A 57,671-nucleotide genomic window follows, 5' to 3' on the forward strand; every position below is an offset into this window, starting at 1 on the left:
GGGGAGATGGCCAGGCCGGCGGCCACCGACACGAGCACCGCGAAGTACAGCCGGATGTGGTGCCGGACGAACCCGTGGCCGCCGTCCCACCAGCGGCTCAGCAGCCACAGCGTGCCGACGAACAGCGAGAGCCGGAAGCAGCGGAACAGCGCGCCGAACCCGGACACCAGGTGCGCGCTGGAGATCACGCTCAGCACCAGCAGCAGGGTGAGCAGGAACAGGTGGGCGCTGGCCCGCACGCGCAGCCGGAGGTTGAGGACCAGCGCCAGCGCGAACGCGGAGACCAGCGCGCCCATGGTGGCCATCTGGATGAGGGAGCGGGGCAGCGGGACGATGGTCTGCGCCCCGGCGGAGCCGAGGGTGTTGAGGATCAGCAGCCCCCAGACCACCCCGACGGTCTTCGGCTGGTACGTCGGCTCCCGGTCCACCTCAACCACCGGCCTGCGGCTGGAGGGTGCTGCCCGCGTCCTGCTGGTACGGCGCGCCCTGCCACTGCGCGAAGTCGAGCGTCAGGCTCGGGTCGTGGGCGACGAAGCTCCACGGGCCGAGGTAGACGTTGTCGTGCCAGCGGTTCTGCTGCTTCTCGGTGACCGCCTCGGCCACCGGGTCCCCCTTGTACGGCGACCAGTCCGGATAGGTGCCGTAGTTGGCCAGCACCGCCATCCGGCCGCACTTCACCGTGCAGCCGACGACGGAGGCGTCCAGCGTGAAGCGGTTGTCGTGGATGTCCACCCGCTGGGTCTTCCACCGGCAGTCGGTGTACAGCGGATCGCTGGTGATCGTCGGCTGGGCGCAGCGCGCGGTGTCCTTCACCAGCAACGTGCAGGCACCGGAGGAGGTGTTGGCCGGGCTGTTGCAGAACCGGTCGGCGTTCTCCCACAGGGTGATCCCGGACCAGTTGTCCTCCAGCACGTTCCGGTAGATCTCGATCCGGTCCGTGCGGGCCGGCACCCGCGGCTCGCCGCCGGACTCGGACAGGTAGACGGTCGGATAGGGGAAGTTGTCGCCGCGCTCGGCGGATCTGCGGCCCTCGACCCAGTTGTTCCGCCGGATCGTGTTGTTCCGGATGACGGCGTTGTAGCTGGTCTCGTAGATCAGCGCGGCACCGTCGTTGGCCTCCAGCACGTTGTCCTCGATGCGGAAGTCGTTGTTGTTGGTGTCCGCCCACAGCCCGGTCCCGCGGTTGTCGTGCACCCAGTTGCCGCGTACGTCGGCGCCGTTGACGGCCCAGAACTTGACGCCCCCGGTGCAGCCGCAGCCCGGCTGCCGCTGCTCCCACCCGTCGGTGTTGTTGGCCGTGATCTCGTTGCCCTCGACCAGCAGATCGTCGACGGGGGCCCCTTCCTTGTAGGCGTTCATGCCGTACTGTCCGTTGCCGCGCAGGCAGTCGGCGCGGACCCGCTGGTGGGCACCGGCCATCAGCCCGGCGCCGGAGTTGTTCTGGATCGTCGCGTCCTCGATCACCCACCCGTCGGCCGAGTCGTGGTTGACCACGCCCTCGTTCTGCGGCGCGACGAAGCCCTGCACGGTCAGGTAGCGGATGGTCACGTTGCCGGCGGCGCCGCCGAATGCGTACTGGTTGGTCCGCTGGCCGTCGAGCACCGCGCCCGGCGCGCCGAGGTAGCTGTCCCCCTCCTTGGGGACGACCTGGGCGTACCGGTCCGATTCGAGCCGGTGCGTCCCCGGGCGGAGCCAGAAGGTGGTGTTCGGGGGGCTGTCCTTGGTCTTCGCCGCGAGGTCGCCGACCACCGTGGGGTCGACCGGCACCGCGCCCGTCGGCGCCGTCGCCGGCCCGGGCGCGGGCGCGGCGCACACCCGGGCCACGGCCACGGGCGTGGACGGCGCACCGGTCGGCTCCGCCGGGGCGTCCGATGTGCTCGTACAGCCGGTCGCCAGCAGGGCCAGTGCCAGCGCCGCCGCCCCCCAGTACCGCCTCGTGATCCCCACCCGCCCCTCCTAACCCTGGAACCTGAGCACGGTGGTGAACCCCTCGCCGCCGTCGGCGAAGCCGCTGCCGACCAGCGTGGTGGCGGGCTCCTTGCGTCCGAAGCCGGCGGAGTACCAGCCCAGCGGCGGGTCGGTCTCGCCGCGGTGCGCCCGCCAGGACAGCTGCCCGGCCAGGTCGAGGACGGCGGAGCGCTCCTCGCCGTCCCTGGTCCAGGTGAGCACGGCCCGGTTCCCCGTCAGGTCCGCGGTGATCGCCGGGCCGAGGTGGAAGGCCAGGCGCACGGCCCGGCGCGGGCCGCGCACCTCGTCGACCACCCGCAGCTCCCGGCTCGCGGCGGTCAGCTCCACCCGGCGGCGGTGCACCGAGCCCTGGTAGCCGTCGTGTTCGGCGCACCAGCGGGCCACCCCCGTGCTGGAGGTGTCCGCGACCAGGACGCGGCTGCGGGCGTGCCTGGTCCACAGGAACGGGCCGCCGGAGACGGACTGGTCACCGCCGTCCACCTGGAGGGTGTTGTGGCCGAGGGTCGACCGGAAGTACTGCCGCCACTCGGGCTGCCCGTGGTAGCAGAACGTCCCCGGGTCGGCGAGCACGTCGACCCCGTCGTGCCGGACCTCCACGGACAGCGCGTCCGCGTGGGCGTGCGCGGCGATGGACAGGAACCCGTGCGGCCCTCCGTCGCAGCGGCACCAGATCCCGTCCGGACCGCGCAGGATCGTCAGGCCCGCGTCGGCGAAGTGGGCCCGCCGGCTCGCCGGGCGGGTCACCGCCGGTGTCGTCCCGGGCTTCCCGTACGGCCGCAGGAGCGCGGCCAGCAGCGGGGTGCGCACATCGGTGCCGGTCACCGCCGGCCACCAGGGGAGCCGGCCGAACACCGCGCCGCCGGTGGCCAGCAGCGAGGCCCAGCGGTCGGTGCCCGCGCCGTCCACGACCAGACCGTGCCCGTCGTCCGCGTCCCCCTGGCGCGGCGGCCGCAGGCGGTCGTCCACGACGGCCGCGAGCGCGTCGGTCATCCGCAGCAGGACCAGCCGGACGGTCGCGGGGACGGGCACGGCGGCGGCGTCCGCCTCGGCCACCGCGGCCAGGCCGAGCTCCAGGACGAGTCCGTGGTACTCGGTGGCCAGCTCGCGGTTGAGGCCGGACGGGAAGGTGTTGCCGCGCAGGTGCCGTTCCAGCGACCGCAGCGCGCCGGAGCGCCACCGCGCCGAGGAGGGGAACCACCCGAACGCGCAGGCCGCGGCGAACTGCCCGGCGGCCTCCGCGATGACGTGGTTGTTCGCCGAGGACCCCCGGCTGGGGAAGGCGGCCAGCCAGCGCTGGTGGTGCCAGATCTGCTGCAGCGCCACCGGGTTGCCCTCGAACAGGGCGGTCGCGCCCGGCCAGCCGTCCAGCAGCCGGCGGATCCACACCCAGGACAGCAGCCGGATGCCCAACTCGATGCCGCTGATCCAGTGCACGCCGCGCAGCGGCGGGTTGGCCGCCCACCACGACCGCAGGTGCTCGGCCACCCGCTCGGCGTACCGCTCGTTCCCGGTGATCGCGTAGGCGGCGGCGAGCACGGTCAGGTACTGGTGCCGGGACGGCTCCCAGATCTGCTTGATGTCCCCGACCTCGTCCTCGTCGCGGTACGGCACGTCGAAGGCGTAGCCGTCGGGCGCCCGGCGCCCGGTCCTCGGGTCGCGCCACCAGTCCGGGGCGGCCAGGTCGGCGCGGTCGACCCCGAAGAACTCGGCGTGCCCGTCCATCAACCGGTCCGCCTCGGCGACGAGGCGTTTCGCGGCGTCCGCCGGCACCGCGGCGATCGTTCCGGCGGGCAGCACCGCGGTGAACCGGGCGCCGGTCACGCCCGGGCCGGGCGGCGGCGCCGAGCGCCACCGCCGCCTGCGCACCGCGTCGCCCACCCGGCCGCCGACCTCCCGCGGTCCCATCCGGGACAGCCGCCGCAGGTACCAGCCCGCGCTCATGGTCATCGCGCCGCCCTCGCCAACGTCACCGGCGCGCCGCCGGCCAGGCCGGCCTGCACGGCGAGGGTGGCCGCCGTGGTGGCGACCAGCGACTCCAGCGGCACCGGCATCGGCCCGCCGGTCCGTACGGCCTTGACGAACGCGGCCAACTCGGCGGACTGTCCCTTGTCCCGGGCCTTGGGCAGCCGCGAGCTGACCCACCGCCTGCGGCCGGCCGTGCCGTCGAAGTACACCGAGGCGCGGACGAAGTCGTCCAGCTTCAGCACCTTGCCGTCCGCGACGAGGTCCAGCGTCTCCTTGGGGAAGCTGCCCGGGCCGCTGGTGACGTAGCTGAGGGTGGCGGTGGAGCCGTCCGGGTAGCGCAGCACGACCTGGAGGTCCTCGTTGCCGGCGGCGGCGACCGCGTACACCGAGACCGGGTCGGACCCCAGCAGCCAGCTCGCCGTGTCGACGAAGTGCCCGCCCTCGCCGGCGAACCGCGAGCCCTCGGTGCCCTGTTGGAGGTACCAGCTGCCGTGCTGCAGCCGGCCCGCGTTGACCAGGTACCGCAGGCTCGCCGGCCCGGTCCGGGCGCCGAACCGCGCCCTGGCCTCCCGCAGCAGCGGCGCGAACCGGCGGTTGAAGCCCACCTGCAAGCGGTCGTTGCCGGACTCCTCCACCGCCGCGAGCACGCCGGCCAGCTCGTCCTCGGTGAGGGCCAGCGGCTTCTCCACGAACACCGCCTTGCCGGCCAGCAGCGCCTGCCGGGTCAGTTCGGCGTGGGAGCTGTGCCGGGTGACCACGAACACCGCGTCGATCGACTCGTCGCCGAGCACGGCGTCGAGATCGGTGGTCGCCCGGCCGAAGCCGAACTTGCGCTGCGCGTTGGCCCCGGACAGCGCCGTGGTGGTGACGACGGTGGACAGCTCGACGCCGTCGCGCTGTGCCAGGTGCGGCAGCAGCATCGACGTCGCGTAGTTGCCCGCGCCGACGAAGGCCAGCCGCACCGGCGTCCCCGCGGATCGGGCGCGCACGGGCCGGGCCGGGGTGGCCTGCTGGTCGCGTCGTACGGCGGGCACCGCCACCGTCGGGGCCTGCGCCCCGCCCTCGCCCTCGGCCTCGGGGTAGCGGAACAGCACCGCCACGGCCTTCAACTCGCCGTCCTTCAGGCGCCGGTACGTCTCGACGGCGTCGTCGAAGGCGGCGATGTGGGAGACCAGCGGCTCCACGTCGACGCGGCCGCGGGCGAGGAGGTCGAGGAAGCACGCCAGGTTGCGGCGCTCCGTCCAGCGCACGTAGCCGATCGGGTAGTCCCGCCCCGCCAGCTCGTACTCCGGGTCGTAGCGCCCGGGGCCGTACGAGCGGGAGAACCGGACGTCGAGCTCCTTCTCGTAGTACGCGTTCCACGGCAGGTCCAGCCGGCACTTGCCGATGTCGACGACCCGGCCGCGGTCCCTTGCCAAGTGGGCGGCCAGCTCGACGGGTTGGTTGCTGCCGCCGCCGGCGGCCAGGTACACCTGGTCCACGCCGTGACCGCCGGTCAGCTCGGCGACGGCGGCCTCCACGGCCGCGGACCCGGGATCGCCGCAGGCCACGGCGCCCAGCCGCGCGGCCAGTTCGCAGCGCGCCGGGTCGGGGTCGGCGCCGACGACGCGCACCCCCGCGGCGGTGAGCAGCTGCACCACCAGCTGCCCGATCAGCCCGAGGCCGATGACCAGCGCCACCTCGCCGAGCTGCGGCTCGCCCTGGCGGACGCCCTGCAGCGCGATCGACCCGACGGTGCCGAAGGCCGCGTGCCGGGGAGCGAGGCCGTCCGGCACCGGCGTGTAGAGGTTCTTGGGCACCCAGTTCAACTCGGCGTGCAGCGCGTGCTCGTTGCCGGCGCAGGCCACCAGGTCGCCGACCTTCACGTCGTCGACCCCGGCGCCGACCTGCTCGACCACCCCGCACAGCGAGTAGCCCAGCGGCGTGTAGGAGTCCAGCTTGCCCATCACCTTGCGGTAGGTGGCGGGCAGCCCGTTGGTGGCCACGCTCTGCATGACCTTGGCCACCTGGTCCGGCCGGGAGCGCGCCTTGCCCAGCATCGACATGCCGGCCTCGGACACCTTCATCAGCTCGGTCCCGGTGGAGATCAGCGAGTAGACGGTGCGGACCAGCACCCCGCCCGGCTTGCAGCCCGGCACCGGCACGTCGAGCACCGCCAGCTCGCCGCTCTTGTAGTTCTGCACGACCTGTTTCACCGGAAGTCCCCTTGTTCCTCGGCGGTAATCAGCGGTAAGCGGTTTCTAAGCGGTCCGGCCGGAGCCGGAGGTCGCGTCGCGGTACCAGTACTCCAGGGTCAGCACGTGCCACAGGTGCTTGGAGAAGTCCCGCTGCCCGGCGGCGTCCTCGGCGACCATGCGCGCGAGCGCGTCGCGCCGCAGCAGCCCGGAGTTGACGAGCACGCCGTCGTGCACCACCTCGCGCACCAGCGGCGCCAGGTCCCGGCTCATCCAGGCCCGCAGCGGGGCGCTGAACAGGCCCTTGGGCCGGTACACGATCTCCCGGGGCAGGATCGAGGTGGCCGCCTCCTTGAGCACGGCCTTGCCCTGCCGTCCGACGATCTTGCGGTCGCCGGGCACGGAGAACGCGGCCCTGACCACCTCGACGTCCACGTACGGCACCCGGACCTCGGTCGAGGCGGCCATGCTGGAGCGGTCCGTGTACGCGAGGTTCAGGCCCGGCAGGAACATCCGGGCGTCGCCCAGGCACATGCGGTTGACGAAGTCGTCGAGGTCGTTGTCCCGGTAGACGTCCGCGTGCTCGGTCAGCACGTCCTCGACCGTCCCGGCCAGGTCCGGGTCGACCAGGGCGAGCAGTTCGTCCCGGTCGTACATGGTGTAGCTGCGCCGGAAGGCCGTCTCCTCGGGCAGATCGGCGAAGGAGAGGAACCGCTTCGCGAACCGCACGGACCGGTAGCCCCGGCGGGCCGAGGCGACCGGCAGCCGGTCCACGGCGGCGGACAGGCCGCGCCGCAGGGGCCGCGGGACGCGCTGGTAGCGCAGCGCGATCAGGTTGGCCAGGTGCTTGCGGTAGCCGGCGAACAGCTCGTCGGCGCCCATCCCCGAGAGCATCACCTTGACCCCGGCCTCCCGGGCGGCCGAGCAGATCAGGAAGGTGTTGATCGCGGCGGGGTCGCCGATCGGCTCGTCCAGGTGGTACGTCATCCGCGGCAGCAGGTCGAGCACGTTCGGGGCGATCTCGATCTCGTGCAGGTCGACGCCGAAGCGCTCGGCCACCTGCCGGGCGTAGCGCAGGTCGTCCGGCATCGCCTCGAACCTGGCGTCCTCGGCGCGGAACCCGATCGTGTAGGCGGAGATCCCGGGGTGGTCGCGGGCCGCCAGCGCGGTCAGGTAGCTGGAGTCCAGGCCGCCGGAGAGGAAGGTCGCCACGGGCACGTCGGAGAGCAGATGGCGCCGGGTCGACTCCTCGACGACGGCGGCGAGGTCCGGCCGCTCGCCGGCCAGGGCCCGCTCCCGGCCCTCGGCGGCGACCTCCCGCAGGTGCCAGTACCGGCCGCGCTCCACCCGGCCGTCGGGCCGGCACCGCAGCCAGCTGCCCGGCGGCAGCTTCTCCGCCTCGCGGAACGCGCACCGGGAGTCCGGCACCCAGTAGTACAGCAGCGAGGCGACCAGCGCCGCATGGTCCACCTGCAGCGACCCGCCGGTGGCGGCGGCGAGGGCCTTGAGCTCGGAGGCGAACACCAGGCCCTCACCGCGCCGCAGCAGGAACAGCGGCTTGATGCCGAGTTGGTCGCGGGCGAGCACCAGCTCACCGGTTCGCTCGTCGAAGATCCCGAACGCGAACATGCCGCGCAGCCGGGGCAGGCAGTCCGTGCCCCAGCGCCGCCAGGCCTCCAGCAGCACCTCGGTGTCGGAGGTGCCGCGGAAGCGCACCCCGGCGGCCGCCAGTTCGGCCCGCAGCTCGGGCGCGTTGTACAGCTCGCCGTTGTACGTCAGGACGAGGCCGTCCGAGACCATCGGCTGGGCGCCCGTCCCGGACAGGTCGATGATGGCCAACCGGCGGTGCCCGAGGTGTACTTCGCCGTCACCGACGGGGTGGCTGTACCGGCCCGCCCCGTCCGGGCCGCGGTGGGCGAGGGTCTCGGTGAGCAGGTCGGTCACGGCCTTGCCGTCCGGCCAGCGGTACGTGCCCGCGATGCCACACATGTGCTACCTCGCCTCCTGGTTCTCGTCCGGGACCGGTACGGTCCGGATCGGTCGTCGTTCGGTCAGCCGCCGGCCCGTCCCGTTCGGCCGGGCGGGCAGCTCGGTCCGGCCGCGCAGTGCGGTGTGCCGCCCGTCCCACAGCGTGCCGTCGGTCCGGTCGCGCGGATCGGGGTCGATCAGCACCACGCCGAGCACCGGGATGTGCTGGTCGGCGAGTTGCCGTGCCACGGTGTGCAGCCAGGCGGCGCTGCCGTGCCCGGCGCGCACGACCAGCACCGTCCTGGTGCCGAGGTGCCGCAGGTCGGTCCACGCGGTGCCGGGTGCCACCGAGCCGACGCCGAGCCGGCGCCCCTGCTCCGGCGCGTCCGCGGCGCGTTCGCCGCCGACCACGGCCGGATCGCCCGGCCGCGGGCGGCGCTTGGCGAGCCGGCGGCCGGGCAGGCCGTCGACGACGACCACCGGCCCGTCCTGCGCCAGCGCCCCGGCGAGGTCGACGGCGAGCTCGCTCGCGCTGCGCGCACAGCCCAGTTCCAGCAGCGACACCGCTTCGGTGCCGCCGCGCACGGTGCGGGCCAGGGTCGCGGTGAGCCTGGTCCGGGCCTGCCGGGTCCGTCGGCGCTGCCACCGCCCGGCCCGCCGCCGGGGTGTGCGGGGCAGCTCCGCGAGGACCGAGGCGCCGAGGTTCGCCGCGATCTCCCGGCGCAGCACCGGGCGGTCCGCCACCACCGCGCCGACCGCGGCCACCGCGAGTCCGAGGACGAGCCCGAGGACGAGCCCGATCGCGGCGTCGGTGGCAGCCGTTCTGGTCACGGCGTGCTTCTCCGCGCGGGGGGCGTCCACGATCTGGGTGCCGGCGACGAGCCGGGGCGTGCCGACCCGCGCCTCCGCGGCGCGCTGGCCGAAGTCGGTGATCCGCGAAGTGAGTTCGGCCCGGCTGGCGAAGAGCGACTCCCGGTTCGCCGACGCCTGCGGCCCGCTCTGCGAGGCAGCGTCCCCGATCGCCTTGTTCACCTGGGCGAGTTCGGCGGTCAGCCGGTCGCGCTGGTCGAGCAGGGCCTTGGACTCGGCGTCGGCGGCTTCCTGGAGCCGCCGGACGTGGTCCGCGACGAAGGCCTCGGCCAGCGCCTTGGCCCGGGCCACCGCCTCCGCGTCGCTGTGCCCCTTCACGGTGATCTGCAGCAGGTTGTTGGTCAGTCCGGTGCCCGCGTAGTCGGGCATGAAGTCCTCCGGCTTCTCCGAGGAGCCGAGGGACTTCAGCGCCGCACCGGCGATCCCCGTGGTCTGCAGCAGGGCGACGTCGGTGCGGATCAGCGTTCCGGGGTCGTTCGGCTGGTCCGCCTGGTGCGCGACCAGCACCTTGGTCACCGCACTCGGCGGTGGCGGCAGCAGGACGGCCACCGCCGCGCCGAGCAGCATCCCGACCAGCGCCAGGGCACACCACAGGCGCCGCCGCCGGCGCACCGCCACCACCAGGGCCTGGAGGTCCAGCAGCGGCGAGGCGGTCGACGACTCCGAAGCCGTGCTCGTCGTCACCCCGAACCTCTCCCCGCGTCGGCGCCGACCGCGAGCGCCGGCGCGGCGCCCTCCGGAGGTCGGCCGTCCGAGCGCGTCGGACGGGCCCGGACCGCGCCGGCGACGACGACGCCGACGACCTGGTACCCGGCGTCCGCACACGCCCCGGCGAGGCCGGCGAGCTCCGCCGCCGTCCAGCTGCCCGCGCTGAGCACGACCAGGGCACCGGCCTCGTCGTCGCGGTCCGGCACCAGCGGCCGGGACACCGAGACCTCCACCACCCGCAGCAGCGGATCGCCCGCCGCCTCGTCGACGAGCTGCCCGGCGGCCCGCAGGGCGGTCCCGTCGCCGTCCGGGACGACGACCAGCAGCCGCCGGGCGGACGGCAGTTGCTCCCGGAGGCGGGCACATACCCGCCGGTAGCGGAGCTGCCGGCCGGCCTCGTCGCCGGAGGCCTGCGGGGTCGGCGCGTCCCACCGGACGTCGAGGCCCAGCAGCCGGCGGGCGAGCCCCCGCGGGCCACGGCCCCGCGGCCGGTGCGCGGGCCGGTCGCCGGGTACGTCGACGGTGCCCAGAGCCACCGCGCCCAGTGCCGCGGCGAGCTCCGGTTCGGTGCGCAGCCGGCGGCTCATCCGTGCGGCGGCGAGATGGCCGACGACCCCGAGCAGGAAGAACAGCAGCGCCCCGGCGGCGATCAGCTGCACGGCCGTCGGCGGCGCCTCGGCGGACGGCCGGGGGGCCGGCCCCATGACGACCATGTTGGCCTTGGCGGCGGCCGGGTCGACCTGGTCCAGCTTCTTGACGGCGTCCTGCAGCGCGGTGCGCAGCTTCGCGAGCTCGGTGCGGGTCTGCACGCTCTCCACCGTCTGCCCCGGATTGGTCGCATCGGCCAGTTCGGTGATGCGTCGGCCGGCCTGCGCCACCAGCTGCCGCAGCTCGTCGGGCTGCGCCACCGCGGGGTCGGTGCCGTCGCCCGCCATCCGCGCGGCGAAGGTGACGAACTGCCGGGCCACCTGGTCGGAGAGCTGCTGGGCGCGCTCCGGGGTTTCGGCCGTGCCCGAGATCTTGATGATGTTCCCGTCCGCGGCCGTGGCGCTCACCCGGTCCTGCAGCTTGCCGCCGCCGACCCCGGGCCAGTTGAGCGCGGCGGCCGCCCGGCCGACCACCACCGAACTGTTCGCGATCTCCGCCTGGGTCAGCAGTTCGCGCTCCTGCCAGACCCCCGGCAGCAGCACCGACGCCGAGGCCGTGTACTGCGGCGGGAACAGCAGGGAGGCGCCGTAGCCGACGAGCGCACCCACCGCGGCGAGGACGGCGAGGAGCCGCCAGCGCCGACGGAGGATCCGGCCGATCGTGACCAGGCGTATCGTGTCATCGCTCAACGGCGCGGCCTTCTCCCCGGCCGGTCCCGGCCGTCCGCCGACACCGGAGCGTGGCTGCCCCGCACGGGCGTGCGGCAGGCGGCGGCGTAGGCGGCGAGCAGCGACCGCTGGGAATTGCGCCAGGCGAGCGGCCCGTTGATCCGCTCCTGGCCGATCTTGCCCATCAGGGCCCGCCGCTCCGGATCGTCCAGCAGCTGCGCGATCAGCCCGGCGAACTCGGCCTCGTCGTCGGCGCGGGCGTAGACGGCGGCGTCACCGGCGGAGACCCGCGCCTCCCGGAGGTCGAAGGAGACGATCGGCCGGCCCATCACCATGTACTCCAGGACCTTGTTCATGGTCGACACGTCGTTGAGCGGATTGCGCGGGTCGGGGGAGAGGCACACGTCCGCGGTGGACAGGTAGCGCACCAGGTCGGCGTCCGGAACGCGCCCGGTGAACTCCACCTGCTCCGAGAGCCCGAGCCGCCGGGACAGCTCCACCATCGCGTCGAAGGTGTCGCCGCCGCCGACGAACACCGCGTGCCAGTCGGTCCGCCCGAGCTCGTCGCGCAGCTTCGCGAGGGCCCGAAGGGCGTAGTCGACGCCGTCCTGCGGGCCCATGACGCCCAGGTAGCACAGCAGATGGGGCTTGCCGCGCTTCAGCTCCGGCTCCGGCGGTACCGGCCGGAACCGGTCGGTGTCCGGCGCGCTGCGTACCACGAAGACGTCCTCGGGCCGCCGACCGCCGCGGCGCAGCGCGACGTCCCGGTAGCTCTCGTTCGTGGCGAGCACGATGTCCGCGGCCCGGTAGGTCCGCCGTTCCAGCGCGCACACGGCGCGGTAGAGCAGGTCCTCGCCGCGGTCGAACCGGGAGAGGTACAGCTCGGGCACCAGGTCGTGCTGGTCGAAGACGAACCGCGCGCCGCGCCGCTTCAGCCACAGCGCCGGCAGGAACAGCAGGTCGGGCGGGTTGCAGGCGTGCACGACGTCGACCGGGCCGACCCTGCGGGCCAGTCGGATGGTGTGCCACAGCGCCGATCCGTACTCCCGCAGGTAGCCGGCCGGCCCTCCGGTGGCGGCGCGCAACGGGTAGCGGTGGATCCGCACCCCGTCGATCACCGCTTCCGGCTCGGTGTCCCGCTTCTCTCCCTGCGGGCAGATGACGTGCACCTCCCAGCCCGCGTCGCGCAGCGTCGTGCACTCCTGCCACACCCGCCGGTCGAACGGCACCGAGAGGTTCTCCACCAGGATCAGCGCGCGACGGGCCCGCCCGTCGCCGCCGACCGCGTCATCGAACGATGTGTCACCAAGCAAGGCCCACGTACCCCGGTTCGGCCCGGCGCGCCTCGGCGTCGGGAAGGCGGATGAGGTCGACGATCATCCGGCCGCCGCCCTGGGGCAGCGCCGACAGCACGGCCGGGTCCCTGGTGCCGACCACGCACACCTCGGCATGGTCGAGCACCTCGTCGACGGACTCCGCGAGCAGCTGCGCGAGGTGCGGCAGCCGGGTCTCGATGTACTCGCGGTTCGCGCCGAGCAGCCGGGAGAGGTTCACGTTGGGGTCGTAGATCCGCAGGTCGTAGCCCTTGCCGAAGAGCCGCTCCGCGAGCTCGACGAGCGGGCTCTCGCGCAGGTCGTCGGTGCCGGGCTTGAAGGACAGGCCGAACAGGCCCACCCGGCGCCTGCCGGTGCGCTCGACCAACTCCACCGCGCGCTGCAGGTGTTCGGCGTTGGAGGGCAGCACGTGGGCGAGGATGGGCACCGAGACGTCGGCCCGCTGCGCCGCGTGGACCAGGCTGCGCAGGTCCTTGGGCAGGCAGGAGCCGCCGAAGGCGAAGCCGGGCCGCAGGTAGGCGGGGCTGATGTTCAGCTTGCGGTCGGCCAGGAACACGTCCATCACCTGGTGCGAGTCCACCCCGAGCGCCCGGCACACCGCGCCCAGCTCGTTCGCGAAGCCGATCTTGAGCCCGTGGAAGGCGTTGTCCGCGTACTTGATCGCCTCGGCCGTCGGGACGGGCACCCGGAACACCTCGCCGGGCAGTCCGTCGTACAGCGCCGCGACCACGTCGCCGCTCGCCGGGTCGAGCTCGCCGATGACGGTCTTCGGCGGGTCGAAGAAGTCCCGCACACTGGTGCCCTCGCGCAGGAACTCCGGGTTGACGGCGACCCCGAAGTCCACCCCGGCCGTGCCGCCGGCGTACTTCTCCAGGATCGGTACCAGCAGGTCCAGGCAGGTGCCCGGCAGCATGGTGCTGCGGAACACGACGGTCTGCCGCCCGCCCCGCTCGGCCACCGCGGCACCGATCTCCTCGGTGACCCGCTCCAGGTACGTGGTGCACAGGCTGCCGTTGGGCTCCGACGGCGTGCCGACGCAGACCAGCGACACGTCGCTGCCCATGATCGCCTCGCGGACGTCGCCGGTGGCGCGCAACGCCCCGGTCCGTACGACCTCGGCGATGAGCTCGCCGATCCGTTCCTCGACCACCGGGGCCTTGCCGTCGTTGACCAGGTCGACCTTCACCTGGTTCACGTCCACCCCGATGACCTCGTGACCCAGGCTGGCCAGGCACGCGGCCGACACGCAGCCCACGTAACCGAGCCCCAGGACACTGACCCTCATGACGCGTTCCTCCCCTCGGGCAGGCCGTTGCGGCCTGCCATCCGCGCGCCGACCGGACGGCGCCCCCGGCGCATCAGTACGCCCCCTGGCCCTGGAGCACCGCACGCAGCGTCTTCCACAAGATCACCGCGTCGAGTGCGAGCGACCAGTCCTCCACGTACCGCAGGTCCAGCCGGACCGCCTCCTCCCAGGGCAGGTCGCTGCGCCCGCTGATCTGCCACAGGCCGGTCAGCCCGGGCTTGACGAGCAGCCGCCGCCGGATGTCCGGGCCGTACGCGGCCGACTCCTCCGGCAGCGGAGGCCGCGGGCCGACGAGCGACATCGAGCCGGTGAGCACGTTGAGGAGCTGCGGGAGCTCGTCGAGCGAGTACCGGCGCAGCACCCCTCCCACCCGGGTCACCCGCGGATCCCGGCGGAGCTTGAACAGCAGGCCGGCGCCCTCGTTGCGGTCGGCCAGCTGGGCACGGGCCCGGTCGGCCCCGGCCACCATGGTGCGGAACTTGAACAGGGTGAACTCGCGGCCGTCCTTGCCGACCCGGTGCTGGCGGTAGAGCGCCCCGCCCCGGCTGTCCACCATCACGACCAGCCCGACCAGCACCATCAGCGGTGTGAACAGGACCAGCAGGAGCGCGGCGCCCAGCCGGTCGACGACCCCTTTGACCGCCCGGCGGCCCCCGGTGAACGTCGGCATGCTGACCCGCAGCATCGGGATCCCGAGCACCGCGTCGACGTGCAGCCGCGGGCCGGCCACCTCCATCAGCACGGGGGCCACGACCATCTCGGCATCGCTGCCTTCGAGGTTCCAGGCCAGCCGCTGCAGCCGGTCCGGCGACCAGTGCGGGTCCGGGGTGACCGCGACGACCCGGTAGCCGTCGCGGCGGACGTGGTTGGCGACGTCCGTCAGCCGGCCGACGACCGGCACTCCGTCCAGCCGGTCACCGCCCAGCCCGAGACCGTCCGGCGTGCACACCGCCTCCACCCGCCAGCCCAGGTGCGGGAACTTGCGGGTCCGGGCGATCAGGTCGCGCACGGTGGCCAGGCCCCCGGCGGCGAGCACCGGGCGCAGACACCGACCACGGTTGCGCTGCTTGTGCAGCCACAGGCGCAGCAGATACCGCTCGGTCATGGTGACGACCGTGATCGCCGGGATCGCGACGAAGATCCAGAGTTTGATGTTGCGCGAGGTCAGGGCGATCCCGCCGAGCGACAGGACGACGGCCGCCGTGAACAGCGCGCGTCCGAGCCTGCGGAACTCCTCGGCGCCCTGGCCGAGCACGGCCGGAGCCCAGGACCTTGTCACCGCCAGCGCCCCCAGCACCAGCAGTTCGGTGCCGAAAGCGAGAATTCCCCATTTCTCGTGCCAGTTGGCCGCGTCCCGAACCCCGAAGAAGCCACCTATCGCCGCCACCACGAAGGCGGTGGCCACGGTATCGCTGATGATCACAGCACGGCGGTACTGCTGCTCCCAATCGACCCCGGGTCGGCTGATTCTCCCGTTCCCCGGACGCCCGCGCGCCGCCAGAAACGGGCTGACTAACTCCCCCTCCTCCTGCTCCACAGCCCCCCCCAGGTCGCCAGTGGGTTCGACGTGCTCACTCCACACGATTCCTCCCCCCGGGAGGCCGGCGCCTCCCGCACTGTTCGTCCCCTCGGGAGGCCCCGCCCCCCGCGCCGCGCTGTTCCTCCCTCCGGGAGGCCCCCGCCTCCCGCGCATGGCACATCGGTTCTTGCAGCGCTGATCGAACATCCCGCCCGGCGGCAGGCGACTCACCCGTCCCGCCGGATTTCGCGGCAGACGGGAACCCGTCGACGGTTGCTCCCCCACACCCGGAGCCCACTCGCGGGCCCCAAGAAATTGATCACCCCCACGCCTGACGCCGGGGACGCGACAAAATGGCTGCCCACAACGCCGGACATGTAGATCACTGATCGTCGCCACGTGTCCAAACGGGCGAAGCAAAAATCAATGTAGAGCATCGAGGCCGTCAGAAGAGGGGGATGTGTGAAACACGTGCACGATATCTGAACCTTGATCAACCGAACGGTCACGTCCCGCCGCTGACCTGAACACGCAGACCCACCCGGTGACCTGTGCCGACGTCAGCCGACCGTCGAACCCCTCGGTCGTTCCTCGCCCGCTTCGTCGAGCCGTGTACTCCCCGTGCGACCTTCGGCTACAGGGGGTGCGTCGGTGTACGACAAGGTCAACACCGCTGCCAACAGCCTCGATCGGAGTCAGCAGTACTACCACGGCAACGAGGTCGGCACCGCCGCCGATCTGCGCGCGGTCCGGTAGGACGGGGGGAATTTCAGACAGATGGTGTCCTTCAAGGAACTGCACGAGGCCGACTTCTCCGGGGTATCAGAAGCCGCCGAGGCGTGGGCCGGTGTGGCCAGGACCCTCACGGCCCTGGACGGTCGGGTCACCAAGGACCTCACCGGCACCGCGCAGCGGGCCGGTTGGCAGGGTGCGGCCGCCGACGAGGCGACCAAGACGCTTCAGGCCATCGACGGCGACTTCAAGCAGGCCTCGGCCGTCGCCACCGCCCTCGCCGCGATCATGAAGACCGCCGCCGCGGACTTCGCGGCCGCCCGCCGCGACCTCGACTCGGCGCTCCACGACGCGCAGGCCGACGACCTGACCGTCTCCGCGGACGGCACGGTGAGCTGGAGCCTGCCCAAGGGATCGAAGAACGAACACGGCAGCAAGACCAAGGGCGAGGACCTCTGGGGCCCGGACTGGTCCCTCAAGGCCGGCGCGGGGGACCCGTTGGGTTCCCTGATGAAGCAGATGAAGAGCGACCCGGCGGCAGCACAGGAATTCCTCGACCCGAGTCGGAACAAGAACCTCACCTACCTGCTCAAGGACCGCTCGTGGCCCAACCAGGACCTTGAGGGCAAGCTGTCCGCGGACTAGCTGCGCAACAGCTCCCACGGAATGTTCAGCCAGGTACTGGAGGCCGCCGCTACCGGCCGCGACCCCGACGGCTCGCAGCCGCCCGTCCGACCGCACGACGCGACGATGACGCGGATCATGGACACGGCGCTCTCGACCCTCGGAGACGACAAGGCTGGCAACCAGAACAACCTGTCTCCTGCTCTTCGCCGTCCGATGGCGGGCCTGATCAGTGAGTACGTGGCGGACACCCACGACATCCTCAGCAAGGACCTCCCGGGCCCCTCCGAGCCAGGCGGACTGAACACCACCCGCGAGCAGCTCCTCCGGGTGATCCGTGGAACCGCCGAAGACCCGGAGTCGTATTCCCTGATCCACCTGTCCGAGACCCGGGAAGTGGCTCGCCGCATGGCGGAGTACGGCCCCGAGGCGTTCAAGGACGTCAACGGGCGCCCGGATCCGAAGTTCGAGAGCTTCGTCAACGAGGCCAGCAAGGCCTTCGGCGCGCTCGACGCCGTCCAGGCGGACACCATCACGGACCACAAGTCCGACGAGCAGTTCAAGGTCAACTGGAAAGCCAAGATGGACTACCACTACGTCGGCACGATCGCGAACATGCTGCCGGGTACGAGCTGGTTGCCCGTGGGGGACATCGCCCAGCGCTACGTCGACGTCGCCACCTCCGACTGGGCGAACCAGGTCAATTCCGCGATCGACACCAAGGCCCAGGGCGATCTCAGCAGCCTCTACACCACGGGGCAGTCGCAGATGCAGGTCATGCTCAAGGAGAAGGCCGATCAGTTCGGTGTGCCCCAGCGCGACATCCTGCTCGGCCAACTGACCGACTCGGCCAACGTCCACTACTACACATCGATCACCCAGGCCCACAACGCCGCCTTCGGAAAGGCGTGATCCCGTGACGGAACGAACGGGCGAAAGCTCCGGTGGGCTGGTCGGCATGGCCGACACGGCGCTGGACCGGCGTGGGTTCACCAGCTGGCCGCTGCGGGTGCGGGCGGCGGTCGCCGCGGTGGCGGTGGTGGGTGTCGCGGCCGGGGCGGGAGCGTTCCTCGCGGGCAACCTGAGCAACGCCTTCGGGCCGGACACCGTCTGCGGCGGCATGGTGAACGCCGCCGCACTGAACGACGCCCTCGGGTCGGGCGCGGTGAGCGCCAAGACGTCCGGTGACGGCCTGCGCAGCGGCAACGACCACTGCACGGCCACAGTGAGCCACGGCGTCTTCGGCGGCGACCGGTCCGTCATCGTGCAGGTGAAGAGGGCGGACGACCTCGGCCCCTACCTGGCCGACTCGGGGGCCTCGTTGTTCGCCGCCTCGGCGAACGGTGGTGCGAGCGGAGCGGCTCGCAGCGACCGGGCCTGGGCACTGCTTCCCGGAGAGTGCGGCGGAGGTCTGCGGGTGGAGGTCAGCTCGGTGAGTGGTGCGCAGCCCGGGGCGGGGAAGCTCGCCGGACTCGCCGTGTCGGCGGCGAACGGCTTCGCGGCGGACCGGGGGTGCGGCAAGACCCGGCTTCCCGCGCCGCAGAAGCTGTCGGAGGCCGGGCAGGAGCACGAGCTGAACAGCGGCTCGGTCTGTGGCCTGCCCGGGTCCACCGCGACCGGCGGCGCCGGGGACAAGCGCTACCGGGAGAGCGTGAGCACCGCGTTCGACCCGGTGTGGGTCTGCCGGATCACCCCGGACACGGAGCCCGGCCCCCGCTACACCTTCCTGATCGGGACGGAGCCCCGGCTCCGGACCCCGGTGAACGAGAAGGACGCCCCACCGGCCTTCGGCCGCTCCCGGTGGGCGGGCTCGCCCATCCGGGACAGGGAGGTGGTGGCGACCTGCCAGGGCAGGCCCACCTACTTCCGGATGGAGTCCGGCATCTCCCTCCAGGGACGCTTCCCCGACTCGGAAGGGACGTGGAAGCAGTTCCTCGCCGCCGGCGGCAAGGCGATCGGCTGCGAACCGATCCTCTGACCGCTTCCGTCGAGTGGCCGGCCGGCTCTGCGCCAGACCCCGAGGAGCCGAGGTCGGCAGGCACACCGGCCCGGAGCGGCTCACCCGAGCCGCTCCGATCCGTCACCTCGGCGTAGCCCTCCAGCGTGGTGACGCCGCGATAGAACGCCTGGGCTGGGTCAAGCCGGTCGTGAGCGATACCCACCCGGACCGGTCGACGCGATCGGCGCCACCCTGCCCGGTGAGTCCTGGCAGCGCGGTCGGACGCAGTGTGCGCGGAACCTGCTTTCACAGGTTCCGAAGTCCGGTCACGCGACCGCCCCCGGCGAGGGGGCCGGGGGCGGGCGCGTCGGAGGGGATCGGGGATCGAGGGGTCAGGAGGTACGGCGGACGAACGGCTCCCAGATCACCTTGATCGACCGCCTCTCCTGGGCGGGGCTGGGGCGGTACTGCGCCTCGGTGCCGAAGGGCGGGGCGCCGGAGCGCAGTCTGGCGGGCTGGGCGGTGATCGCGACCCATCCAGGGTTGCCGGTCACGCAGTCCACGGGGATGCCGTCGGCCGCGAAGTCGCAGAAGGTCCGGTACACCGTGCCGTCGGTGGTGATGGTCTCCACCGCGATGTCGTTGCCGTGGTCCGCGACGGCCACACCGCAGGCGGGGGCGGCTCCCAAGGGGAGTGCCGGGGGGTCGACCGGGTGGTCACGTCGGCGTTCGGGCCGGTCGGGCCGCCAGGCCCTGTGTTGCCGGCCGGACCGGTCGGACCCGCCGGGCCGGTGTTGCCGTTGGTACCCGCCGGGCCGGTCGGGCCGGTGGGACCGGTCGGGCCCACGCACTCGATCGGGTGGTCATGGCCGCCGTGGTTGTCACCGTCGCCGCAGGACGACCGGCCGTCCTTCTGGAACTTCTCGGCGAGCTGGTGCACCATCGCGTGGACGCCGTCGCCGCCCCACGAGTCGTGCTCGCCCGGCGGACAGTGGTCCTCGCCGTGCCCGCCGTACACCTGGTGGTTCAGGTGTGGATGGTAGCCGTGCATTCCGCTCGCGAACGCCGTGCCGTGGACGACAGGACGGCCGTGATGAGCAGCGCCGCGCCGGCGGCGCGCTGTTTGCGGCGGTTGGGCACCGCCGGCTTCGGGATCTGCGTTCCGCGTGAAGACACCCAGTTCTCCTCATCCATCAGGGACCGGCAGGATGGATTGACCCGCCGAGTGACCGCCATTGATGCGGGGGCACGGTTGCCGTGCCCGGTCCGCGCTCGACTCCGCAGCCCGTCGCCCGCACCCCGAGAGGCCGTTGTGACACGACCTGACAACCCCCGTTCCGGCACGTCCCGCTCCGGCGGCCGGAAGCCCACCATCTGCCTGTGCATGATCGTCAAGGACGAGGCGAAGGTCATCGAACGCTGCCTCGGATCGGTGCGCGATCTCATCGACACCTGGGTGATCTCCGACACCGGATCCACGGACGGGACACAGGAGTTGATCCGTCGCGCGCTGGACGGGATTCCCGGCGAGCTGCACGAGGAGCCCTGGACGAACTTCGGCCACAACCGGACGCTCAACATCCGGCACGCCCGGGGGAAGGCCGACTACCTGCTGCTGATCGACGCCGACATGGTGGTGCGGCAGGAGGGCCGCTCCCCGCGCCGGCGGCCGATTCCTACATGCTGCGCCACGCCGCCGATCTGGAGTACCGGATCAAGCGGCTGGTCCGCGGCTCCATCGACTGGCGTTACGAGGGCTCCACTCACGAGTACCTGACGACGAGTCAGCAGGACCAGGCCCGCCGACCTCGACGCGCTGGTCATCGAGCACTTCGCCGACGGCGGCTCCCGCTCCGACAAGTTCGAGCGGGACGCCCGCCTGCTGCGGGAGGACCTGGAGCGCGATCCCGGCAACTCGCGCGCGGTCTTCTACCTCGCCCAGACCATGCGCGACCTCGGACGCACCGCCGAGGCGATCGAGCTGTACCGGCGGCGCGCACGGATGGGCGGCTGGGAGGAGGAGGTCTACTACGCGCTGCTCCAGGTCGGCGTACTGACGGCGGAGAGCGGCGACTGGCCGTCGGCCATGGACGCCCTGCTGCGCGCCTGGGAGAGTCGCCCGCAGCGGCTCGAAGCCTGCTACCAACTCTGCTCGCGGCTGCGCCAGATGGGCCGGTACCAGGCCGCGCACGCCTTCGCCCGGGCCGGGCTGGACCGCGACGTGCCGAACGACTGGCTGTTCACCGAGCCCTGGGTCTACCGCTGGGGCCTGCTCTTCGAGTACTCGATCGCGGCGTACCGGGTCGGTGACGCGGACAGCTCACTGGCGGCCTGCGACCGTCTGCTCGCCACCGCCGAGTTGCCCCACCCCTACCGCGAACAGACCGTCGCCAACCGGAAGTTCGCCGAGCGCTCCGCGTCGGCGTCGGTCTGAACCCGCCGGTGCTCCCTGCTGCTCAGCCGGTCCGGGTGAGCAGCACGTAGCCGTTCACGTCGGCGACGTCGCGGTACCCGTGCGCGCGGTCCCAGTTCAGCCGGTTCCGCTCGATCTCGGGCGTCAGTGGCCAGCGCTTGTTCCACGGTGTCCAGGTGTCCACCAGGATCCACTGCGAGTCGGGCCGGCCGGGCCCCCAGCCGAAGAGGCCGACGGTGGTGCGGTTGCTGAGCTGGGGCACCAGCAGGGTGGAGGCCTGGACGGTGGCACCGCCCGCGATGCGGTCCATCAGCTCGCGGGCGACGGCGAGCCGGGGGTCGGTCCGCCAGGTGGACGGCTGGACCAGCTGCCAGAACGGGAACTGCGGCAGCAGCAGCACGCAGATCGCCGCCGCGCCCAGGAGGTGGCGCTGCACACTGCCCTCCTGTGCGCGCCGGGCGGCCAGCGCCTCGACGAAGGCGGCGAAGACGATCGGCATCAGCACCAGCGAGTAGTGGTAGCCCGTGCCCCAGTGGACTGTGTTGGACGAGACGAACCGCCACACCACCGTCGGCACCGCGACCCACACCAGCGAGGAGCGCAGCGCCAGGAACACCGTGGTGGCAAGCAGGAGCACCAGCGTGGTCGCCTTGGCCTCGGGGGTGATCAGGCCGACCGTGACCTTGTACAGCAGGCCCGCCAGGACGGTGCCCCCGCTCGGTCCGCCGTCCGGGCCGCTGCCGTCCGCGCCGCTCACGTACGACCAGTAGGCGAAGTCCCCGGCCGGGTTGAAGGCCGGCAGGACCACCAGGACGGCCAGCAGCGATCCGGCCACACCGGCCGCGGCCGTGCCGAACCCAGCCTCCGGTGTCCCCGCCGGGCGATCAACAGGCCGATCACCGCGACCGTGAGCCCGAGGTCCTCCTTCACCAGCAGCAGCGGCAGCGCCCAGTACGCCGCGGCACGCGGTCTGCCGTCGCCGAGCGCGGTCAGCGAGAAGGCCAGCAGCGGTACGGCGAAGGCCACCTCGTGGAAGTCGAAACCGATCGCGCTGGCGACCCCCAGGACAGGCCGTAACAGACGCCGATCACCGCGGCGGGCCCCGAGCCCAGCGTGCGGCGGGCCCAGAAGGTCAGCGGCAGCATGCCGGCCGTGACCAGCGCGGCCTGCGCCACGAGCAGCGTCACCGGGGTGCGCCAGACCCAGTAGAACGGGGCCACCAGCGCCAGCACGGGCGAGAAGTGGTCCCCCAGCACGGGGAAACCGGGCGCCTTCAGCTCGGAGACGGGCAGGTGCCCGTCCGCGTAGGAGCGCACCACCTGCTCGAAGATGCCCAGGTCGTAGCTGTTGGAGAGCATCCGCTCGTGGATCCGCACGGACAGCGTGGTGTAGATGACGAAGAGTGCCCCGCCAGTGCCCAGACCCACCACGCGCCGCCCACGACGGGCGGCAGCAGGTGCGGCTGCGTGACCCGCCGCTCGGGGCCGGACTGCCGCGGTGGACGCGAGACGGTGCTGTCGGTGGGGGGTGCCTGCATGACCACGCCTTCCGGAAGCCGCTGTTGAGGCCGGTGCCGGTGCATCACGGGCGATGCACCGGGGCCGACGCCCATCAAGATCTCAGCAACGCTTCGGTCCGCCCGGGGAAGGGATATCGCGGGCAGCGCAGAATCAACCGATTGGCCGCAGGATGCCGAGCGTGCGCCGCACGGTTCGGGCGTGGGGCACCGGCTCAGCCCTCGCGCTGGGTGGAGGCCGTCAGTGGGGCGAAGGTCTGCCGCAGGTCGACGACCGTGGTCGGACCCTTCACCCAGGCGAGCGGGGCGTGGTGCACCCGGACCCCGGTCGGCTCCTGGAGCAGGGCCTCGCCGGCCGCGTTCTGCGGCCACTCCACCGATCCGGTGGCGGTGCGGGCGGGGACGAGCCAGTAGTCCCCCCGGGTGTACTCGCCGTCCGGCCGGAAGTACACCTGGACGCCGTCCTCCAGGTCGAGCCAGGCGCCCTCCTGGAGTTGCAGGGCGCCGCCGGCCAGCGGCAGGGCGTCCCGGCCACGGAGGGCCCGGTGGTCCCAGCGGCGCAGGAACGGGTGGCGCTCGGCCAGCCGCCCGACCCCCGGAACCGGCTCGGCGGACAGCCGTACCCGGCGGCCCGGCTGGTCGATCTCCTCCACCTGGAGCAGGTTCGCCGCCTCGTCCCGGCTGACGTACGCGCTGTCCGCGACCTCGACCCGGTCGCCGACCGAGAGGCCGAGCTTGTCGTCGTCGCCCAGCGTGCCCAGGGCGACCCAGACGCCCTCGATCGAGGCGATCGGGAGGACGACGGAGCCGTTCTCCCGGGACCACTTGAACGTGGCGCCGCCCTCGGCCGAGCCGCCGTGGTGGACCTCCACCCGGTACAGCTGGTTCTCCGGGCCCCGGTAGCCGGCCTGGGGATGCGCCAGGCACGGGTCCTCGCTCGCCCGCTCCGGTCGCCGGGCACGCGCGGCCAGCCAGGACGCGGGCCGCTCCTGCGTCTCGGCCCACTCGTCGAAGGCCTCCCGCACCCGGGACACCCCGCCGTCCGGCACGCTCAACTCCGAGGCGGGCAGGGCCAGTACCTGCCAGACGAGCTTGGCCCGGGCCGCCGTGTCGGGCATCGCCGCGCCGAGCGCGACCTCGCGGATCTCCGGGTCCTCCACGGCGGTGACGCTGCGCTCCCAGACCTTCAGGTAGACCAGGAACGGGAACTCGCCGGGCAACCGGTCGCCGGGGCGGTCCTGGTCCCGGTAGGCGTCCGGCTGTTCCCAGTACGTCCACCCGGCGGGCGCCTCCCGGGCGTCGACGCCCCAGATGCCGTCGTCGGGCACGGCGGCGCCGGGCTCGGGCCGGTCGGCCTCGCACAGGATGCCGTCCACGTAGTACCGGCCGCCGCCGATGGTGAGGTCGTCCGCGTCGTGGTTGCCCGGCACGTAGCCGATCGCGAATCCGGCCGCTCCGGCGGGCCCGCCGCGCCGGCCGATCAGGTCGGCGGCGAGCGTGCGCAGCTGGTACCGCTCGATCGCGGCCTGCTCGTTGGCATCGGCGTCGAGCTGGACCCGGCCCTGCTGGGTCAGTACCGCGGAGTAGTGCTTGCCGGGCCGGAAGGTCAGACGTGAGAAGTCTGCGTGCACGGTTTCCCTTTCGAATTCATCAGAGCAGGCCAGGATCAGAGCGGGTCAGGAGACGAAGAAGAGGCCGGCGTCGGTGCCGGCCGGCGCGTACTCGGCCAGCCGCGCCCGCAGGTTGTCCTCGCGCTGGGGCTGGAACAGGTCGTGGAAGGCGCCGAGTTCGGAGCGGTCCTCGGCGCCGCGGGTGATCTCCGGCGCGCATCCGGCGGCCGGCCGGCCGTAGCCGGGCGTGCCGTACCGGAGGCTGGTGAAGAGCGGGCGCACCCGTTGGGCTTCCGTCTCGCGCAGCCGGGCGGCCTGCGCCGGGTCCAGCTCGCCGCGCTCCACCAGCTCGGTCACCGCCGAGCGGACCTGGTCGGGCTGGCACTCGTACCGGCGGGGGGTGCGCGAGCCCGGGGGCACGTAGCAGAACCGCAGGCAGCCGATCGAGCGGCGGGCCACCCGCATCCGCCCGGTGAAGACGCTGTCCTCGGCGATCCGTACGGCGTGGGTGTGCACCTCGCCGACCACCGTGGCGCGGTGCGCGTGCAGCACCGCGTAGGCGTGTTCGCAGTCGGGCCCGGACAGCGCCGGCTGCTCGGGCCCGGTGGCGTCCAGGATGCTGTCGGCCAGGTGGATCTCCAGCGGTTCGGCGTCAACCTCGTCGCCGACGACGTGGATCGTGCCCAGGATGCTGCGCTCGATCCGGACACAGGCCGTGGTGTGGTCCAGCACCAGGCTGGGCTCCTGCGGCGAGTGCGGTTCGCAGTGCGGCTCCAGCGACCAGCCCGGCACCAGGGTGCAGTGCCGCAGGGTGACGGAGGCGAGCGGCCCGGTGACGTTGACCCCGCGACCGGTGATCAGCAGGCCGTCCAGGACGAGTCGCCCGCCCGCGCAGGTGCCGCGGACGTTGAGCGCGTCCGGTCGGTTGCTGTACCAGTCGAGCAGCCGGATCACCGGCCGGGTGCCCTCGGCGGCGCGCAGTTCGAGGCGGTCGTCGGCCTCCAGGTCGAAGTCCAGCTGCTCCTGGTAGGCGCCGCTGTGGGTGATCTCGATGACGGCGGAGCCGCCCGCGGTGCCGGCCTGCTGGTCGTCGCGCCACTGCTGGTAGGCGTCGTTGATCCGCTCGTACGGCCGGCCGGGGCCGACCTGGTAGACCGTCCGGTGCCGGGCCTCCGGGCGGTCGCGCGGGTACTCGCCGCCGCCGGTGTCGTCGCCGAACGCGTAGTGGTAGTCGACCCAGACGCCGCGGCGCGGGGCGGAGCGGGCGCCGAAGGCGATCCGGCCGAGCAGCGGGTCGACGGCCACCTGGCCGCGCTTGGGCCGGTACGTCCAGTCGGTCAGGTCGGCCACCACGATGTCGGCGGGCGGGATCGGCTCCTGGGCGCCGTCGCGCCAGATGGCGAAGCTCTTGCCGGGGCCGTAGTAGTCGGCCAGGCGCTCGGCCAGCTGCCTGCGCCGGATCGGGGCCGGCACGGTGTCGACGGTCGCGGGGTGCGCGGTCGACGGCTCCGGCTCGGGCCGGGTGACCAGCGGGGCGTCGTTGCCGAGGACCGAGAAGGTGAAGAGGTTCCTGGCCCGGTCGATGCAGTAGGCCGGTGCCCGGGTGACCGGGTACGGCTTCAGCCGCCAGACGTACAGGGCGACACCGGCCGGCGTGTAGCCGCCCTGGCGGCGGGGGGAGCCAGCCCGGCGGACGTCGACGGTGTGCGCCTGGGCGTCGAAGGGCCCGCCGAGCAGGTCCAGCACGGCGCCGCGCCGTACGTCGACCAGCCGGCCCCGGCTCAGCCGCTGCCGGTCGGCCGGCTCCTCGTCCGGGCGCAGCAGCCGCACCGGCTGGGTGCCGGCGAGCAGCCGGGAGAGTTCCACGGCCCGGGCCGGCCAGTCGGCGACCGAGGAGGACAGCTCCTCCAGCAGGGCGAGCGTGCCCTTGCGGCGGCGGTTGGCGACCGTGTTCGCGACGTCGTGGCGGGGCGCCAGCCGGGCGGCGAGCCGGTCGCGGGCCGCGGTCCGCTCCGGGGAGGCTTCGCCGTGCAGGCCGGTGGCGAGCACCTCCTCGTAGCCGGGCAGGATCCGGTAGCCGACCAGGTCGCCGAGGTAGGCGACGGCCCAGTCGGCGGCGGTCTCCACGAACCAGTCCTGGTAGCCCTGTTCGATGCCGTCGCGGACGACGTCGACCTGTTCGGCGATGACGGCCAGCAGGGCGCGCAGCGGCTCGCCCGCTTCGGCGTCCCGCAGCCGGTGCCACTGCGGCAGCAGCTCCAGCAGTCCGTCCGGGTCCCGAGTCATGCCCGGACCTCCTTGAGGATCAGTGTGTCGGGCAGATTCGGTGCCAGCATGGCGAGTTGGGCCGGGCGGATGCCGCGGAACACCGTCACCACGCGGCCGGCCGGCAGCGGGCGGGTGTCGGTGACGGCCGGGTTGAGGCGCAGCAGCTCCGCGACCGAGATGCCGTTGCGGGCGGCGATGTCGGTGAGCGTCTCGCCGGCGGCGTCCCGCACCCGGTAGCGCTGCTCGTCGAAGCGGGCGAGCCGGGCCGGGACCGTCGGCTGCGGCTGCGCGAGTTGGTCGGCCAGGTTCTCCAGGCCCTCCGGGGTGAGGCTGCCGGGCACTCCGGTGAAGGCGTCGACCTCCACCCAGTCCACGCCGGGAACGGCCTGGGCGGCGGCGAGCACCTCGGACAGGTGGGCGGGCTGGCCGAGTTGGCGTCCGGCGTAGCCGAGCCGGTCGAGCAGGGCGCGGCGCAGCGCCGGTTCGACGAGGTCCCAGGAGTGGTCCGGGGCGACCTTGACGCTCGCGGCGACGACCAGCAGGACGAGTTCGCGCAGCGCGACCTCGACCGGCAGCATCGGGTCGCCGTAGGTGGTGAGCGAGGAGTGCAGGGTGCGGATCAGGTCGGAGTCGGCGGTGAGCGGGATGTCGTTCACCCCGGCGACCGTGACGTGGACGAGCTCCCGCCTGCCGTCCGAGAGTTGGGTGGCACTGGCGCGCCCGATGCCGGCCCGGGAGCGGGTGAAGTCCTCGTAGTCGGGCACCGAGACCAGCCGGTCCAGGGCGGTGACGGCGAGCGGGATGTTGCGCCTGGCCAGGCCCGGTCCGTCCGGTCCGGCGCCGCCGGTGGCGGGCAGCGGGTTGACGACGGCGGAGACGCCGAGCGGACGGGTGGTGAGCTGGGTGATCCGGCCGGCGCCGACGTTGCCCGTCTCGCCGATGCCGATCCGGTAGCGGGCGCGGACGTTCTCCCGGCCGGTGGGCAGACGCGAACCGTGCACGCCGTCGCCGAAGGTGACGGTGGTGCGGCCGTCGGCGGCGGTTGCGGCGACGTAGACCCGTTCGTCCGGGCCGCGCCCGGCGAGGCTGTCGACCTCGTGCCAGCGCACCCCGTCGACCCGGATCTCCAGGGTGCTCTGCGCTCCCCTGGGGGTGTCGGCGGCCAGCCAGGTGAGCGGCGACTGCCAGAGGGTGAACCGCTGACCGGGGACTCCCGCGTCGCCGCTGCCGATCGCCTCGTCGCGGGTGGCGCCCTGGGTGGCGCGGACCACGTTGCCGAGGACCTGGACGGTGTCGCGCCGGTAGCGGAAGGCGAGGCGGGCGCTGAGCGTGATCGTGGTGCGGACGGTGTCCCCGGGCAGGAGCGGGTCGACGCTCTGCTCGACGCCGGCGATCATGGCCAGTTCGGTGCCGCGGACCCCGGTGGTGTGCGGGAGGTCGGTCCGCTCGCCGCTGACCGCGATCCACCGGCCGGGGGTCAGCCCGTCGTAGAGCCGGGCGAGTTCGATCCGGTCGCCGTGGACGTCCTCGGTGACCGGCTCGTCGGCGAGCCGCAGCGACTCGCCGCGTGCGTAGACGGTGGCGTCCCGGATGTGCGAGAGCTGGGTGTCCTGGTCGTCCAACCACGGCTGCTGCAGGGAGAGTTCGGTCACCTTCCCGGTGATGCCGAAGTCGGCGCGGGAGATCACGCGCACGTCCGTCACCCGGGTGATGACCTCGGCGAGGTCACGGCTGCCCGGAATGCCGCCGTCGAGGCCCTTGCGCGGGCGCTGGATCACCACCCAACTGCCGGGCGCGATCTGGTCGTACACGGCGTCGAGGGTGAGCACCGTGCCGGAGACCGGCTGCAGTTTGGTGGTGAAGACCACCTCGACGGCCGGCGCCGACTGGTCGGTGGCGGCGTAGCGGTGCACCCGGACGTTCAGCTCGCCGGACTCGCCGGTCTTCTCTTGGTCCGGGCCGAGCTGGTAGTCGAGCGCGGGGCCGGGCCCGCCGTCGACCTTCACGTGGATGCGGTTGTCGGCCTGCGGGCGGGACACGAAGACCGTGCGTTCGGGCAGCTTGGCCAGCAACTGGGCGCTGACGCCGGCCTCCGGGGCGGGCGCGGCGGCGGTCCGCAGGTGCGGCGGCGGTGGTGGCGGCTCGGTGGTGACCACCTTGACCTGGCCGGGCCCGAAGGGGAAGGTGTGGTCCCACGGCAGCGAGAAGCCGCTGTGCACCAGGCTGCCGGCCTCGACGTACGTGAAGTCGGCGGTCTTCGGGACGGTGCCGGTGTCGTCGAAGGTGATCCGGACGCTGACCAGCGTGCTGCCGGAGAGCGGCCAGTCCACGTAGCGGTCGATCCGGCCGTCGTTGCCGTAGACGGGCTTGAGCGGCGCGGTCGCGCCGAACGGCGTGGCGACCACCCGCATCGCCTGGATCTCGTGCACGGCGAGCGGCGCCGTCAGGTCGACCTGCCGCCAGGCGGGGTAGAGGCCGTCGCGCAGCCGGGGGTCGAGCGCGGACAGCAGTTGCGCGCCGAGGTCCGAGCCGGGCGCGAACAGGCGCTGCGGGTCGCGGGCGAGGTCCCGCGCACTGAGCGGGGGCCGGGCGGGGGCGGTGCGCAGCGCGGCCAGCAGCGAGCCGAGTCCGCGTACGGCCGGGTCGGCGGCCCCGGAGCCGGCGGGGTGGGGCTTGGGCTGGTCGGGGGCCTGCGGCGGCTCCAGCTGGTGGGCGCGGTCCTGCAGGCCGGTCAGTTCCTCGCCGAAGTGCCCGAACCAGTCCGCCACCGGCTGCTGGAACCGGGCCAGCTCGGCGGCCTCGGCCGCCTGGGCGATCACCGGGGTGAGTCGGTCGGCGAAGTCGGCCGGGGTGCTCAGCGGCCCGGACGGCCGGTCGAGGTCGTCGCGCAGCGGGGCGAGCACCTGGGTGTCGAAGTCCTGGATGATCCGGCTGTGGCCGGGCCGGGGGTTCGGGCTGCCCTCGGAAACGGTGATCCAGTCGGCGAGTTCGGCGCGCAGGTCCTTGAGGGTGCGCAGGTCCCGGGGCAGCCCGATCACCGTGACGTCGTTCTCGCGGTCGAGCCGTACCTCGGGCACCAGCCGCAGCATCCGGTGGACCGGGTCGGCGGCCTTGTCGGCGCTGAAGACGAACAGCAGCCGGTCACCGGGCTTGAGGTTGTTCGCGGTGCCGGCGGCGAAGAGCTCGGCGCGTCCGCCGGGGTTCAGCTGGCCGGGCGTCAGCTGGTACGGGCGGCGGCGCAGCACGGCCAGTTCGTTCCAGGCCGAGCGGGCGGCGAGGTCCTCGGCGGTCTCGAAGGACTGCGGGTCCTCGCCCGGGCCGGGGACGCTCTGGCTGCGGGCGCCGCGCGGAACGACCACGGTCGGGTCCTCGGCCGCCCGCGGGTCGTGGTCGAGCGAGTAGGCGAGGTAGGTGTCGGCGGCCACGCCGGGCCGGGGCCGGTGCCCGACCAGCCGGCCGAGCAGGGCGAGCGAGGTCTCCTCGGTGGCGGTGCGCAGGTAGCCCTCGTTGGCGATCCGTTCCGAGTAGAAGGTGAGCACGTCGGCGAGCACGGCCCAGGCGTCCAGCAGCGCGATCGCCGGGTCGTCCGGGGTGCGGACGGTCAGGTCGCGCAGCGCCGGGTAGGCGGGGCCGGACAGCCGGGCGAGCAGACTGTCGAGGAACTCGCCGTAGTGGCCGACCCGGTAGGCGATGGCGTCCAGCCCGGGCGGGTTGAACACCGGGGCCGGGGTCGCGGTGGCGGTGCCCGAGCAGCCGCAGGTGCACTGGCCGGTCATCGGCCACCTCCGATCACGATCGAGAGTCGGCCGTTCTCCGGCCAGTCGGGGTCGTTGTCGCAACTGGCGATCTCCAGCGCGCCGAGCCTCAGCAGCCCGTCGGCCGGCTCGTCGTCGTCGCGCCCGAACTGCCGCCGCAGCCTGGTCACCTGGGCGCTGAGCACGCCCGGCACGGCGGCGGCCGCGGCCACCAGCCGGGAGACCCGTACCGGTTCGCCGAAGCCCAGCGCGTCCGGGTGGAAGAAGCCGAGGCGGCCGTCCGGCAGGGTGCGGTTGCCCAGCACCCGGCGCAACTCGGCGAGGACGTGGCCGCGTTGGTAGCCGGTGGCGGCGCAGATCCGCAGTTCGAGGTCGAGCGGCACCAGGAGGGCGGGGCGGACGACCAGGTCGTGACCGATCCGGCGGTACGCCTCCAGGCCGTGTCCGACCGCCTCCAGCAGGGCGGTGTCGGCCACGGCGTGTCCGAACGGCTCGACGGCGACGTGCACTTCCTGCACGCTGCCGGTCCAGCGGAGTTCGGCCGCGGCCCGCCGGACGCCCGGCAGGGCGGCGGCCAGCTCCGCGTAGTCGGCGGCCGTGACGGCGCGCAGCCGGGTGCGGCTGAGGGCGAGCGGGGCGAGCTGCCTGACCTGGTCGAGCGGTTCGGGCTCGACACCGCCGGCCGCGGGCAGCGGGTTGCGGACCAGCAGCACCGCGTCCTGCGGCCGGGTGGCGGTGCTGCTCCGGTTCGAGCGGGGCGGCTGGTCCTGGCAGATCACCAGGTGGTTGATGGCCTCCGCGCCCACGTTGCCGGCCGTGCCGTTGCCGATGCGGTACGCGACCCGCAGCTCCGTGCCGGGCCCGGGCGGCAGGCCGTGGCGGCCGTCGCCGAAGCGCAGCGCGAGGCGCCCGTCGTCCTCCAGCTCGCCCACGAAGTGCCGGTCCCGCCGGCCGTCGGCGAGCAGGTCCCGGCGGGGCGTCCACTCCTGGCCCGCGATGCCGGCCCGGACTTCGGGCAGTGCGGCGCGCGGGTCCTGGACGGCGATGCCGGCCGCCGGGCCGGCCAGCACGGGGGAGTCGGGGTCGAGCCCGGCGGCGTACCGGGCGCCCCAGCTCTGCGCCACCTCCCAGACGGTGGGCTGCCGGAGCACCGCGCCGGAGCGGGCCCGCGCGGTGAGCACCTCCAGGCGGCGCAGCTTGCCGGCGAGCAGGTGGGTGCGGCGGGCCAGCAGCTCGCGCAGCCCGGCGGCGGGCCGGTCGGCGAGGTGCAGCTCCTGCACCACCTGGGCACCGAAGAGCAGGGTCAGTTCGGCGAGTTCGGCCCGGGAGAGGACGTGGCCGTCGCCCACCCGGTGCCACAGTTCCTCCAGCCGCAGCCGGACCCGCTCCGGAATGCCGGCGAGCAGGGCGGCCTGGCCGGCGCCGACGTGCGCCGGGTCCGGGTAGGCGGCCGCCTGGGTGACCGGCGCGTAGCGCAGCAGCGGGCGGAAGGGCTGCGGCAGGACGGGGTAGCGGCTCTGGTCGAGCAGCGTCTCCAGCGCGGCCGCCTGGGCGTCGGCCGTGGGCGGCTCGACCACGGCGCCCCGGCCGTCCTCGCCCTCCGCGTTCGCGCCGGGCGCGAGCTGGATGCCCAGCCCGGACCGGCGGACCGCCGCCTCGCCGAGCAGCGCGTACAGACCGCGGACCTGATCGGGGCCGAGCTGGCGGCCGGTGCGGGCCTGGTCGAGCAGTTCACGGATCGCCTCCGCCGCGGGGCTGCCCTCGGCGCGGTCCGCACAGCCGGATTCGCCCGGCCCGCAGGGCGGCACGCGGACCGGCTCCGGCGGTACCGCGAAGGTCTCCGGGGCGCCGCCGCAGAAGGTGAGCGAGCGGCCGTGGTCGACCAGGGCGACGTTGCCGCGGGCGATGCTCACGTCGTCGATCGGGCCGCAGTCGCTGCCGCCGTGCGTGGACAGGCAGACCGGGAAGGTGAGCGCGTCCTCCGGCGCCCAGGTGACCTCGACGACGGGCTGCTCGTACAGTTCGTCGACCAGGTGGGTGACCGAGGTGAGCCGGACGGCCTGGCGGTGCGCGGGGTCGGCGTCGGCGGCCGCGCCGGTGCGCGGGCCGAGCACCTCCTCGATGATCAGCAGGTCGCCGGGGCGCAGCGCCAGGTGCCCGGTGCGGGCCTCCGGCTGGTCGGCCTCGTGCCGGTCGTCGCGCAGGGCGGCGGAGGTCGCCCCCCGGGGCAGGACGCAGTCCTGGTCGCCCCAGGTCCAGAACCGGATGGTGTTGTGCGCCGGATGCAGCACCAGGTCTGCCCCGCCGAGCGGCTCGAACACCTCGACGGCGGCGGTTCGGGCGAGCGTGTCCAGCTCCTCGTCCGGGATCACCGTGGACAGCTCCGGTCGCTCCTGCGGGCCGAGCCGGCTGACGTCGACGGCGGCGAAGCGGAAGGTTCCGGGCCGGAGGGTGAGGGGGCGGTCCGCCGTCAGGGCGACGAACGCCCGGGCGTTGCAGCCGTCGTGCACGGGGTAGTCGATCAGCCGGACGTGCCGGCGGACCGACACCCGGCGGCGGGCGGTGTCGAGGTACGCCTCGGTCGCCACCGCGTCCTGCTGGTAGGCGAGTCGGTCGGCGGTGTAGGCGAGCAGCTCGACCAGGGTGATGCCGAGGTCGGGCAGGTGCCGCTCGGTCCAGCCGGGGGTGGTGAGGCTCATCCGGTCCAGCACGAGCCGCCGCAGGCTCTCGTAGTCGCGGGCGGTGTAGTCGATGACCGGGGCCGGCCGGACGGCGGGCGGGCAGCTCTCCTCGGTGCGGCAGTCGTACGGGGAGGGGCAGTTCGCGCCGAAGGAGAACCCGGTGCTCGCGTACCTCGGGTCGAAGCCCGGGTACGGGCGGGTGCCGGGGCGGCCGTAGGCGTCCGGCTCGACCACGCTCAGCCGGTAGCGGGAGGTGTCGCCGGCCCGGTCCAGGGTGACGTGCATCCAGTCGTCCAGCTCCGGGTCGTCCGCGCGCTCGATGTCGACCGCGAGGGCGCGCAGGCCGGTGATCCGGCGGCCGCCGTCGACGCGGATGTTCTCCGGGCCCAGCTCGCCCGGCGCCCGGCCGAGGAAGGTCACGGTGAGCGTGCGGCCGTCGTCGCTGATCTCGGCGCCGTCCAGGCCGAGCAGGTGCGCCGCGCGCACGTCGGTGCGGCGGAGTTCGGTGCCGCACTGGGTGGTCGGGAGCTCCGATGGCCCGGTCATGCCGTCACCCCGCCCTCGAACACGTCGTGCCGCTGCGTGCCGGTCCGGCGGACGACGTACGCCAGCTCGACCCGCACCACGTTGTCCTCGCTCTCCACGTCGAGCGAGGCGACCTCGATCACGTCGCCGAGCCACCGTTGCAGCGCCGCCTGGACGGACAGTTGCAGGGTGGCCGCCAGCTCCGGACTGTTGGGGGCGAAGACCAGGTCGAGCAGTCCGCAGCCGAAGTCCGGGTGCATGACGCGCTCGCCGGGGCTGGTGAACAGCAACTGCTCGATCAGGTCACGCACATGGTCGTCGTACGCCGCCTCGGCGGTGCGCCCGCGGCTGTCGCTCCGGAACGGGAACGCGATGTCCGTCCGGGCCGGGCCGGGCACCGGCGCGATCGGCTCGGCGCCGGGCCGGGAGTGCTGTGTGATGTTCATACCCCATCCACCCGCTGTTGGACGACGGTCACGATCGGCGGTCCCTGCGGGATCTGCTCGGCGCTCTGGCACAGTCCGACGGCGGACTGCGGCAGCGCGGGGGAGCCGTTCACCCGGATCCGGGCGGACGGCAGCACCCAGCGGATCGTGACGCAGGGCTGCGGCTTGCCCGCCACGTTGAACGGGCAACCGGTCACGGTGTACAGGTCGGCCGTGCTGGTGACGGCCTGTCCGGCGACCAGCACCCGGGCCTGGGCGGGCTGGGCCGTCGCCTGGGCGCCGTGCGGGCAGGTCACCGTCGCATTGACGTGCAGCAGCTTTCCGGACAAGACAGTCTCCCCCGTCAGGTCACGCTCAGCGCGTCCTGGTTGATGGTTACGGTGGCCCCGACGAGCGAGATCGAGGCCCCCTGGCCGTTGCTGATCTGGATGCCCGAGTCGTTGATCACGATCGAGGCCCCGCCCGGCGTACGGAGCGTGATCCCCGTGGTCGGGTCGTCGGACAGCACGATCACCCGCCGCCCGGAGGTCTCCAGCACCACGTTCGGGGCGCCCGGCGGGCCGGTCGTCGCCTCCACCGGGACCTCCGAGGCGGAGCCGTACCAGCAGCCCGTCCAGACCGGGTAGCTCTGGTCGCCCTGCTCGAACTCCAGCCACACGCCCGCCCCGACCGGTGGGACCGCGTAGTGCCCCATCCCCGGGCCGGCCACCGGGAAGCACGGCATCGCCCAGGTCGACACGGCATCGCCCAGCACGTCGGGCACCTGGGCCTGGATGCGGCCGATCCCGAGCGGGTCGGCGTTGTTCGCCACCGTCGCCCGGAACTTGCCGAGGTAGCGAGTCGGTTCGGCCATGCTGGTAACTCCTGCGGATCGGGGCGGCGTTACGGGACTGCGGGCTTTCGGGACTGCGGGCTTACGGGACTGCGGCGTTACGGGACTGCGGGCTTACGGGACTGCGGCCCTACGGGACGACGGTCGGTTGGAGGGCGATCAGGCCCTCGCGGGTCAGCGTGAAGTTCTGGGTGTACGAGCCGCGCTTGAGGTTGTGGGTGACGCTCTTGACGAAGTACAGGCCGTCGTAGGTGAGCCCGGCGCCGCGGACGCCGACCAGCTCGCGCGGCCGCAGGACGTGCCCGTACCGGACGACGTCGAGCTGGCCCGAGCCGGAGACGGCGTCCGCCGACTGCATCGCCTTGGCGATGGTCTCGGCGATGGCCTGGGTGGTGTCCTTCTTGGCGGTGTCGGCGATGACCTTCTTCTTCAGCGCGGGCGCCGGCCTGAGCGCGAGCGGCGGCCGCAGGATGCTGACCTCCGGCACCGGCAGGATGGTCGACACCTTGGTCGCCGGGAGCTGGATGCGGGCCTCCGGCTCCTCGCGGGCGGTGCCGTCGAAGGCGAAGGTGAGCTGGTCGACGTTGGACAGCGCGTCCATGTTCACGTTCAGCGCGTGCTGCGGGACGCCGAGCCGGTTCTCCGGCCCCCAGTAGGCGCGGCTCATGCCGGGGACCGGGCCGGGGTCGAGGTAGAACACGTAACCGTTGGCCTTCGCCAGCTCGTTGACGTAGCCGAGGTCGGTGCCCTTCTGGAAGTCGATCCGCCGGGTGGGCATCGGCGTCTGCGGCACCAGCTCGGGGATGACCAGCGGCATCATGCCGTACTGCCCGTACTTGCCGATGATCGCGGCGACCCGGGCCGCCGGGGACATCGCGGGGAAGGGCACGCCGGCCTGCTCCTCCAGGTCCATCAGCACCGTCAGGTCCTCGCCGGTGACGGTGAGCGTGGACTGGCCGGGCTGGTTGCTGATGCCGACCTCCTGGCGGATGATCACACCGTCCATCAGCACGGTCGGGGTGCCCGTGACGACGACCATCAGCACGACCCGGATCTTCGGGTCGAAGAAGCCGCCCGGCAGCAGTGCGGTGTTGATCAGACCGTGCTTCGACAGGTCGAAGGCCAGCTGGAACCCGCTGCGCTGCCCGGACGCCACCGTGACCTGCGCCGACAGCAGGGCGTCCGTCACCGGCTGCGGCACCGGCACCGGGATCTGCGGGCCCATCAGCAGAGTGAGGTGGATCGACCCGACCGACCCGCCCCCCGTCACGGCCGAGACGTCAGGCATTCCCCACCCCTGGCACCCCACCGGGCAGCGCGATGGTGATCCGGCGGCCCGGCGTCGCGGTCAACTCCCGTGGATCGATCACCGGGTTGGCGTCGGCGATCCGCCACCACTGGTCGGCGCTGCCGAGGTAGCGGTAGGCGAGCAGATCGGCGCGCTCGCCGGCGCTCACCGTGTGCTCGGCGAGCGGGGTCAGGCCGTCCGTGCTCGGCAGCAACCGCCGCCGTAGATAGGGCACTTGACGCCCATCCGGCTCGGTGTGCAGCGCGACCGGGATGCCGTGGTACCGGCTGGTCAGCGGGTACGGCGAGGGCGCGGGCAACGCGTCGAGCGGGTGGTCGGTGGTCATCCCAGTCCTCCTTTGAGGCCGAGCGCACTCAGCCGGCCGCCGGCCGCGGTGCCGACCAGGCGCTCCTTCTGTGCCAGGTGCGCGAGATACAGCTCGGCCCCGTGGTGGCCGGTCGGCAGATCGCTGACGGTCAGAACGCGCAGACCGATGGCCACGGACGCCCTGATCGGGTTCAGCTCGGCGTCGAACGCCTGCTCGCTGATGGTGAGTTCGGTCAGCCGAACCGGCAGGATCCGCTTGCTGCCCCAGGTGAAGAGGGTGAGCGGGGCCTCCACCGGCGTGATCTCCAAGGTGCCCGCTGCGGCGAGCAGTTGATTGGCCCTCAGGTCACCACTGGCCGGCTGCGCCAACAACTCCAGGGTGGCCAGCTGCGGATGGATCCCGTCGGGGGAGGGCACGTCCAACTGATCGGTCGCGTCCAGCTCCGCCGTGAACTTCCACGTCTCCACGGCCGGCCCCTTCAGCCGCAGCGCCTCCGTCCGGTCCCCGCTCCCGTCGGCTCCTGCGACCTGGGGAGCCAGCGACCGTTCGAGGCTGTCCGGGTTGAACTGCAGCACGATGACCCGCTGCGGCGTCCCCCGCTGCGGATCGACGATGACCAGCCCGGACCTGATCGGCTTGGGGGCGTCGGTGTACCCGGTCATGTCAGCCCCGCCTCCGCATAGGCTTCGAGAGTTGCACGCGCGGTGTCCCTGACTTCCGGATCCGAATCATTTCTGGCCAATTCGGAGAGACGTGGCACAAAGGCACGGAGTCCGTAGCTGGCAGCCGCAAGGACACCGGCATCGCGGATGGCGGGGTCCGAATTTCCCATGGAATTGAGCACCCGTGAATAGAAATCATCATCATAGGACGGTGGGGCGCCCAGAGCGAGCCGGAGGACGGCATGGGGGCCTTCTTTCGAGCCGCCTGCAATGTCATAGAAGCGAATCAGATCGTCGTAGCTCCACGGTCGGAGGGATTCCTCGCACGACTCGATCGCCGCCATGACGTCATCCTCGTCGTTCCCGAACACCTGGACGTAGCGACAGCGGGATGTCCCATCCTCGCCCTGTACCACCTTCAGGTCGGCTCCGATCAACCACTCCACCTCCCTCCTGCCGCCGAAGAAGTCCCGCACAACCCTTGCGTCCGCCGACCCACCCAGAGCTCGGATCGCGTTCTCGACATCTGCAGGATTCTGACCCTCCCGGAGGATCATCCGACGACTTCTCAGCTCCATGACTGCCATCTTTCCTTACTGTGATTCTCGGGCGGCCCTCAGTCTAGTGCCATCCCCACTTCATCAGCAGCTTGTCCACTGCAGCGTTGACGACTTTCGCGGTGTTTGCGGTCTTGCCGCCGCGTACCAGAATCTCCTCGTCCTCAAGTGTCCGCTCGATGGAGTCGACCAATTTGTGGAGCATGCCTCCCGGAGTCTCCAGGTGGTTGGGGAGATCCTTTTTGTCGATGCCTGCCAATTTAGGCCACTTTGCGGCGCTGTCGTAGTCCTTCTGGGAGAGCTCGAAGAGCTTGCGCCCCTGATGGAACTCCTCATTCCTTGCTTTCTCGATCCTGGCCAGCTTTCCCTTTTCGTCCGTGATGCCGTTTACTTCCTTCATAATGAAGGACAGCGAGTTGGATACCGCGACAGACTTGTCTGCCACCATCGGTCCATGCTTCGATATTCTGGAAATCTCTTCCGCTGCATCGACTTCGGGCCGTGTCATGTGGTTGAGCTCGCCCATGGAGGTCACCAAGGCGCCCGGGCGGCGCTGCCCTTCGGCCACTACACGGACGAATACGTAAAGGGCGCCGATGCCGATGAATTTCGACCGGTACTGCGCGGGAAGATCCTTGTAACGGCCTGCAAGCAGCAGCTTGAACATATTCTTGAAGCGTTCGGGTCCCAGTTCTTCGTGAAGTTCCTTCAGGTGTACGAACAGGTCGTCATATTTCCCTTGACCCTGGGCGATCTCTCCGGTTTCCAGGTCCTTCCTATCCCACCTCCCGCCCGGGTCGCCCGGCTTGTTGAATATCTGCATTTCTGCGACTTGATCGAGGATCAATGATTGGGGAGACTTCTTCTCGCTCTTCCTCAGTTGAGTCTCGGCCAGGACGTCCATGGGCTCCGAGCCATTCCGGGCTATCATGGTCCGCTTCGCCTTTTCCCCGCCGTGCGGCGAGACGAACTCGGGTTCGAAGCTGACGGCCTGCTCGCCCGGAGACCTTTGGGAATTCCTTTCGGTCCGGGCCGCAAGGACTTCTTTGACTCGCTCCTCGACATGGGAAAGGATCTCCATGCGTCGCAGTAGCTCAGCATTGTCGACGTCTGCCTGGGGATTGAGCAGGGCCCGGATGAGCCTTGCCTGACCCGCGGTATCAATGTCGAGTCGTGTAAGTCGATACCACAGACGCATCGCGCCGAGTACGCCACGCAGCATCCGCGTCGAGACGCCCCTGCCGAGCAGTCTTTGAACCTTCGGCCGGATGCGAGCGACGATCAGGTCGAGGCGCTGCTTCTTCGCCTCCGGGGAGTTCTCGTGCTTGCGGCGCTCCGCGCGCTGTTGCTGGCGCTTCTGGTGCCAGGCGCGCAGGCGGTCGCGTTGCTTGCGATAGGCGTCGCGGATCTTGTGGGCGCCGTTGGTGAGGGCGCGGCCGAGCTTGCTGTTGAGGAGCTTGCGGCCGAGGGTGCGGGCGGCGACGCGGACGCGGTTGAGTGCGGCCTTGACGGTCTGGCGGGAGGCGTTGAGGGCGCGGCCGACGGGGGAGGTGGGGCGGCGGCGGGTGGTGGGCTTCGGGCGGGTGACCTCGCGGCGGGGGCGTCCGGCGGTGGTGGTGGGGCGTCCCGGGCGCTCCGCGTGGCGGACGGTGTGCCGGGCGGGGCCGGTGCGGGTGGGGGAGGGCCGCCGCCGCAGGGACTGGGTGGCCCGGCGCAGGCTCGCGCGAGCCTTGTTGACGGCCCGGCCGGCCGCTTTGCGGGCGCCGCGGCCGGCCCTCGCCAAGCCCTTGAGGATCTTCTGGGCGATCCCCTTGAGCTTGGTGCCGACGGCCTTGCCGGCGCCCTTGAGCTTGCTGAGCAGGAAGTTGGAGATGAAGTCGAGCAGCGCGACCACGCCCGAGGCGACCGCGTCGGCGAACAGGCAGGCGGCCGATCCCGATTTGACCGCCTTGAGGAAGGTGACGAACTTGCTGATCGCGGCGACGATCTTGCTGATGGTGTTCCACGCGGCCACCAGGCCCTGGATGATCGCCATGATCGCGCCCGCGGCCGGCACGATCATCGACACGAGCTTCTCGATGACGAGCGAGATGATCATCCCGGGCAGCGATGCGACGATCGCCTGCCAGGCCATCCGTCCGATCTGGGCCATCGAGATGCAGCCCTTGACCAGCACGTTGATGATGGTGGACGTCAGGCCGACCACCGACTCGACCTTCTCGTTGAACCAGGTCCGCACCGCGCTCTTGATCGCACCCCACAGGTAGTGCTGGATGCCGTCGATCGCGGCGCTGCCGAGCTTCTTCAGCCACCCGCCCGGGTCGGAGGCGATGTCGCCGATCAGGACCGCGAACTCGCCGAAGACCGCGATCGCCTTCTGCACGAAGTCGATCGCGTCCATGACGGCCTTGCGGACCGCCTCGATCGCGGCCTTGAGCCCCGCCTCCAGCGCGTTCAGCAGCGCGTTCAGCCCGGCCGCGAGCACGTCGAGCAGCTTGTTGACGGCGTTCTTGAGCTTGTCCGCCCACTCGTTGACCTTGGCGATGGCCTTGTCGCGCCACTCCTCGATCTTCTTGCGGAACTTGTCCCGCAGTTCGGGGAAGGCCGCCAGCAGGACGTCGCAGATCGCGATCAACGCGTCGGCGAGCTTGCTGATCAGGTCGACGGCGAACTTCCGTGCCTGGTCGATCGCCCAGTCCGCGAACTTGCGGAAGCCGTCGATGATGTCGTTGATCAGGCCGCGGAAGTAGTCGAAGACCTTGGTGACCGCCTCGACCAGCGCGTCGAAGGCGGCCTTGACCTTGGACTTGACCCAGCCCCACCAGCCCTCGGACTCCTCCTTCTTGCGGTCCTTCTCCTTCTGCGCCTTCTCCTCGGCCTCCTTCCGCTTGTCCTGGATCTTCTGGTTGTCCTGCTGCTGACGGTCCTGGACGTCCTTGTCGGTCTCGGTGCGCTTCTTGCCGATCTGGTCGGTCTTGTCCTTGTGCTCCGCGTCGGAGTCCTGGTCCGCGGTGGTGACCTTCTGGTCCTGCTCGGTGCGCCACTGCTCGCGCTCGGCCTTGACCTTCTCGGCGGCGTCGCCCCGCTCGCCGGCCTGGGCCTGGGCGTTGTCGGCCACCGCCTGGTCGACCTCGGCCTGGTTCTGCCGGCGCGCATCGGCCTCGCCCTGCTTCTGCTTGGCCTGTTCGGAGCCCAGTTGGCTCTGGCCCTGGCCGACCGCGGCCTGGATCTGCGGGCCGCGCTCCTGCTGGGTCACGATGCCGATGCCCGGCTTGGTGTCGACCGCGCCGCCGGCCCTGGCGCCCCCGCCCTTGCCCCCGCCGCCCGGTACGGAGGCGGTGAGGGTCTCCTGCGGCACGTCCGGGTAGATCCGGTCCTCGCCCATCGGCTTGGCGGCGTCCTCCCGGCCGACGCCGAGGATCCTGGTGGAACTGTCCTTGAGCTTCGCCGCCTGCTGGTCGGTGCGTGCCGGGTCGCTCTCCCCGGTCAGTTCGACCTTGCGTGCGGGGCCGACGGTGGTGTTCAACGCCGGGTCGGTCGTGCGCACGTCCTCGACCGCGCCCTGCACCTGCTGCACTTCCTGCGGCGAGACCTGGTTGCTCGCGTCGTCGGCGACGTGGGGCGCGGCGACCCGGTCGCCGGGGTTCGGGCCCTCGACCTTCTTCTGCTCGGCCGTCTGCTGTTCGCCGTCCGCGCCCTGCACACCGACCCGCTCCAGCCGCTCCGTCACCGCCTCGGCGGGCGGCGCGGCCTCGGGCGTGCCGGACTGGGTCTGCGGGGCGCCGGACGGGCGCCGGACGGCGGGCGGGGCGGCCTGCAACCGGGCGTGCTGCTCGCCGACCGTACGGTCCACCGAGCCGTCCACGCCGTCCAGGGTGGTGGCCATCTGATCGGGCGGCAGGCTCGCGGCGGTGGCGAGCGCGCTCTGCGGGTCCTGGCCGGAGACGTCCGGCGGGGCCTGCTTCTGCTGCTGTTCCTGCCCGGCCTGGGCGCCGCCGCCCCCGCCCCCGGCCGCGCAGCCGCCGCCGGCACCGCCGGTGCCGTCCTGCTCCTGCTCGGTGGTGGGCTGCTGCGGGCCCGCGCAGGCGCCGCCGCCCGCCTCCAGCGAGGCGTCCGGGGCGGGCTGGGCGGTGAGTCCGGCGGGCCCGTCGGCCTGCTCGGCCGCCGGGCCGGGCGCAGCGTCGGGGGAGGCGTCGGGGGAGGCGGCTCCGGGTGCGGTGTCGGGGATGCTGTCCGGGACGGTGGCGGGCCCGCCCGGGCCGTCCCCGCCGACCGGCCCGCTGCCGCCGACCGGACCGGGCGTCGCGGGGGCGGTGCGCTCCGGACCGTTCGGCTCGGGCGCGGCGGCCGGTTCGGCCGCGCGGGCGTCCTCGGCGGGGGCTTCGGTCTGTTGCGGCTCAGGAGGGGTGGGCTCGGTGGCGGTCGGCGCCGGGGCCGCGGCGGGGTTCGAGGTGGGTTCGGGGCCGATCTCCTGCTCGACCGGCTGCTCCGGCTGGAGGTCGCGGGCGCTCCGGTCCTCGGCCTCGGTGGCGGGGGTCGGCTCGGGGGCGGCCTGCGGTGCCGCGGCCCCGGGCTGCGCCGGCTCGGGCGCCGCTGTCGGCTCCGCCTCGTCCTCCGGCCGGCTCTCGCGCTCGGCCTGCACCTGGTCGGCCTTGGTCGCGGGCGGCTCGGGGAACTCCGGTGCCTCGGCGTTCGCGGCGGGCGCGCCGTCCGTCGACAGCGTGATCTGATCGGCCGTCGGGACGGCGGACACGTCGAGGTCGGACGAGGGCAGGAAGTCCCCCGGGTTGAGCTCCGGCCCGGGGGCGGCCGACTGCGACTGCCGGTCCTCGCCCGCGGCGGGTGCGTCGTGGACCTCCGAGTCCGCGCCGGGCTCCATGCCCAACGGCCGTTCCTCGTCCCGGGTTTCGCCCTGTGGGTGGTCGCCCTCCAGCAGCCCGTGCCGGGCCAGCGGACTGTCCTCGGCCTGCGCGATCGCGTCCAGGCGCTCGGGCTTGACCGGCGCGGGCTGCGGCAGCGGCCCGGCGGCGGGCTCCTGCGGCTTCGTACCGGCGGAGGGCTGGGTGCCGGCGCCCTTCTGGTCGGCTTCGGGCGAGCCGAGTACGGAGACGGCCGCCGGCTGGGCGGCGCCCTCCTCGGCCGGTGTGGGCGCCTGTTCCGGGCCCGCCGCAGGTGCCTCCTCGACGGCCGAAGGCTGCGCCTCCGCAGCGGGCTGGGTCTGACCGGCCTCCGGCTGGGTGGCGGGCTGCGCACCCGGTGGATTCTGCGCGGCCTCGCCCTCCGTGGGCGGTGCCTGCTGTTCGTCCTGTTGCTCCGGGGATTCCTTGTCGCCCCCCTTGTCGCCCTTGCCCTCCTTGTCGCCGTGGCCCTTGCGACGCTTGCGCCGACCCTTCGGGTCGTCCGACTGCCGTGCCTCCTCGTCGAGTTGCCGCCGGCGGTCCCGTTCGCCGCGGTCCTTCTCGTCGGTCTGCTCGCGGTCGTCGGTGGCCCGGTCGGCGGCATCGGTCACCGGCTCGGGCGTCTGCGCGCCGTCCACATCGGCTGGGCGGTGCTCCGCGGCCTCGACCAGCTCCAGCACCCGGGTGTAGTCCGAGGAGGGCAGCCGGTCCGCCAGCCGGTCGAGTACGGCCGACTGCAACTCGGGGGCGAAGCGCGCGAGTTGGAGGCGCACTCGGCCGGAGGAGTCGGTCGGGTCGCCGCGCAGCGAGCGCAGGATGCCGGCCGCCAGCCGGTCGACCAGGGTGGCCGGATCGAGTCGTTCGGTGCGGAAGCGGTCGGCGTCGACGGTCGCGTAGCGGAGCCAGCCCGGCGTGGCGTTCGGCGTCGTCGCCGTCGGCCGGTCGTCGCGCGCGCCCTGCTCCGCCTCGCGTTCGACGGCGTCCTGCGGCAGGCTCACCGCACCCAGGTCTCGGCCGGCCCGCAGCGCGCCGAGCGGGTTCGGGGCCTGGATGGTGTGCAACAGCTCGTGGGTCAGCAGCCGCCGGCCGTCCTCGGCGGCCGGCCGGTACTTGCCCTCGCCGAAGAAGAGGTCCGGGCCGACCGCGACGGCGTCCGCGCCGATCAGTTCGGTCAGCGCGGCGGAGTCCCGGTCGGTGTGCACCCGGACCCGGCTGAGGTCGTGCCCGAGCCGCGCCTCCAGCTCCCGGCGCACACCCGGGTCGAGCGGCTGACCGGCGCCGGAGACGATCTCCTTCGGCTCGGGGGTACGGGCCTTCGGCGCCCGCGTCTTGCGCCGGGCCTGGCCGCCGTGCTTGTTGTTCTGCGAGGATTCCCTTGCAGCGGCGTTGAGTTGGGTCATGTCCGCCCCCGTTCCACCCGCTGCCCGCCGCCGGACAGCCCGGCGTGCACGGCGCGGGCGAGTGCCTCGCCGAGCCGCTGCGGTGAGGAGCCCGCCGGCAGCGGTGGCAGCCCGGAGAGCAGGTCCAGCGCGCGGTCGCCGGCCGCCGCGAGCGGCACGCCGCGTGTCCGGACCAGGCGGGTCAGCTCGGTCCGGAACGCCGTCGTCAGCCGCTCGTGGTCGATCGGCTCGAAGCCGTCGAGGACCAGCTCGCCGATCTCGACCTCGATCCGCCCGGCGCTGCCACGCTCGGGGTCGTTCCGCCCGGCGATGCCACGCCCGGGGCCGTAACGCCCGGTCCCGGGCCCCTCGTTCAGATCCATCCGCCGACCTCCGAGGGCGTCAGCGAGCGCTCCAGCTTCAGGTACTCGGTGCGCGCGGCAGCCAGCATGTGCCGCATCTGCACCGGGCACCCCTCGTCGGCGGCCAGGAAGGCGGCGGACAGCGCGATGTTGCGGATCGAGCCGCCGGCCACGGTCAACTGGGCGAGCCGCTCGGGTTCGAGGCCCTGGCTGGGGGTCTGCTTGGGGATGACCCGCCGCCAGATCTCGGCGCGTTCCGGCACCCCGGGGAACGGGAAGTCGACCACGAACCTGATCCGCCGCATGAACGCCGGGTCCAGCGCCTTCTTCATGTTGGTGGTGAGTACGGCCAGGCCCCGGTAGGCCTCCATCCTCATCAGCAGGTAGCTGACCTCCAGATTGGCGTAGCGGTCGTGGCTGTCCTTGATCTCGCTGCGCTTGCCGAACAGTGCGTCGGCCTCGTCGAACAGCAGCAGCGCACCGCCGCGTTCGGCCGCGTCGAAGACCCGCCGGAGGTTCTTCTCGGTCTCGCCGATGTACTTGCTGACGATCTGGGAGAGGTCGATGACGAACAGGTCCACCCCGAGCTGCCCGGCGACGACCTCGGCCGCCAGCGTCTTGCCGGTGCCCGACCCGCCGGCGAACAGCGCGGTCACTCCCAGGCCACGGCGCAGCACCGACTCGAACCCCCACTCCTGGTAGACCGTGCCGCGTCGGCGGACGTGGGCGACGATCTCGCGGAGCGTCACGCGCTGGCGCTCCTCCAGCACCAGGTCCTCCCAGTCGGCGCGCGGCTCGACCCGCCGGCCCAGCTCGTCCAGGGACATCCGGGCTTCCACCAGGCCGGCGTGCCACGCCAGTCGGCTGATGTCCCGGCCGTCTTCGGCCGCCCGCCGGGCCGTCGCCGCGGCCGACCGGATCAGATGGCCGGGCAGGGAGAACTGCGCGGCCAGCGCGCGGAGTTCGCCCTCGGCGATCCCCGGCGCGCCGTCCAGCGCCTCGGCCCAGATCCCCAGCTGCTCCTCGGGGCCGAGTGGGGGCACGGTCAGCCGGGCGCGGTCGGAGCTTCCCACCGGCTGCGGCTCGTCGCCGGACACCACCAGCGGCACCGCCAGGCTCGCGAGGAAGGCCTCCGCGCCGTTCGGGGACTGCGGGCGCTCCCGGGCCGGCTCCCCGCCCTCCACCAGCAGCGCGGCCGGGATCAGGATCGCCTCCCGCTGCCACAGCCGGGCGAGTTGCTCGCGCTCGGCGGGCTCGGTGGGCAGGTCCTCGCGGTGTGCGACGTAGAGGCCGAGCCCGGCGCGGTGGGCCGCCGTGGCGGCGATCTCCCAGCGGGTACGGCGGTCGGCGCCGGTCAGCTCGGCGTGCGGCGGGCCGGTCAGCCCGGCCGCGGACCACCCCTGCGCCAGTTCGGCCGCGCACCGCTCGTGCGGGCCGGGCAGTTCGCCGGGCGGCCCGACCGGGGTGAGCAGGCCGTGCAGCCGCACGTCCAGGTACGGCACGCCGACCAGGAAGTGCAGCACCCGCTCGTCGATCCGCAGCCGGGAGGCGGTGAGCGCCGTCTCGTCGTCCAGTTCGACCAGCCGGAACCGGCGCAGCGGGCCCACCGGGGTGAGCGCGCTCCAGTGCGGCCGCTCCAGGGCGGCGAGGGCGAGCGAGAAGGTCGGGTACCCGCGCCCGGGGTCGCCGCCGGCCGCGGCGCACCGGGCGGCGGCGGTGGGGTCGATCTCGGGGGCGGCGGCCAGCACGAGGACGTCCCGCTCGAACGGGGTGAGCCCGAAGGAGGCGCTGAGCGCGTCCAGGGCGGTGGCGGGCGGCCGGCGCCCGCCCCGGCGGGTGCCGGGGGCCGACGGCTCGGTCGGCTCGGCCGGCTCGGCGGTACGGCCGGCCGCGTGCGCGTCGACCCGTTCGAGCACGGCGGCGACCGCGGCCGACAGCGACTGCCGGTGCGACTCCTCCGCCAGGCCGTCGCGGCCCTGCCTGCGGCGCGTGCTCATCTTTCCCCCCGTCCAGTCCAGCGGTCAGTGCGTCAGGTCCACCACGGGGCCGGTGAAGGCCCCGTCGCCGGACACCGTCAACTCGCTGGGCACGCCGTCCACCTGGACCCGGGCCAGGTAGGCCGTCGGCCGTACGCCGGTGACGGGCACCCGGACCGCGAACGGGTCGGTGCGCGGTTGCGACGGTGCGGGTGCGCGGAACTGGTAGCTCGCCGCGGGCCGCCCGGCCGGCGGGCTCAACTCGTCCAGTAACAGGAGGACTTGCTGGTCGTCCCGGAGCGGCAGGTCCAACCGGACGTCCAGCCGGGCCGAGACCCCGGCCGGTCCGTCGGCGCGGTCCGCCGTGCCGATCTCCGCGGCGATCCGCGGCTGCCGGGCGAAGGTCTGCGCGTTGGACTCCACGGCGAGGTGGTCGGCGGCGGGCCGGCCGTCCAGGGCCAGTCCGTGCAGCACCTGCACCTGGTACACGCCGGGCGGCAGGTCCTCCGGGACGGCGACCACCAGCCGGTCGTCCCGGACACCGCCGGGGTCGACCGTCACCCGGCGCTCGCCCAACCGGGCCACGACCAGGTCCGCGCGCAGACCGGAGCCGACCACCACCAGCTCCCGGTCCTTGGTCACCGGCCCCTCCTCGGGGGCGCCGGGGGCCCCGGCCGGGCGGGAGAGCACCCGCTCGACGAGCGGCCCGCGGGACGGCACGGCCCGCACGGTGCGGCGCAGCACCGGCTTGCCCGCCACCGGATCGGCTTTGCCCTCCACGAAGACGGCGGTGGCCTGGTAGACCACGGACAGTGCGTAGGGGGTCTGGAACAGCGTGGTCCACAGCTTGGACATCTCGTCGACGTCCATCGTGGTGGGCGTGAACCGCACCCGCTGCGGCGAGGCGGCCAGGTCCGTCCCCACGAGGTACGGCTGGGCGGCCGCCTCCTCGATCAACTGCCGTGACAGCATCGGCTGTTCGGTCAGCGCCCGGACCACGCAGCCGAGCAGCCGCTGGCCCACCAGCTGGGACTCCTCGCCGTAGCAGCTGATCAGGTAGTGCAGGTCGAGGGCGGCGGCCGGCCTGGTCAGCACGGTGCCGTCCGTCGCACGGGTGGGTGCGTCGCGGTTGCGCAGCGAGGGGTTGGGCGTGACCTGGTAGAGGAACACGGTGATGGTCGGGTCGGCCGGCGGCTCGGTCGGCGGCTTGCGGGTGCCGACCTCGACCGCGAACGGGATGTCGGGTGACAGCGCACGGGTGATGAGCAGCCGCAGCGCCTCGCTCACCGTGGCGATCGCGAGATGGTTACTCATGGGCTCACCCCCTGACTCGATCGGTCATCAGCGCTCCCGGTTGAGGTACGTGTCCAGGTTCAGGGCGGGCGAGGGGCGGGCGGACGCCGGGCGGCGCGGGCCGGCCGGGGTGCGCTCCGCGGCCCTGACCTCCACCCGCCCGATCTGGACCCGGACCACCCGCTCGGCCGGCCGCTGCTGACGACGCGCCGACTGGGTGACACCCGGGGCAGCCGCCACCGGGGCCGGGCGCCGAGCGGCCGCAGCGGTGGACTGCCGTACCGGAGCCACCGGCCGGGGCGCCGCCGGTTCCGGGCCCGCCCGCCGGGCCGGCGTGGTGAGCGGCGGTACGGCTGCCGGGCGGGCGGCCGTCTCCCGCGGCACCGGCTCGGTGGGCGGCGCGACGGCGGGGGCGAGCGACGGCGCGACCAGCAGGGGCGTGCGCGGCAGCGGGAGCACGGCCGGAGCAGTCGGCGGCGCCTCACGAAGCGCCGGCCGGGGCGGGCCCTCGGACGGCAGCGGACGCGGTGCCACCGCCGGCCGGGGGAGCAGCGCGGGAACGGGCTGCCCGGCCTCCGGGCCCGCTGCGGGCGACTCCTCGGCGGCCGGCAGCGCCGCCCCGAGCGCGTCGATCCGCTCGAACGGCCCCGGCAGGCGCGGCCGCACGCGAACGACGTCCCCGCCCGGGTCGCCCTTCGTGACCAGGCGGTCGAAGTAGTCAGGCATCTGCGCAGAGCTCCAGGTAGTAGCGGCGCCGCAGCGGGCTGAGCGCCAGGATCTCCGCCTCGCTCCAGCCGTAGGCGGTGGCCAGCAGGTGGACGTCGAGCAGGGTCGCGCGGGCCCAGGCGTCCAGTTCCTCCCAGAGGTAGGAGGCGATGTCCAGCTCGGCGAGGGCCTGCCGCCCGCACTCGGGACAGCTGAGGTTCAGCCGGACGTCCGCGCAGGGGTCGGCCGCGGCGGCGGCCTCGGCCACGCGCTGCTGGACCTGCCCGGGGAGCCGCCGGGCGGGCACCGGCTCCCCGTCGTGCTCGGCGGTCAGCACGCACCGCTCCAGCAGGACGGCCTTGGCCTCGCCCGCGGGGGCCTGTTCGGCGGCGGCGAGGTCGCCGGTGGTGGGCAGCCGGAAGTCGACCCGCCAGCCGTCCGACTCCACCCGCAGCGGTCCGGCCGGCGACCGGCCGGCACCGACCACCTGCCCGGCGTCGAAGGCGAACTCCATGTCCTCGGCGCAACTCGGGCAGCCCACCCGTACGGTGAGCTGTTCGCCGAACAACTCGCCGCGCAGGCCGAACAGTTCGGCGTCCCGTTCGCCGACCGGCACGGCCAGCAGCTCCTGCGGCCCGGCGGTGGGCCGTGCGACGGTGTGCAGCAGCAGGGCCCGCCCGCTGCGGCTGGCCGTCACCCCGGCCTCCCAGGTGGCCAACAGGGCCGCCTCCCCGGCGAGTTCCATGGTCAGGCCCCTCAGGCCGGCTGCTGGAACGACGGCTCTTCCGGCTCCGGCGTCTCCTCGTCCCGTTCCCAGCCCTCGACCTCCAGCTTGAGACTCTGGATCGCCACCGCGTTGGCGTTGGCGTCCAGTTCGCCGAGCACCTGGTACTCGCTCGGCCAGGCGCGGTACAGCTTGTGGGCGACCGCCACCTGGCCGGCCTCGTTGAGCACCTGGATCACCAGGTCCTTGCGGAAGTCCCGGAGCGAGACCTCCGCCCCGCGGCCCGCGCCGACCATCCAGACCTTGTTGGCCCAGCGGTCGAACTCCGGGTCGTGGGTGACCCCGCGTTCCAGGGTGATCGCCTCGAAGTCGGTGCGGCCCGGCGATTTGCGCGGCGCGCTGGGATCGCCCCCGCTGCGGTGCTTCACCACTTCGGTGGTGCGCTTGAGTGGGCTGATCTTGCTGATTCCGGCGACGACCCGACCGTCCCAGACGACCAGGAACTTGAAATTCTTGTACGGATCGAACCGGTACGGGTTGACGGTGAACTCGACCATGGGATCCTAAACCTCGAACTGTCCGGCGAGCTGCTCGATCTTGACGATCACGAATTCCGCGGGTTTGAGCGGCGCGAATCCGACCACGACGTTCACCACACCGCGATTGATGTCGTCCTGCGTGGTGGTGTCCCTGTCGCACTTGACGAAATAGGCCGAGCGCGCGGACGTGCCCTGGAACGCGCCCTGCTGGAACAGCGAGTGCAGGAACGCGCCCACGTTCAGCCGGATCTGCGCCCACAGCCGCTCGTCGTTGGGCTCGAACACGACCCACTTGGTACCGCGGTAGAGGCTCTCCTCCAGCATCAGCGCGAGGCGCCGCACCGGGATGTACTTCCACTGCGAGCTGAGCGCGTCGGCGCCGGCCATGGTCCGGGCACCCCAGGCCACGGGGCCCACCACGGGGAACGTGCGCAGGCAGTTCACCGCGAGCGGGTTCAGCAGGCCGTTCTCCCGGTCCGTCAGCGGGACGGTCAGGGCGCGCACCCCGGGCAGGCCGGCCTCGGTGCCCGCCGGGGCCTTCCACACGCCCCGCTGGCCGTCGGTGCGCGCCATCACGCCGGCGATGGTGCCGGACGGCGGGAAGCCGCGCAGCCGGCCGGTGAGCTGGTCGACCAGCTCCAGGTGCGGGAAGTACAGCGCCGCGTGGTCGCTGCGCACCGAGTCGAAGGCGGACAGGCCCGCCCGGGCGGCGTCCAGCGTCGTCCACGCCTGCGGCGAGTCGACGATCAGGAACATCCGCTTCTCCACGCAGAGCGCCTGGGCGGCCGAGACCACCGTGACGGCGTCGTCCACGTTGGCGTAGCCGGCCAGTTCGGGCAGCACCAGCAGGTTGACGTCCTGCACGTCGCGCAGGGCCTGGATGCCGGTCTTGCCCGCCTCGCTGCCGATCAGGTCGGTCAGGCCGGGGGCCCCGCCGTCCTGGCCGCCGGCGAGCGCGAAGACCGGCGGGCTGACCGAGCCCTCCAGGCCGAGGTTGTTGGCCGCCTCGCCGAGGAAGCGGACCACGTCGGCAGGGTCGGTGGAGCCGGCGACGACCTGGAGCTGCCGGCCGAACGGGCTCACCCGGGTGCCCGCGAACGCCCGCTTGCCCGGAGCGTCGGGCAGCGCGCGGAGCTTGCGCTCCAGCAGCAGGGCGAGTTCGGTGACGGTGGTCGGCGCGGCACCGTCCACGGCCGGGTCGTGGATCTTGACCGTCCGCGAGACGTCGCCGATCTTGACCTGGATCTCGGGGGTGAGGTCGGGCAGGGTGGCCGCGAACGGCTTGGAGACGGTGCCCACCGGGTCCGGTCGGCTGGCCGCCAGGACCTTCACCCGGACGACCGCCGAGCCGCTGTTCACCACCGTCTCGGCGAACCGGGGGCTGCTGTCCTGGACCGACAGGTCCGCGAAGGACTCCCGGACCGCACCCGAGGTGTCGAACACCTGCAGGTTGAACGTGTCGCCGGGAGTGGACGTCCGGTAGTCCACGGCGACCCGCAGTGCCGCGCCCCAGAGCCCCGGTTCGACGGCCGTGACGTCCAGGACCGGGGTGGCGGTGGAGGTTTGCGTCGAGTTGAGCGTGACGCCCGCGGCGGCCCCGGTGCCGGCCGCCGCGACCCGGACGACGACCGCGACCGAGCCCCCGTTGAGGAAGAACTGCTGGACGGCGTAGCTGACCGGGCTCTGCGTCGCGAGCCCGCCGAAACGGCGTTCGAAGTCCGCGAAGCTGGTGATGGTGACGGGCTGGTCGAGCGGGCCGCGCCGGGTGGCCCCGACGAAGGCCGTCACCGAGGTGCTCACCGCGGTGATGGTACGGACGCTGCTGGGAAGCTCTTCGATGTAGACGCCCGGGTAGGTCGGTGTCGTCGGCAAATTCCCCCTCCGTTCACTTCGTGCATCAAGGGACCTGGAGATATGGATTCGAATGGCGGCCTCATTGGCCGCGAGGCCCCGATGCATTGGTGGCAGGCCCAGTTTCATATTCTGGTGACTGTTCGTCAAGACAAATAACTGGGAAGGCCAATTGTATTACTGTGTTTATTGTGTGGGGGTTGCGGAATCCGGGATTCCGAAACCCCCGCGCGCGGTGCCCGGCCGGCCGTCAGCCGCCTTCGGGCATGTTCCGGTAGTCGGGTCGGGAGGGCGTGGTTGGCGTCGTGGGCGCAGGTGCAGGTGCAGGTGCAGGTGCAGGTGCAGGTGCAGGTGCGGGCGTGGGCGCGGTGGTGGGTGCGGGTGCGGGCGCAGGCTCGGTGGTGGGCGCGGGCACGGGCGCGGGCGCGGTCGGCGGAGTGGCCGCCGGCGGCTGGTAGGACGGCGGCCGGGCGGCCCCCAGGAACCAGCCCCACGTCGCGCCGAACCGGTGCTCCAGGAACCGGAACACCGCGTAGTAGACCGTGCCGAAGCCGGTGACCAGGGCGGAGGTGACGGAGGCGTCGTCCAGGCGGATGCCGAGCCGCGCGGCCTGCACCACGAGGAACGCCACGATGTAGGGCACGCAGGTGCGCCACAGGGACAGGGCGAGTTGGTACATCGATCCTCCTCAGCCGACGTCAGCCGGCGACCGTGAAGCCGTGCGCCTGGCCCAGCCTCGTCAGCGAGTTGATGCCGGGGATGCCGTCCGCCTGCTGCCCGCTGTACCCGTACCTGCTTTGCAGGGCGGAGTAGGCGTCGATGGTCCTGGTGCCGAACGAACCGTCGACCCACTGCCGATCGAGCAGCCCCTCGGCGCAGAGCGCCTGCTCCACCGTGTACACGTCGTCCGCGTACGTGGTGGCGCCCTCGGCCGCGCCCGGGTCCTGGCGGGCGGCCGCGACCACCCGGGACTTCGACACCTCGGCCAGCGGGATCGGCCCGCCCAGCAGTCGGCGCAGCGAGGTCTCGCCCGGCACGCCGTCCGCGTCCCCGCCCGAGTACCCCAGACTGCGCTGGTAGTCGGCGTAGTTGAGGGTGTCGGCGTCGGTCCAGTCCGGGCCGGGGCCCTGACCGTAGTGCGAACCGAAGCCCGCCGTCACCAGTGCCTCGCCGACCATGGTGACCTGCGGACCGTGCGCCCCGTAGCCGTACGGCAGGCCGCCGACGCTGCTCTGGTAGCGGGCCGGTGTCGGGTCGGGCTGCGGCGCGGGCTGTGGCGGCGGTGTGACCACCGTCCCGGACGGGCGAGGCGCACCGGATTGCACCCAGGCGTACAGCGCCGGGCCGGGGCAGTCGGTCGAGTAGCCGTCCTGGTGCCCCTTGATCTCCGCTCCCGCCGGGCCCTGTTGCTCGCAGTACTCGATCGCGTCCCGCAGACCGTTGAGCTGGTCCGGGGTCGGCTCCGTGGACCCGGAGGAGCCGACCAGCCCGCACACCGCGTAGTGGGCCTCGTTGAGCGGGACGTCGCCGTTGGCACTGTTGCGCCGGTTCAGGCCGCGGCCCTCGAACACGAAGCCGTGTTCGCAGACCACGAAGCTGTAGCCGATGTCCGACCAGCCGTCGTCGTCCATGTGCGAGGCCTGGAGGCGCCGCACGTAGGCCGGGCAGGTGTCGTGGGCGCCGAAGTCGTACTGGGTGCCGAGGTAGTGCACCTTCACCCCGGCGCGCGGACCGGCGTACGGGATCGAGCCGTTGGGCTCGCGCCACGGTCGCGCGCCCCACTGGTCCCGGCTCACCAGCTGCAGTCCCGGCCAGCCGGCCGGCTGCGGCGCGGGCGTCGGTGTCGGATCGGGTGCGGGAGTCGGGCCGGGGCCCGGGGTGAGACCGGCCCACGCCTTCAGGTCGTCCAGCGAGCCGTTGAAGACGTCCGCGTCGAGCGGATCGTCGCTGTACTGGTGGAATCGCCAGGACGCCTGGATCCGCGGCGAACCCGCGGACACGTAGTCCGCGATCCACAGGAAGTCACCCGCGTTGTCGTCGGTCCGGAACCAGTAGTCCCGGTTGGTGTAGAGCCCGACCAGATGGTCCGGGTAGCGCTGCTTGACCGCCGCCAGCCACTGGTTCTTCGCCGCGGTCGCGTCGTCGTCACCGACCGACTGCCCGTACGGCTCGAAGTCCAGCACCAACAGCTCGCCCGCGGGGACCTGCCCGACGACCCGGCAGAAGTGCTCGACCTCGCCGTCGACCGGGTTCTCCGCGTGCAGGAAGTGGTAGTGCCCGACCACCAGCCCCCGCCCCCGGGCGTCCGCGAGCTTGTCGGCGTAGCCCGACTGACCGGTGCGGCCGCCCTCGGTGGCCTTGATGAAGACGAACTCCGCATCCCCCGGAATGCCCGACTGGAAGTCGGAGACGTCATAACCCTTCGCGTTTGCCATCAGGAAGCTCCCCCTTCGCGCCGATGGCAGCCATGACCGGCCCGCCCCGAACACGAGGCGCGACGCCGGCCAGAGCGTCATGCTCACTCCACATTACAACTCGCGAATGGTCAACTCACCTGAATCACAAGAGTTTTACGTGCTGCCATCGTCCCCCGCAGTGGCCCGTTCCACAGAAATATGCCACTGGCACTGATGGTTGGGACCTCAGCCTCGTCCCCGCACCCGCCCCCGAACGGGCTGGGAGGCGCCATCGCCCGGGGTCACCCTCTGGGCTGCATCAACTGTGGCTGCCTGTCGCCCTGGCGTTGCTCCGAGATGCGGGTGAGCGTCTCCAGCGGTCGAGTGAGCACCTCGGAGAACGCCAGTTCGGCGGCGCCGATCAGGACGGTGTCGCCGCCGAGTGAGCTGACTCGCAGCCGCAGGTGCTCCCGCACCGCGGCGAGGGCGTTGGTGTTGATCCGGCTGCGCACCTGTGCGGCGGATCCGAGGAAGACGTCCCGGAGGGTGCCGCCGAGGATGACCAGATCCGGATCGAAGAGGTTGACGAGGTTCGCGATGCCGATGCCGAGCCAGTCCGCGACGCGGTGCAGAGCCGCACGCGCGGTGACGTCTCCGAGGTCGGCGGCGATGACCACCGACCGTACGGCGTCGACCCCGGTGACGCCGCCGTCCCGACCGGCGGCCTCCAGGAGGGCGCGCTCACCTGCCTCGGCTTCCAGGCAGCCGTGGGCGCCGCAGCCGCACGGCCGCCCCTGGTACGGGTTGACGTTCATGTGGCCGATCTCGCCGGCGTATCCGCGCTCGCCCCGCAGGAGTTCACCGTCGGTGATCACTCCGGCGCCGATCCCGACCTCGCCGTGGAGGTAGACGAGGTTCTGGCATTCTCGGCCGATGCCGCGCCGGTGCTCGGCGAGCGCGCCGAGATTGGCCTCGTTGGCGACGAGGACCGGGACGTCCAGGCGGAGCCGGTCGGCGAAGGCACCGGCGAAGTCGACGCCCTGCCAGCCCATGTTGGGGGTGAGGGTGACCAGCCCGTCGGGGTGGCGGACGATGCCGCGCACCGCCACGGCGACGCCGACGCACGAACTGCCGGCCGGTGCGCGGGCCAGCATCTCGTGGGCGAATCCGGCGAGGATGGCGGCCACGCGCGCGGGGTCCTGCGGGTGCCCGTCGGGCCAGGGGCACTCGCGCCGGTCCAGGAACACGCCGCCGAGGCCGATGAGGGCCGCCGCCAGGCGCTCCACGCCCACGTCCACCGCCAGGACGTGCACGCGGGTGGACTCCGGCTTCACGACCAGCGAGGGCCGCCCGGCCCGGCCGGTTTCCTGCGGCAGCTCCTCGCGGACCAGGCCCGCGGCCGTCAGATCGCCGACCAGACCCAGGATGGTGCTGCGGTTGAGGCCGAGCCGGGTCGCCAGGACGGCGCGCGAGGTGGGCCCGTCGAAGTGGACGAGGCGCAGCAGGGCGCCCAGGTTGTGCTGGCGGACCTCTTCCTGGGAAGGACCGGCTTTCATGGCTGGCGACCCTCATCGTTGGGGCTGGCGACCCTCATCGTTGGGCTGAGCGGCGGCGGGACATTGCGTCCACACCGGCGGCCACCAGCAGAACCGATCCCGTGACAGCGTACTTGACGCCTGAGGAGTACCCCATCAGGCCCATACCGTTCTGGATCACCGCGACGACCAGGCCGCCCAGCACGGCGTCGACGACGCGGCCGCGACCGCCGAACAGGCTCGTGCCGCCGATGACGGCGCTGCCGACGGCGAGCAGCAGGACGTTGCTCCCGCCGGTGTTGGGGTCCACGGAGTTGCCCCGGGAGGCGGCGATGATGCCGCCGACGGCCGCCAGGCAGGAGCAGATGACGAAGGCGGCGGTTCGGATGAAGGCGACGTTGATCCCGGCCCGGCGGGCGGCTTCCGGGCTGCCGCCCACGGCGTAGATGTGCAGGCCGAAGCCGGTCCGCTGCAGGGTGAACGTCCCGAGCAGGAGGAGCGCCCCGATCACGGGCACGACGATGGGCACGCCCTTGAGGGAGCTGACGATGACGTTGCGGCTGCGCTCCTGGTTGAGCAGGAACACGGCCGCGCCCCCGAGCACGACGACGGCGCCGGTCCGGATGGCGAGGAGCGCCATCGGGGTTCCGGCGAGGCCCCGGCCGAGCCGGTCGCGGCTGCGGCGCAGTTGCAGGACGGCGTAGCCGACGGCGCAGCCGGCCAGCAGGACCCAGCCGAGGACGGGGCTGAGGTTGTCGTTCGCGATGGCCAGGATGGTCGGGTCCTTGACCGAGACGTTCGTGCCTTCCTTCAGCAGGATCAGGACGACGCCCTGGAAGCCGAGGAACGCGGCCAGCGTCACCACGAAGGAGGGGATTCCGACCTTGGCGACGAGCGTGCCGATGAGCAGGCCGATGACCGCGCCGGTCAGCATGGCGGCGGTCACCGCGGCGTACCAGGGCCAGCCGTGGTCGGTCAGCAGGATGGCCAGGACCGCGGCGCAGACACCACTGGCGTAGCCGGCCGACAGGTCGATCTCGCCGAGGAGCAGGACGAACACCAGCCCCATGGCGATGGCGATGCTGCCCGAGCTCTGGGTGAGCAGGTTGGCGAAGTTCAGGTTGGACAGGAAGACCGGGCGCAGGACGGCGAAGAACACGCACAGGACGATCAGGCCGGCGATGGCGGGAAGGGCACCGAGCTCGCCCGCGCGCACCTGCGCGAGGTAGCTGCGGCCGACGTCCCCCAGGCGGGCGGTCGGGGACGGGCCTTCCTCGGAGTCGGTGGGGCGGTTCGGCCGCTCGGGCTTCTGGGGGGCGAGGGCGGAGGTCATACGGCGGCTCCGTTGGGGGTGGTCCGAGGGCCCAGGTTGCCGCTGCGGCCCGCGGTGATCAGTTCGACGACCTGTGCGTGTGTCACGTCGGAGGCCTTGACCTGAGCGGCCATCCGTCCGAGGTGCAGTGCGGCTATCCGGTCGGAGACCGCGAAGACGTCGTTCATGTTGTGCGAGATGAGCACGACGGCCAGGCCGTTGTCGGCCAGCCGGCGCACGAGTTCCAGGACCTGCGCGGTCTGGGCGACGCCGAGGGCCGCGGTGGGCTCGTCGAGGACCACGAGCTTGCTGTTCCACAGCACCGCCTTGGCGATGGCGACGGTCTGGCGCTGGCCGCCGGAGAGGCTGGAGACCTTCTGGCGAAGGGACTTGACGGTGCGCACCGAGAGTCCCCGGAGCGTCGCGGCGGCCATCTCCTCCATGGTCGAGTCGTCGAGCACCATGCCGCGGCGCTTCTCCCGCCCCAGGAACATGTTCTGCACGATGTCGAGGTTGTCGCACAGTGCGAGGTCCTGGTAGACGATCTCCACCCCGAGCGCGGCGGCGTCGCGCGGGCTGTGCACCTGAACCGGCTGACCGTCGAAGAGGTAGTCCCCCGCGTCGATGGGGTGGATGCCGCCGATGCACTTGACGAGCGTCGACTTGCCGGCGCCGTTGTCGCCGACGAGTGCGGTGACCTCCCCCGCGTAGGCGCTGAACGCGATGTCGTGCAGGACCTGGACGGGGCCGAAGCTCTTGTCGATCCCGCGCAACTCGAGAGTCGGTGTCTCTGTCATGGGTGAGGCTCCTGGGGATTGGCGGGGTGGGCCCCGCGCCACCGGCGGCGCGGGGCCCACGGGTAGGGCCGGCGCTCGCGCTACTTGATGCCGGCCTTCGTGCACAGCGCGTCGTAGTCGCCGGTGCACAGTTGCGCCTTGGTGACGAAGCCGTCGGTGATGACGTCCTGGATGTTGTTCTTGACGATGGCCTCGGGTGTCAGCAGCGCCGCCGGGACGTCGCGGTTGCCCGTCGGGTCGTGGACGGTGACGCTGGTCTGGCCCTTCTTGCCGCCGGCCAGCTCGACCGCGAGGGCTGACACCGCGTCAGCTTCCTTCTTCACGGCCTTGTAGACGGTCATGCACTGGTCGCCCGCCAGGATGTTCTGCAGGCCCTGCACCGTCGCGTCCTGACCGGTGATCGGCACCTGCCCGTTGCGGTGGTTCTTGCGCAGTACGGCGATGGCCGCGTTGGCCAGATTGTCGTTGGCCGCGAGCACCCCGCCGATGTTCGGCGCACTGGTGTTCATCTGCTCGAAGATCGTCTGAGCCTGGGCGCTGTCCCAGTCGGGCACCGACTGGTTGGGGCCCTTGGTGTACTCCCCGGAGGCGTACAGCGGG

The 57,671-nt window shown here is 72.7% G+C and carries 42 protein-coding genes and 1 pseudogene (2 of these 43 only partly in view); 5 read left to right on the forward strand and 38 right to left on the reverse strand.

Annotated elements, in window-relative coordinates; all coding sequences use genetic code 11:
* The 10 genes from OP86_RS01435 to OP86_RS01480 form a co-directional block, all read right to left on the reverse strand.
* Positions 1-437 carry the beginning of a hypothetical protein gene (locus tag OP86_RS01435; protein ID WP_051829535.1) on the reverse strand. It extends 799 nt beyond the left edge of the window, so the window shows 437 of its 1,236 coding nt (coding positions 1-437); its start codon is at positions 435-437; its stop codon lies beyond the left edge, outside the window.
* The gene (locus OP86_RS01440; protein WP_030057324.1) at positions 430-1,947 is read right to left on the reverse strand and encodes a right-handed parallel beta-helix repeat-containing protein; all 1,518 of its coding nucleotides are present in this window, start codon (positions 1,945-1,947) and stop codon (positions 430-432) included. The genes OP86_RS01435 and OP86_RS01440 overlap by 8 nt, the downstream gene beginning before the upstream one ends.
* Before the next feature lie 9 nt (positions 1,948-1,956).
* On the reverse strand, positions 1,957-3,915 hold the full coding sequence (locus OP86_RS01445; protein ID WP_030057325.1) for an alginate lyase family protein: 1,959 nt from the start codon (positions 3,913-3,915) through the stop codon (positions 1,957-1,959).
* Complete coding sequence (locus tag OP86_RS01450) at positions 3,912-6,128, reverse strand: bi-domain-containing oxidoreductase (protein ID WP_030057326.1); 2,217 nt, start codon at positions 6,126-6,128, stop codon at positions 3,912-3,914. The genes OP86_RS01445 and OP86_RS01450 overlap by 4 nt, the downstream gene beginning before the upstream one ends.
* A 45-nt stretch (positions 6,129-6,173) precedes the next feature.
* Complete coding sequence (asnB, locus tag OP86_RS01455; RefSeq protein WP_033330596.1) at positions 6,174-8,096, reverse strand: asparagine synthase (glutamine-hydrolyzing); 1,923 nt, start codon at positions 8,094-8,096, stop codon at positions 6,174-6,176.
* A 3-nt stretch (positions 8,097-8,099) separates the two neighbouring features.
* Positions 8,100-9,629, reverse strand: coding sequence for a Wzz/FepE/Etk N-terminal domain-containing protein (locus OP86_RS01460; RefSeq protein WP_030057329.1), 1,530 nt, complete (start codon positions 9,627-9,629; stop codon positions 8,100-8,102).
* Positions 9,626-10,990, reverse strand: a complete 1,365-nt coding sequence (locus OP86_RS01465; RefSeq protein ID WP_033330598.1) for a Wzz/FepE/Etk N-terminal domain-containing protein — start codon at positions 10,988-10,990, stop codon at positions 9,626-9,628. The genes OP86_RS01460 and OP86_RS01465 overlap by 4 nt, the downstream gene beginning before the upstream one ends.
* Positions 10,987-12,282 (reverse strand): glycosyltransferase family 4 protein, encoded by a 1,296-nt coding sequence (locus tag OP86_RS01470; RefSeq protein ID WP_030057330.1) that lies wholly within the window; start codon positions 12,280-12,282, stop codon positions 10,987-10,989. Before OP86_RS01470 ends, OP86_RS01465 begins: the two co-directional genes overlap by 4 nt.
* Entirely contained in the window at positions 12,272-13,588 is a 1,317-nt protein-coding gene (locus tag OP86_RS01475) for a nucleotide sugar dehydrogenase (RefSeq protein WP_030057331.1), read from the reverse strand. Before OP86_RS01475 ends, OP86_RS01470 begins: the two co-directional genes overlap by 11 nt.
* Before the next feature lie 73 nt (positions 13,589-13,661).
* A complete protein-coding gene (locus OP86_RS01480; protein ID WP_245231761.1) occupies positions 13,662-15,146 on the reverse strand; it encodes a sugar transferase in 1,485 nt (494 codons plus the stop codon).
* A 759-nt stretch (positions 15,147-15,905) separates the two neighbouring features.
* Here OP86_RS01480 and OP86_RS01485 point away from each other — a divergent pair.
* The 3 genes from OP86_RS01485 to OP86_RS01495 are packed head-to-tail and all read left to right on the forward strand — an operon-like array spanning position 15,906 to position 18,462.
* Positions 15,906-16,505 (forward strand): hypothetical protein, encoded by a 600-nt coding sequence (locus tag OP86_RS01485; protein ID WP_030057333.1) that lies wholly within the window; start codon positions 15,906-15,908, stop codon positions 16,503-16,505.
* Between the two features lie 21 nt (positions 16,506-16,526).
* On the forward strand, positions 16,527-17,396 hold the full coding sequence (locus OP86_RS01490) for a hypothetical protein (RefSeq protein ID WP_030057334.1): 870 nt from the start codon (positions 16,527-16,529) through the stop codon (positions 17,394-17,396).
* Between the two features lie 4 nt (positions 17,397-17,400).
* Complete coding sequence (locus tag OP86_RS01495) at positions 17,401-18,462, forward strand: hypothetical protein (protein ID WP_157849636.1); 1,062 nt, start codon at positions 17,401-17,403, stop codon at positions 18,460-18,462.
* 353 nt (positions 18,463-18,815) lie between these two features.
* On the opposite strand, the gene OP86_RS01500 is transcribed toward OP86_RS01495, so the two are convergent.
* A complete protein-coding gene (locus OP86_RS01500; RefSeq protein WP_167344184.1) occupies positions 18,816-19,112 on the reverse strand; it encodes a hypothetical protein in 297 nt (98 codons plus the stop codon).
* A gap of 176 nt (positions 19,113-19,288) precedes the next feature.
* Between OP86_RS01500 and OP86_RS37640 the strand changes: the two genes are divergently transcribed.
* Positions 19,289-20,200 carry a glycosyltransferase gene (locus OP86_RS37640; RefSeq protein ID WP_245231762.1) on the forward strand — a complete coding sequence of 304 codons (912 nt, stop codon included), beginning with the start codon at positions 19,289-19,291 and terminating at the stop codon, positions 20,198-20,200.
* 168 nt (positions 20,201-20,368) lie between these two features.
* Positions 20,369-20,857: a hypothetical protein gene (locus tag OP86_RS37645; protein WP_245231763.1), complete on the forward strand. Its 489-nt coding sequence runs from the start codon at positions 20,369-20,371 to the stop codon at positions 20,855-20,857.
* A 22-nt stretch (positions 20,858-20,879) separates the two neighbouring features.
* On the opposite strand, the gene OP86_RS38620 is transcribed toward OP86_RS37645, so the two are convergent.
* From OP86_RS38620 to OP86_RS01635, 27 genes and pseudogenes are all read right to left on the reverse strand, one after another.
* Positions 20,880-21,671, reverse strand: a complete 792-nt coding sequence (locus OP86_RS38620) for a DUF2079 domain-containing protein (protein WP_280921410.1) — start codon at positions 21,669-21,671, stop codon at positions 20,880-20,882.
* Positions 21,590-22,194: pseudogene (locus OP86_RS39085) on the reverse strand (DUF2079 domain-containing protein). Before OP86_RS39085 ends, OP86_RS38620 begins: the two are co-directional and overlap by 82 nt.
* Positions 22,195-22,567: 373 nt before the next feature.
* Complete coding sequence (locus OP86_RS01515) at positions 22,568-23,983, reverse strand: DUF6519 domain-containing protein (protein WP_051829536.1); 1,416 nt, start codon at positions 23,981-23,983, stop codon at positions 22,568-22,570.
* 45 nt (positions 23,984-24,028) lie between these two features.
* Positions 24,029-26,248 carry a hypothetical protein gene (locus tag OP86_RS01520; RefSeq protein WP_033330601.1) on the reverse strand — a complete coding sequence of 740 codons (2,220 nt, stop codon included), beginning with the start codon at positions 26,246-26,248 and terminating at the stop codon, positions 24,029-24,031.
* Complete coding sequence (locus OP86_RS01525) at positions 26,245-30,006, reverse strand: putative baseplate assembly protein (RefSeq protein WP_033330603.1); 3,762 nt, start codon at positions 30,004-30,006, stop codon at positions 26,245-26,247. Before OP86_RS01525 ends, OP86_RS01520 begins: the two co-directional genes overlap by 4 nt.
* The gene (locus OP86_RS01530) at positions 30,003-33,212 is read right to left on the reverse strand and encodes a putative baseplate assembly protein (protein ID WP_033330605.1); all 3,210 of its coding nucleotides are present in this window, start codon (positions 33,210-33,212) and stop codon (positions 30,003-30,005) included. Before OP86_RS01530 ends, OP86_RS01525 begins: the two co-directional genes overlap by 4 nt.
* Positions 33,209-33,637 carry a GPW/gp25 family protein gene (locus tag OP86_RS01535; protein WP_078653542.1) on the reverse strand — a complete coding sequence of 143 codons (429 nt, stop codon included), beginning with the start codon at positions 33,635-33,637 and terminating at the stop codon, positions 33,209-33,211. Before OP86_RS01535 ends, OP86_RS01530 begins: the two co-directional genes overlap by 4 nt.
* Positions 33,634-33,966 carry a hypothetical protein gene (locus OP86_RS01540; RefSeq protein ID WP_030057346.1) on the reverse strand — a complete coding sequence of 111 codons (333 nt, stop codon included), beginning with the start codon at positions 33,964-33,966 and terminating at the stop codon, positions 33,634-33,636. The genes OP86_RS01535 and OP86_RS01540 overlap by 4 nt, the downstream gene beginning before the upstream one ends.
* Before the next feature lie 14 nt (positions 33,967-33,980).
* Positions 33,981-34,490, reverse strand: coding sequence for a phage baseplate assembly protein V (locus OP86_RS01545; protein WP_030057347.1), 510 nt, complete (start codon positions 34,488-34,490; stop codon positions 33,981-33,983).
* Between the two features lie 109 nt (positions 34,491-34,599).
* On the reverse strand, positions 34,600-35,757 hold the full coding sequence (locus tag OP86_RS01550) for a hypothetical protein (protein ID WP_051829537.1): 1,158 nt from the start codon (positions 35,755-35,757) through the stop codon (positions 34,600-34,602).
* Complete coding sequence (locus OP86_RS01555) at positions 35,750-36,103, reverse strand: LysM peptidoglycan-binding domain-containing protein (RefSeq protein ID WP_030057349.1); 354 nt, start codon at positions 36,101-36,103, stop codon at positions 35,750-35,752. The genes OP86_RS01550 and OP86_RS01555 overlap by 8 nt, the downstream gene beginning before the upstream one ends.
* Positions 36,100-36,747, reverse strand: a complete 648-nt coding sequence (locus OP86_RS01560; RefSeq protein WP_030057350.1) for a CIS tube protein — start codon at positions 36,745-36,747, stop codon at positions 36,100-36,102. The genes OP86_RS01555 and OP86_RS01560 overlap by 4 nt, the downstream gene beginning before the upstream one ends.
* Positions 36,744-37,334: a HEAT repeat domain-containing protein gene (locus OP86_RS01565; protein WP_157849640.1), complete on the reverse strand. Its 591-nt coding sequence runs from the start codon at positions 37,332-37,334 to the stop codon at positions 36,744-36,746. The genes OP86_RS01560 and OP86_RS01565 overlap by 4 nt, the downstream gene beginning before the upstream one ends.
* 34 nt (positions 37,335-37,368) lie before the next feature.
* The gene (locus OP86_RS01570) at positions 37,369-43,602 is read right to left on the reverse strand and encodes an eCIS core domain-containing protein (RefSeq protein ID WP_033330607.1); all 6,234 of its coding nucleotides are present in this window, start codon (positions 43,600-43,602) and stop codon (positions 37,369-37,371) included.
* Positions 43,599-43,964, reverse strand: a complete 366-nt coding sequence (locus tag OP86_RS01575; RefSeq protein ID WP_245231764.1) for a hypothetical protein — start codon at positions 43,962-43,964, stop codon at positions 43,599-43,601. Before OP86_RS01575 ends, OP86_RS01570 begins: the two co-directional genes overlap by 4 nt.
* Positions 43,955-45,940 carry an ATP-binding protein gene (locus OP86_RS01580; protein WP_051829538.1) on the reverse strand — a complete coding sequence of 662 codons (1,986 nt, stop codon included), beginning with the start codon at positions 45,938-45,940 and terminating at the stop codon, positions 43,955-43,957. The genes OP86_RS01575 and OP86_RS01580 overlap by 10 nt, the downstream gene beginning before the upstream one ends.
* Before the next feature lie 24 nt (positions 45,941-45,964).
* A complete protein-coding gene (locus OP86_RS38635) occupies positions 45,965-47,233 on the reverse strand; it encodes a Pvc16 family protein (RefSeq protein WP_051829539.1) in 1,269 nt (422 codons plus the stop codon).
* A 27-nt stretch (positions 47,234-47,260) separates the two neighbouring features.
* A complete protein-coding gene (locus OP86_RS01590) occupies positions 47,261-47,938 on the reverse strand; it encodes a hypothetical protein (RefSeq protein WP_033330609.1) in 678 nt (225 codons plus the stop codon).
* The gene (locus tag OP86_RS01595) at positions 47,931-48,662 is read right to left on the reverse strand and encodes a T4 family baseplate hub assembly chaperone (RefSeq protein ID WP_030057358.1); all 732 of its coding nucleotides are present in this window, start codon (positions 48,660-48,662) and stop codon (positions 47,931-47,933) included. Before OP86_RS01595 ends, OP86_RS01590 begins: the two co-directional genes overlap by 8 nt.
* 11 nt (positions 48,663-48,673) lie before the next feature.
* Positions 48,674-49,198 carry a phage tail protein gene (locus OP86_RS01600; protein ID WP_030057359.1) on the reverse strand — a complete coding sequence of 175 codons (525 nt, stop codon included), beginning with the start codon at positions 49,196-49,198 and terminating at the stop codon, positions 48,674-48,676.
* 6 nt (positions 49,199-49,204) lie between these two features.
* Positions 49,205-49,567, reverse strand: coding sequence for a phage tail sheath C-terminal domain-containing protein (locus OP86_RS39090; protein WP_425337749.1), 363 nt, complete (start codon positions 49,565-49,567; stop codon positions 49,205-49,207).
* Between the two features lie 1,714 nt (positions 49,568-51,281).
* Complete coding sequence (locus OP86_RS37660) at positions 51,282-51,710, reverse strand: hypothetical protein (RefSeq protein ID WP_167344185.1); 429 nt, start codon at positions 51,708-51,710, stop codon at positions 51,282-51,284.
* Between the two features lie 19 nt (positions 51,711-51,729).
* Complete coding sequence (locus OP86_RS33230; protein WP_051829540.1) at positions 51,730-53,466, reverse strand: peptidoglycan-binding protein; 1,737 nt, start codon at positions 53,464-53,466, stop codon at positions 51,730-51,732.
* A gap of 263 nt (positions 53,467-53,729) precedes the next feature.
* Positions 53,730-54,983, reverse strand: coding sequence for an ROK family protein (locus OP86_RS01620; RefSeq protein ID WP_051829541.1), 1,254 nt, complete (start codon positions 54,981-54,983; stop codon positions 53,730-53,732).
* 34 nt (positions 54,984-55,017) lie between these two features.
* Positions 55,018-56,295 carry a sugar ABC transporter permease gene (locus OP86_RS01625; RefSeq protein ID WP_033330611.1) on the reverse strand — a complete coding sequence of 426 codons (1,278 nt, stop codon included), beginning with the start codon at positions 56,293-56,295 and terminating at the stop codon, positions 55,018-55,020.
* Entirely contained in the window at positions 56,292-57,071 is a 780-nt protein-coding gene (locus OP86_RS01630; RefSeq protein WP_030057367.1) for an ATP-binding cassette domain-containing protein, read from the reverse strand. The genes OP86_RS01625 and OP86_RS01630 overlap by 4 nt, the downstream gene beginning before the upstream one ends.
* A gap of 80 nt (positions 57,072-57,151) precedes the next feature.
* Positions 57,152-57,671, reverse strand: the 3' portion of a protein-coding gene (locus OP86_RS01635) for a sugar ABC transporter substrate-binding protein (RefSeq protein WP_030057368.1). The gene runs 587 nt beyond the window's last position; only the last 520 of its 1,107 coding nucleotides appear in the window; its start codon lies beyond the right edge, outside the window; the stop codon is at positions 57,152-57,154.

The organism is Streptomyces novaecaesareae (assembly GCF_000716875.1).
GTDB lineage: Bacteria > Actinomycetota > Actinomycetes > Streptomycetales > Streptomycetaceae > Kitasatospora > Kitasatospora novaecaesareae.

Bases quoted from the DNA above. Each gene is read 5' to 3' on its own strand.
- OP86_RS01595 (WP_030057358.1), bottom strand. From the start codon at position 48,662: ATGGAACTCGCCGGGGAGGCGGCCCTGTTGGCCACCTGGGAGGCCGGG.
- OP86_RS01630 (WP_030057367.1), bottom strand. From the start codon at position 57,071: ATGACAGAGACACCGACTCTCGAGTTGCGCGGGATCGACAAGAGCTTC.
- OP86_RS01490 (WP_030057334.1), top strand. From the start codon at position 16,527: ATGTTCAGCCAGGTACTGGAGGCCGCCGCTACCGGCCGCGACCCCGAC.
- OP86_RS37660 (WP_167344185.1), bottom strand. From the start codon at position 51,710: ATGTACCAACTCGCCCTGTCCCTGTGGCGCACCTGCGTGCCCTACATC.
- OP86_RS01535 (WP_078653542.1), bottom strand. From the start codon at position 33,637: ATGAACATCACACAGCACTCCCGGCCCGGCGCCGAGCCGATCGCGCCG.
- OP86_RS01570 (WP_033330607.1), bottom strand. From the start codon at position 43,602: ATGACCCAACTCAACGCCGCTGCAAGGGAATCCTCGCAGAACAACAAG.
- OP86_RS37640 (WP_245231762.1), top strand. From the start codon at position 19,289: ATGGCCGCCGTGGTTGTCACCGTCGCCGCAGGACGACCGGCCGTCCTT.
- OP86_RS01580 (WP_051829538.1), bottom strand. From the start codon at position 45,940: ATGAGCACGCGCCGCAGGCAGGGCCGCGACGGCCTGGCGGAGGAGTCG.
- OP86_RS01445 (WP_030057325.1), bottom strand. From the start codon at position 3,915: ATGACCATGAGCGCGGGCTGGTACCTGCGGCGGCTGTCCCGGATGGGA.
- OP86_RS01555 (WP_030057349.1), bottom strand. From the start codon at position 36,103: ATGACCACCGACCACCCGCTCGACGCGTTGCCCGCGCCCTCGCCGTAC.
- OP86_RS01590 (WP_033330609.1), bottom strand. From the start codon at position 47,938: ATGCCTGACTACTTCGACCGCCTGGTCACGAAGGGCGACCCGGGCGGG.
- OP86_RS38635 (WP_051829539.1), bottom strand. From the start codon at position 47,233: ATGAGTAACCATCTCGCGATCGCCACGGTGAGCGAGGCGCTGCGGCTG.
- OP86_RS01520 (WP_033330601.1), bottom strand. From the start codon at position 26,248: ATGACTCGGGACCCGGACGGACTGCTGGAGCTGCTGCCGCAGTGGCAC.
- OP86_RS39090 (WP_425337749.1), bottom strand. From the start codon at position 49,567: ATGGCCGGCGCCGACGCGCTCAGCTCGCAGTGGAAGTACATCCCGGTG.
- OP86_RS01560 (WP_030057350.1), bottom strand. From the start codon at position 36,747: ATGACCGGGTACACCGACGCCCCCAAGCCGATCAGGTCCGGGCTGGTC.
- OP86_RS01575 (WP_245231764.1), bottom strand. From the start codon at position 43,964: ATGGATCTGAACGAGGGGCCCGGGACCGGGCGTTACGGCCCCGGGCGT.
- OP86_RS01525 (WP_033330603.1), bottom strand. From the start codon at position 30,006: ATGACCGGCCAGTGCACCTGCGGCTGCTCGGGCACCGCCACCGCGACC.
- asnB (WP_033330596.1), bottom strand. From the start codon at position 8,096: ATGTGTGGCATCGCGGGCACGTACCGCTGGCCGGACGGCAAGGCCGTG.
- OP86_RS33230 (WP_051829540.1), bottom strand. From the start codon at position 53,466: ATGGCAAACGCGAAGGGTTATGACGTCTCCGACTTCCAGTCGGGCATT.
- OP86_RS01620 (WP_051829541.1), bottom strand. From the start codon at position 54,983: ATGAAAGCCGGTCCTTCCCAGGAAGAGGTCCGCCAGCACAACCTGGGC.
- OP86_RS01565 (WP_157849640.1), bottom strand. From the start codon at position 37,334: ATGGCAGTCATGGAGCTGAGAAGTCGTCGGATGATCCTCCGGGAGGGT.
- OP86_RS01485 (WP_030057333.1), top strand. From the start codon at position 15,906: ATGGTGTCCTTCAAGGAACTGCACGAGGCCGACTTCTCCGGGGTATCA.
- OP86_RS37645 (WP_245231763.1), top strand. From the start codon at position 20,369: ATGCGCGACCTCGGACGCACCGCCGAGGCGATCGAGCTGTACCGGCGG.
- OP86_RS01475 (WP_030057331.1), bottom strand. From the start codon at position 13,588: ATGAGGGTCAGTGTCCTGGGGCTCGGTTACGTGGGCTGCGTGTCGGCC.
- OP86_RS01550 (WP_051829537.1), bottom strand. From the start codon at position 35,757: ATGCCTGACGTCTCGGCCGTGACGGGGGGCGGGTCGGTCGGGTCGATC.
- OP86_RS01625 (WP_033330611.1), bottom strand. From the start codon at position 56,295: ATGACCTCCGCCCTCGCCCCCCAGAAGCCCGAGCGGCCGAACCGCCCC.
- OP86_RS01600 (WP_030057359.1), bottom strand. From the start codon at position 49,198: ATGGTCGAGTTCACCGTCAACCCGTACCGGTTCGATCCGTACAAGAAT.
- OP86_RS01530 (WP_033330605.1), bottom strand. From the start codon at position 33,212: ATGACCGGGCCATCGGAGCTCCCGACCACCCAGTGCGGCACCGAACTC.
- OP86_RS01545 (WP_030057347.1), bottom strand. From the start codon at position 34,490: ATGGCCGAACCGACTCGCTACCTCGGCAAGTTCCGGGCGACGGTGGCG.